The organism is Nonomuraea sp. NPDC051298 (genome assembly GCF_055586305.1).
In genome coordinates, this window is the sequence record NZ_JBVJIM010000019.1 from 117,336 (window position 1) to 173,183 (window position 55,848).

Here is a 55,848-nt window from a genome sequence, read left to right on the forward strand (position 1 = left end):
TCCTCCTCCGTCACCTCGGCCGCGGCGATCCGGTCCACCCGGAAGGTGCGCTGCCCGCGTTCTGTGCCGGCCAGCAGATACCAGACGTCGTCCTTGTCCACCAGCCCCCACGGGTCGACCAGGCGCTCGGAGCGTTCGCGGCGGCGGCCCTCGTACGCGAGCCTGACCCGGCGCCGCCGCACGGTCGCGCGTTGCAGGACGCGTACCAGCTCGGGCCGTTCCCGCTCCGGCTCGCCCCAGCGGGCCGGGTCGACCACCACCGTGCCTGCGGCGGCCTCGGCCTCCGCCCTGAACGTCCGAGGCAACGCCCGCAACAGTTTGCGCAGCGCGGACCTGACCTCGGGAGCGGCGGGCGCGGCCGGCCCGGCGAGCAGGAACAGCGCCTGCGCCTCGTGGGCGGTGAGCCCGCTGAGGTCGGTACGCGCGCCGCCCACCAGCGACCAGCCGCCACCCCGCCCGGCCTGCGGGTAGACGGGGACGCCCGCCGTGGACAACGCCTCCAGGTCGCGGCGCGCGGTGGCCACGGACACCTCCAGCTCCGCGGCCAGCTCGGCGGCGGTCACCCGGCCACGCGCCTGCATGAGCAGCAGCGCGGCCACCAGTCGATCTGCTCGCATACCGTCCATTCTCCCCGGAGAAGTACGCATCCGATGAGCACTTTCGACAGCCGGTACTGCGCGGCGAACGGGTTCATCACGCGTCGGTGGTGGACCCGTTCGGGAACGTTCTCGGGATCGTGCACGACCCGCACCACCTGACCGTTCTCGGAGAGTGACGCGTCTGCCATCCTGGACGGGTGTCACGGCCGCACGTCCTGCTCACCGCCCCGCCCCGCACGGGCAAGACCACCGTCGTCCGTCGCCTCGCCGAGCTGCTCCGGGCGACGGGCCTGCCGGTGTGCGGCTTCGTCAGCGAAGAGCTGCGTGAGCACGGACAGCGGACGGGCTTCACCGTCGAAGACTTCGCCGGGCACAAGGCCGTGATGGCACACCAGTCGTGGGTCTCCGGCCCGCGGATCGGCAGGTACGGCGTCAACGTGCCCGCCTTCGAACGCATCGCGCTGCCGGCCATGCAGCGCGCGCTCACCACGAAGGGCGCGGTGGCGCTGATCGACGAGATCGGGCCCATGGAGATGCTGTCGCCCGCGTTCATGCCGCGCTGCGTGGCGCTCTTCGACTCCGACCTGCCGATCGTCGCCACGGTGCACCAGCGCACCCATCCGGCCCTGAAGGCGCGCATCGAGGCCGACCTGATCACCGTGACCCCGCACAACCGCGACGAACTCCCGGAAACCCTACGCCGCCTGCTCGCCGGCCGCGCCTGGTGACCCGATGCTCCCCACTCCCGGACGGCTCATCCTGATCTGCGGCCTGCCCGGCTCCGGCAAGACCACGCTGGCCCGCCGACTGGCCACCGACCAACCCGCCATACGGCTGTGCCCTGACGAGTGGATGGCGTACCTCGACCTCGACCCGTACGACGATCCGGCGCGCAACCGCCTGGAGAGGCAGCTCTGGCGGCACGCCCACGACCTGCTGCGGCTGGGGCAGGACGTCATCCTGGAATACGGCTTCTGGTCGCGGGCCGAACGGGACGAGCTGCGCCTGGCCGCCCGCGCGCTGGGCGCACAGGTCGAGCTGCGCTACCTCACCGCCCCCGCCGAGGAGCTGTGCCGCCGCCTGGAGGCCAGGGAGGGGTGGGGCACGGTACCGGTCACGCGCGGCCAGCTCGAGAGGTGGGCGGCTCACTTCGAGGCCCCGGACGAAGCCGAGCTGGCGCTCTTCGACGCGCGAATCCCGTGAGAACCCGATCTGTCCCATCGGGAAAAAGCAGGCATGACACCAACGCACCCGGCGACGACAGCCGAGGTGAACGACGCCGAACTCATCCGGTGGTCACGTGACGACCCGGAACAGTTCGCCGGTCTGTTCGACCGCTACATCGAGCAGATCCACCGCTTCGTCGCCAGGCGGCTCGGCCCCCAGGCCGCCGATGACGTCGCGGCCGAGACGTTCCTGACGGCCTTCCGCGGTCGCGCCTCCTACGACCTGACCCGGCAGTTCGCCGGTCCCTGGCTCTACGGCATCGCCACCAACCTCATCGCCAAGCACCGGCGCGGCGAGGAGCGGTTCCTGCGTGCGCTGAGCCGTACCGGCGCCGATCCGTCGTCCCAGCCGCCGATGGCTGACGCGGTCGTCGGCCGCGTGGCCGCGCAGGAGGTCGATCGCAAGCTCGCGGGGGCGCTGGCGGGCATGTCCTCGGGCGATCGCGACGTGCTGCTGCTGGTGGCCTGGGGCGACCTGGCCTATGAGGAGGTCGCGGCGGCGCTCGGCGTACCGGTCGGAACGGTCCGTTCACGTCTGCACCGAGCGCGCAAGAAGGCAAGGGCCGCCCTGGGCGGAGACGATCCCACAAGAGAGGTCGCATGATGGACGAGATCAAGCAGTTCCTCGGAGCCACGCCGGTGATCACCAGCGAGGCGAGGGAGGCGGCACGCGCCCGGCTCTTGCGGGAGATGCACGAGCCCGCCCCCGCGCCCGCGAGGCGGCGTACCCTGCGCGTTCCGCGGCTGACCTGGCAGTTCGGGGTCGCCACCGTGGCTGCCACGGCCCTTGTCGTCGGCTTCGGCGTGCTGCGCGGTGACGACCGGTCGGCCGCGCTCGCCAGCGTCGAAGACCTCGGCGAGCGAGCCGCCCGAGCAGCCGAGCACGACCCGTACGCCGCGTACAAGGGGACTCCTGCCTCCGGCCGGTGGCTCTACGTCAAGGAGACCGTCGCCCCGCTGCTCGCCGAGCCACGACCGGAGGTGGATCGCGGCCGGCGCGAGACCCTGGAAACCTGGCACAGCCTGGACGGCAGGCAGATGGCGATCGACGACGGCGCGGGCAAGTTGGTCATCGAGGAGGTGACCACCGGCATCAACGGCGCCGACCTGGCCAAGGCCCCCGTCACGCCCGACGCGGTGCTCGCCAAGATCAGGACCTCGGTCGCCGCGACTCCCGCCTCGCCGTTCGACCAGGGCGCGTCCGAGCCGGAGCGCACCTTCAAGACGATCGGCACCCTCATGGGCGGACAGGCGCTCACCCCGGAGGTCCGTGCGGCGCTGTTCCGCGCGCTGCCGATGGTCGAAGGCGTCTCGGTCAAGCAGGACGCCGTCGACGCGGCGGGCCGGCACGGCGTCGCGTTCGCCTACACCGGGGCGGAGGAGCGCTCCGAGATCATCGTCGACGCCGAGGACTACCGGTTCCTCGGCCGCTACGGCGAGAACCTCGCCGACAGGCCGTTCCCCAGCCAGGGCGTCGTGACGCCCGCTCCGACCTTCCCCGGTGACCTGACCGGAACCGTCAAGGCCGGCGCCCCGCTGGCGTGGAGCGCGCAACTGGAGACCGCGGTCGTCGGCAAGCCAGGGGAACGCGCCCAGAAGTAGGCGCCCTCCTCGATCAGGATGGGGTGGACGACGAAACGCCTCCTGCCTACAGAGACTCGCAGGCAGGAGGCGTTGTGGTCTTGCGGACCTGATTGCTTCACCGCTGCTCACTCCCAGCACAGGCGCCATTGACCAGAGCCCGACCCGAACACGCAAAAAACGGCGATGCCCCGAAGGACACCGCCGTTGATCGAACCCGCTTGGGTGGAGCTATGGGGATTCGAACCCCAGACCTCCTCCATGCCATGGAGGCGCGCTACCAACTGCGCTATAGCCCCTTGCGATCAACAAGTGTAACGGAGTCCTGGACCCCTCGTGTCACGCCGGGACCCCGGTGATACGTCTTAGGTTCATGCCCATCTTTGAGGAGCACCGAAGCCTGCTGACCGCGGTCGCCTACCGGATCCTGGGCAGCGTCGCCGACGCAGAGGACGTCGTCCAGGAGGCGTGGCTGCGCTGGTCAGGCGTGGACGAGTCGGGTGTCGACGACCCCAGGGCGTACCTGGTCACGGTGACCTCGCGGCTGGCCGTCGACCGGTTGCGGTGGGTGAAGTCGCGGCGGGAGTCGTACGTGGGGCCGTGGCTGCCCGAGCCGATCAGCACGTCCCCCGACGTGGCGGACCGGGCGGAGCTGGCCGACTCCGTGGAGCTGGCGCTGCTGGTGGTGCTGGAGACGCTCTCGCCGCTGGAGCGGGCGGTGTTCGTGTTGCGGGAGGCGTTCGACCTGCCGTTCGCCGAGATCGCGCGGATCATCGGACGGGCCGAGCCGGCCACCCGGCAGCTCGCGCGGCGGGCGCGGGAGCACGTACGCGAGAAGCGCCCGCGCTTCGACGTGGACGGGAACGAGCGCAGGCGCATCACCGAGCGCTTCATGAGCGCCGCCGCCGGGGGCGACCTGGACGCGTTGATCGCGATGTTCTCCGACCAGGTGGCGGTGATCACCGACGGCGGCGGCAGGGCCAGGGCGGCGCTGCGGGTCATCACCGGGCCCGAGAAGGCCGGCCGCTACCTGCTGTCGATCACCAGCCCGGCGAACAGCGCCCGCTTCCTGGCCTCGATCGGCGTGTCCGGCGACGCCGACCTGTCGGTCGGGCTGACGACCCTGAACAACGCGCCCGCCGTGGTCGGCTCGGCCGGTGGGCAAGTGGTCACCGTCGTCTCGCTGGTGATCGTGGCGGGCCGGATCGAGGCCGTCTACCTGATCGTCAATCCGGAGAAACTCGCCCGCCTGGAGCCCGTCATGGTCGCCGGTGACCCGTACACGTGGTCCGCATGGTCAGGGCCGCGTCGTCGAGAGCGAGAGTGACGGTGACCTCGCCCAGCTCCGCCGTCCCGCGTACGTGGGTGCCACCGCACGGGATGGACGCCTGCCCGTCGGGCAGCGAGCAGTGCCAGGTGCGCCGGGCGGTCAGCTCGGGCCCCGGCACCTCCAGACCGACCGGGGCGTCGGCGGCCACCCAGGCCGCCAGCCGCTCGTTCACCTCCCGCGCGGCCTTCGCCGGGTCCAGGTCGTCGGCGGAGAAGCCCTTCTTGCGCAACGACTTGCCCAGGCGGTAGACGTCCACGCTGCCGTGCGGCTCGATGCGCGAGGAGGCGATCGCGACCTGGTCGAAGTCGGGACGCCCGAGCGAGTCGGGCCTGGTCTCCTTGCGCCAGTGCCCGGCGAGCGCGGCGTTGAGCGCCAGCGCGGCCAGGTGGCAGGCCGTGTGCCCGGCCGAGAGCGCCGCCCGGTGGACCGGGTCCACCTCGAGGTCCACCTCGGCGCCCACGGGCAGCGGCGTCTCGGTCACGTGGACGACCAGCCACTGCCGGTCCTCGGCGCCACGCCGCACCGGGACGTCCTCGCCGAGCAGGACCTGGCCGTCGTTCGACTGCGCCCCCGTGACGCAGTCGACGACGGCCAGGCCGCCGATCGTGCCCCGGTCGGCGGGCTGGTCCGGCCAGGTGTGGTCGAGGGGATGGAACGGCGTCTCGGCGACGACGAGGCCGTGCCGGTCCCCCACCGGCACGACCCCGACGATCTCTGAGCGGCCGCTGGTCAGGCCGTGGGGAAAGGTGACAAGGGTGGAATTCACGCGGTCATTCTGGCAGGGTTCCGCTCGTCCTCCAGATAACGGTCGCGGCCGGCGTACAGGCCGGTGACGAGCTGGGCGGCGAGCACCACGAAGATCAGCGCGTACGGCACCGCCCAGCCGCCCGTGGCCTCCCGCAGCACCCCCACCAGCAGCGGCCCCGCGCCCGCGATGAGATATCCGGCGCTCTGCCCGAACGCCGCCAGCGCGGCCGTGGACTCCGGCGTACGGGTGCGCAGCGCCAGCATCATCAGCGCCAGCGGGAACGACCCCATCCCCACGGCCACGAACACCACCCACACCAGCGCCGTCGAGGGCGGCGCGAACCACAGCCCGAGGAAGCCGACCACGTAGAACGAGACGAGCCCGATCACGGTGGGGCGCTGGTCGCGGTGGCGGGAGGCGACCACGGGCACGAGGATCGAGACGGGGATGCTCAGCGCGGTGAACACGGCGAGCACGAACCCCGCCTCCGACGTGCTGTATCCCGTGTCGGTGAGGATCGTGGCGAGCCAGCCGAACATGATGTAGGCGATCATCGACTGGGTGCCGAAGTAGATCGCGACCATCCAGGCCAGCTTGCTCCTGAGCAGGCTGCGCAGGCCCGCGCCCCGGCCGCCGCTGTCCCGTTCCGGCTCACTGCGCAGCAGCGCGAGCCACGGAAGGACGGCGACGGCGGCCAGGGCCGCCCACACGCCGAGCGCGATGTGCCAGTCTCCCGACGCGCGTTCGATCGGCACGGTCGCGGCGGCGGCCAGCATGGTGCCCACCGCGAGGGCCGTGGTGTAGACGGTGGTCATGATCCCGGTACGGGCCGGGAAGTGACGCTTGATCAGCGTCGGGATGAGCACGTTGCCGACGGCGCCGCCGGACAGGGCGACCGCGCTGCTCAGCAGGAACACGGGCGCCGAGTCGACCAGCGACCTGACCAGCAGCCCCACGCCCAGCGTGACCAGGGCGAGCAGCAGCAGCCGGTGCTCACCGGCCCGCCGGGCGAGCGTGGGCGTGACCGCTCCCACGCCGGCGAAGGCCAGGACGGGCAGGGTGGTCAGCAGCCCCGTGCCGACGCTCGACATGCCGAGCCCGGCGGCGAGGTGGTCGAGCAGCGGGCCCACGCTGGTGACGGCGGTGCGCAGGTTCAGCGCGGCGAGGACGATTCCCAGCACGAGGAGCCAGGCCAGGGGTGCGGTTCTGCCTCGGGTCTCTTGGACGAGCACGCTCATGCCGCGAATATCCTCCACTCATCAAGTCATGGGATGAATCACCACCTTTAACTGGACCGTAATATCCGTTTATTCCTGGCTGCCGGTCTTGTTACCGCACGATTCGATGAACGTCTTGAAACGCCTGAGGTCACCGACGACCCGCATGCGGACGAGATGCAGCCAGTCACCGGCGGCCTCGACGAAGCCCTCGGGGTCGTACTCCATCCTGAGCGTGACCCTGGTCCTGTCGTCGTCGACCCGGTGGAAGGTCACCGTGCCCGCGTGGTGCGGCCCCCCGACGCTGCGCCAGGCGACGCACTCGCCGGGCCGCCGCTCGGTGATCTCCGCCTCGAACTCACGTCTGACGCCCGCGACCTCCGCCACCCACGCCGTACGCGTACCGCCGAGCCGCTCGACCGACTCCACGCCCTCCATGAACCGGGGGAAGCTCTCGAACCGCGTCCACTGGTCGTAGGCCACCCGGAGGGGAACCTTGACCTCTTCCGTGTGTTCGATCGTGCTCATGGACTGCGGCTGCCCCGGGGCCTGGGGCGTTAACGCCTGCGCCGCAGCCAGTAGAGGCCCACGAGGGGCAGCACGAGGGGGATGAACAGATAGCCCCTGCCGTACGCGGACCACACGGTCTCGTCGGGGAAGGCCGCCGCGTCGAGCAGGCTGAGCGTACCGATGACCAGCACCCCGGCCAGCTCGATGCCGAGCGCCGCCAGCGCCAGACGGCGCTCGCCGCGCCACAGCGCGACAGTGAGCAGCAGGTAGACCAGCGCCGCGAACGCCGACAGCGAGTACGCCAGCGGCGCCTCACCGAACCTGCTCGCGATCTGCACGCCCGCCCGCGCCCCCGCGGCCAGGGAGAACAGCCCGTAGACGGCGATCAGCGCCCGCCCTGGCCCCGCGCCGATGGGCGTGGTCACGCCACGCCCTGCCAGATCTGCAGCAACCGGCCGGTCATCACCGCGATCGCGAACCCGGCCACCACCAGGATCGCCGACCCCCACCTGCTCCGCTCGGCCAGCGCCAGGAAGACCCCGGCGGGCGGGATCAGCACCTGACCCCCGACATAGCCGAACAGCGTGACCTTGTCGCCCGGCCCTCCGCCGCCCGCCACCGCCGCGATCACGAACCCCGCCTGCACCAGGACGGCCACCTCGAGCAGGGCGAAGCCGACCAGCAGCACCATGCCCATCGGCCGGTTGCGGATCGCGACGATCAGGCTCATCAGCATCAGCAGCAGCGCGCCGCCGATGACGACAGCGGAGACGACGGTGTTCATCGGGGGTAAGGCTATCGCCCGGCCACCCCGCCCCCTCCCGCGACCGCCGCCCGCGAGGTGCTCATAGGATCGAGGGCGTGGAGAGGATCCTCGTCAGCGCCTGCCTGATGGGCCGCAAGGTGCGCTACGACGGCCGGGCGAAGACCAGCGACGCCGCCCGGCTGGCCGAGTGGCGCGAGGAGGGGCGGCTGGTGACCTTCTGCCCCGAGGTGGCGGGCGGCCTGCCCGTCCCCCGTCCCGCCGCCGAGATCGAGGGCGGTGCGGGCGGCGCGGCCGTCCTGTCCGGCGCGGCCCGCGTGGTGGCGTCCGACGGGTCCGACGTGACGGCGGAGTTCCTGGCGGGTGCGCGGGCGGCGCTCGCGACCGCGCGTTCCGAGGGGATCCGGATGGCGGTGCTCAAGGAGGGCAGCCCCTCGTGCGGGGCGCTGTCGGTCTACGACGGCAGCTTCCAGGGGCGGCGTGCCCCCGGGCGGGGCGTCACCACGGCGCTGCTGGAGCTGAACGGCATCCGGGTGTTCGACGAGGGCCGCCTCGCCGAGGCCGCCGCCTACCTGCGCACCCTGGAGACGTAGAACGCGCCCGTCAGCCCGGCGGTGAGCACGACCGCCATGGCGCTGTGATACCAGGTGAGCAGCGCCGTCCCGGCGACCGGGCCGAAGGCCAGCGCCAGGATCCCCAGCAACACCCCGCCCAGTGCGCACGCGTGGGCGTAGATCAGGCCGTCCCAGGCCCACCGCCTCCCGGACAGCGCGCCGTACGCGCCGGCCGCCATCGCCCCGGCGCACAACGTCTCGACGACGGCGGCCGGCACGATCACGGGCTCGCGCAGCGGGCCGACCCCGATCCCGGCGTGCAGCAGCCCGAAGGTCAGGAAGACCAGCGCGTACAGCAGCGACAGGCCGCCCAGGGCTCTGCGGAGTGCGTTCATGCGTCCACGCTGCCATCCCGCGCGGAGGGCGGAATCGCCCTCGGGGAGGCGGCTCCGGTACGCCTTCGGTCGTAGGCGGGCCGCTCGCTCGGGAAATCAGGCTTGCCACTTTCCCGGAAACTTTCCCGGCACTTCGGGAGTCGTACTGGTGGGGCGCGCAGAACGCCGGGGGACTCGCGGGGAAACAGTCCCCCGGCGGCGCGTAGGGGGTCCGATTCTCATCGGAAACGGGGAAAGGGACACGGCAATGCCTGTCGACCTGCACAACGAAAGACCTCTGGCCTGGGACTCGGCCACGCTCGACGCCGACACAAAGGCGATGCTCGACAACCTGCAGCCGAACATCCTGCGCGCCCACGTGCGCGAGCACCTGTCCGTGCTGTTCGTCCGGTTCAACGACGTGGCCGAGGGGCGGGCGTTCCTGCGCGGCATCGCCACCACGAAGATGAAGTCGGCGCGCAGGCACCTGGAGGAGGTGCGCGACTTCGCCACCGGCCGCCGGCGCGGCACACCGTACGTGGGCATCGGCATCAGCAAGGCCGGCTACCGCGACCTCGGCCACTCGGTCGAGGACGTGCGCAAGTTCGGCGACCCGGTCTTCCGCGACGGCATGAAGCGGCGCGTCGGGGTGGTCGCCGACCCGCCGGTGGAGCAGTGGGAGCGCGCCTACCAGCGGGAGATCCACGCCGTCATCCTGATCGGCGACGCCGACCCAGGGCCGGTCGAGCGGCTGCGCGAGGAGATCCTCGGCGACCTGCCCGAGAGCGCCAGGCTGCTCGGCGAGGAACGCGGCCAGGGCATGCGCAACCCGGCCGGCGACGGCATCGAGCACTTCGGCTACGTGGACGGCCGCAGCCAGCCGCTGTTCCTGAAGGACGAGGTGGACAGGGAGCCGAAGAAGCACTGGGACCCGGCGTTCCCGCTGGCGAGCGTCCTGGTGCCCGACCCGTTCGCGCCGAACCCGGTCCGCCATCACGGCAGCTACCTGGTGTTCAGGAAGCTGGAGCAGAACGTGCGGGCCTTCAAGGAGATCGAGCGCGACCTGGCCGACGCTCTAGGCCTCGCCGGGGCCGACCGTCCCCGCGCGGGCGCCATGCTCGTCGGCCGCTTCAAGGACGGCACCCCGCTGACCGTCAAGCCCAAGGCGGGCGGCGGGCCGGTGAGCAACGACTTCACCTTCGACGGCGACGACGGCTCCAGGTGCCCGTTCTCGGGGCACGTCAGGAAGACCAACCCGCGCTCGTTCGGGCGTGAGGTGCTCATGGCCAGGCGCGGGCAGACGTACGGCGAGCGCACCGACGACCCGTCGGACGACTCCCCGCCGGAGCACCGCCCGAGCGGCGAGGTGGGGCTGCTGTTCATGGCGTTCAACGGCAGCCTGCTCGGCCAGTTCGAGTTCACCCAGCAGACCTGGGCCGACAACCCCGACTTCGAGGTGCCGGCCACCGGCCACGACCCGGTCATCGGGCAGGGTGACCGCGACGTCAAGGTGACCTTCCCCAGGGTGTGGGGCGAGCCCGAGCAGTCCGTCCCGCAGGCCCAGGTGGCTCAGACCGTCACCATGAAGGGCGGCGAATACTTCTTCGCGCCGTCCCTGGCCTACCTGCGCAACCTGTGAGACCCGCCGGGAGCCCCGCCCGGCTCCCGGCGGCACCTCACCGCCCGGCCGCGGGTGAGCAGAAGGATGTACGCCCGGTTCAGCCCGCCGGAGGAGGCAGGAACGGGCCCCGGTTCAGCATGATTTCCCCATGACGATCGCACTGCTGCTCGCCCTCGCGGCCCTCGCGGTGGTCGACAGCACCAGCTTCGGCACCCTCGGCATCCCCGTCTACCTGCTGCTGTCCTCCGACCGGTCGCGGGCGTCACGGCTGCTGATCTACCTGGCCACCGTGGCCGGCTTCTACTTCCTCGTCGGGGTGGCCCTCATGCTGGGCCTGACGGCGGCCATGGACGCGTTCGGCGACGCGTTGAACAGCCGGCCCGCGTACATCGTGCAGCTCGCCCTCGGCGTGGGGCTGTTCGCGCTGAGCTTCCGGTTCGACCCGAAGCGGCGGGCCAAGCGGGGCAGGCCGGAGCGGACGTTCGAGCCGCGCGTGGGCGGGCCCCGGGCCATGGTGCTGCTGGGGCTGACGGCCGGGGTGCTGGAGGTGGCCACGATGGTGCCGTACCTGGCCGCGATCGGGATGATGACCAGCTCGGGGCTGGTGGCGGCGCAGTGGGTGCCGGTGCTGGCGGGGTACGTACTGATCATGATTCTGCCGCCGCTGGCGCTCATGGGGCTGCGCGGGGTGGCCGGGGCCTGGCTGGAGCCGAAGCTGGAGCGGCTGCGGGCCTGGCTGACCAAGCACTCGGCGTCGATGGTGAGCTGGGCGCTGGCCATCGTCGGGTTTCTGCTGGCCAGGGACGCCGCCGTCTATCTGTTCCTTTGACGGCCGAACGGTCTGCCCCCGGCGGGCCCACGGGTGAGTGACGCCTAGTATCGGGTCTCCGGGGGGAGATCGGTGATGTTGCGGGCGTTCCTGAGGACCGAGGCCGGAAGCACCAGCGTGCTGCTCGGCGCCACTGTGCTGGCCCTGCTCTGGGCGAACTCACCGTGGGCGGACACCTACGAGACGTTCTGGCGCACCACGATGGGCATCTCCTTCGGCGACGCCCACTTCTCGCTCGACCTGCGGCACTGGGTCAACGACGGCATCATGACCGTCTTCTTCTTCCTCATCGGGCTCGAGGTCTCCTACGAGGTACGGCTCGGTCAGCTCAGGGACCGGCGGCTGATCGCCGTGCCCGCCGTGGCGGCCCTCGGCGGCATGCTGGTGCCCGCCGGGCTCTACCTGCTGCTCAACCACGGCGGGCCGGGGGCCGCCGGGTGGGGCGTGCCGATCGCCACCGACACCGCCTTCGTGCTGGGCGTGCTGGCCGTGGTGGGGGCCCGGTGCCCCGATCCGCTGCGGGCGTTCCTGCTGACGCTGGCCATCGTGGACGACGTGCTCGCGATCATGATCATCGCGCTCTTCTACACCTCCGCGCTGTCCGTGCCCGCGCTCGTCTGCGCGGCGGTGCTGCTGGCGGCCATCGTGACGCTGCGGTGGCTGAAGATCTGGCGGGCGCCGGCGTACATCGTGCTGGGGTTCGCGCTCTGGGTGGCCACGCTGGAGAGCGGCATCCACCCCACGCTGGTCGGCATCGCGCTCGGCATCCTCGTCTTCGTGTACGCCCCCACCGACCACAAGCTGCTCCTGGCCGGGGAGGCCGTGCACGAGTTCACCAGCGAGCCCAGCGCGCAGGCCGCCAGGGAGGCCGCGCGGCGCGTGCAGCGGGCCGTGTCGGTCAACGAGCGGCTGCAACTACGGCTGCAACCGTGGAGCAGCTACGTCGTCGTGCCCGTCTTCGCCCTGGCCAACGCCGGGGTACGGCTCGACGGCGAGACCCTGCGGGCCGCCGCCACCTCCCCGGTGGCCATCGGCGTGGCGCTGGGGCTCGTGGTGGGCAAGTTCGCCGGGATCGCGCTGGGCACGTGGCTGCCGCTGCGGTTCGGGTGGGGGGTGCTGCCGGGCAACCTGGTGTGGGGGCAGGTGCTGGGCGGCGCGGCAGTGTCGGGCATCGGGTTCACCGTGGCGCTGTTCATCGTGGACCTGGCCTTCCACGACCAGGCGCTGCACGACCAGGCGAAGATCGGCATCCTGGCGGGCTCGCTGGTGGCGGCGGTGCTGGGATGGGTGATCTTCCGGCTGGCCTGGGACCGGGGCGGGGTGTGCGCGCCGCCCGAGGCCGAGCCCGCCGACGAGCTGCCCACCGCCCTCGCCGTGCCGGTCGGGCCGGACGACCACGTACGCGGCCCGGCCGGCGCACGGGTGACGATCGTCGAGTACGCCGACTTCGAGTGCCCGTACTGCGGCCGGCTGCACCCGATCCTGGAGGAGATCCGCCGCGCGAACCCCGACGTGCGCCTGGTCTTCCGGCACTTCCCGCTGCGTACCCTGCACCCGCGGGCCTCCTCGGCCGCGATCGTGTCGGAGGCCGCCGCCGACCACGGCCGGTTCTGGGAGATGCACGACATCCTCTACGACAACCAGCGGTTCCTCACCCACGAGGACCTGGAGCACTACGCCGCCGAGCTGGGCATCGCCCCCTGGCCGGACGTGGACCGCCACGTCGCCAGGATCGCGGTGGACGAGGAGTCGGGCCGCGACAGCGGCGTGCGCGGCACCCCCACTCTCTTCCTGAACGGCCGCCGGTACGAGGGCGGCCACGACCTGGCCTCGATCAGCCGCGCGGTGGAAGAAGCCCGCGCGTCCACGTAGCGTTCTCTGTTCGTCCCCTACCGGCTGGAGATGAGATGTCGTTGAGTTCCATTTCGCTGTCCACCATTCTCAGTATCGTCTCGCTGATCGTGATGACCGTGTTGCTGCTGGGCGGCGCCGTCCTCATGGCGACGCGCCGGCGGGAGCACGGCCGGGGCGCCATGCTGGGCATGGTGGGCTGTGTCGTGCTGCTCGTGGGGGTGGCGCTCAATGCCTTGATCGTCTTCCTGCTCCCCGCGCTGGTCGACTCGTGGAGTCCGGGCGAGATCGAGATCATTCTCGCCATCCACGCCCTCGTCAGCCTGATCGTCCAGGTCGCCGGCACGGTGCTGCTGATCTTCGCCGTGATCGCCCGCAGGAACCCCCCGCAACCCGCCCAGCCTGGGCACCCGGGCGGGCAGCCCTGGCCGCAGCAGCCCGGTTGGCAGCCGCCGCCGGTCCAGCAGCAGCCCGGTTGGCAGCCGCCGGCCCGGCCGCCGTTCGGCGAGGGTCAGGGCTGAGCGCCGCTCAGGTAGCCGTCCCACGTGATCTCACCCGCGGACCGGGCCCCGGTGGTGAGATGTCCGGCCCTGAAGGCGCGGCCCAGCCTGCCCGGTCACGCCCGCGTGAGGTCCATCGTCCAGTTCGTCTCCCAGGTCCGCCCGCCGTCGCCGGAGAACGCCTGCTCCCAGCGGGCCGTGCCGGCGTCGATGACCGTCCAGACGAACCGGCAGGGCACCCGCCTGCCCGCGCAGACCTCCTCACCGCGGAACTCGCCCCGGTTCCCATCGAACGCGCCCACCATGGGCGAGGTGTCGAGCGCCCCTGTGGCGCTGCTGGCCCAGTAGATGGACCACTGCCGGGTCTCCTCGTTGAAGACGCGCACGGTCAGCCCGTTGAAGCCCCTGGTCGGGAACTCGATCTCGTCGAAACTCGCCGCGCCGCCGAAATGCCTGGTGGCGACGGAGAAGCCGGGGAACTCCTCCCACGCGGTGCTCCCTGACAGGGGTTCGATCAGCCGGCGGTTGGTGACGTTCCAGCGGCCGGCGAGGAAGTCGAAGTCGTTCATGCCCCGCAAGATAGGCCCTGGTCGCTGACAGGTAGTGTCAGTGAATATGCGTGCTTCCCGCCTGGTCACGATCCTCCTGCTGTTGCAGACCCGTGGCCGGATGACCGCCCACGAGCTGGCCGAGCGGCTGGAGGTCTCGGTCCGTACGATCTACCGCGACGTCGAGTCCCTGCACTCCGCCGGCATCCCGCTCTACGGCGACGCCGGCCCGAGGGGCGGATACCAGCTCCTCGACGGCTACCGCACCAGGCTCACCGGGCTGACCACGGACGAGGCCGAGTCGCTGTTCCTGTCGGGGCTGCCCGGCCCGGCCGCCGAGCTGGGGCTGGGCGCGGTGGTGACGGCCGCGCAGCTCAAGCTCATGGCCGCGCTCCCGGTCGAGCTGCGCGACCGCGCGGGCCGCATCCAGGAACGGTTCCACCTCGACGCGCCCACGTGGTACCGCGACCGGGAGCCGGTGACCCACCTGCCGGCCGTGGCCGACGCCGTCTGGAACGAGCGGTGCGTCCAGGTCCGCTACCGGCGGTGGAGGGCGCCGCAGGAGGTGGAGCGGCGGCTGGAGCCGTACGGGCTGGTGGTCAAGGCGGGGCGGTGGTATCTGGTCGCGCGGACGGGCGAAGACGTACGCACCTACCGCGTCTCGCAGATCCTCGGCCTGCACGTCCTGCCCGAGGGGTTCACCCGGCCCGAGGGGTTCGACCTGGCCGCCTACTGGCGCGACTACCTGGCCGAGTTCGAGACCCGGTTGCGGTGGGGCGAGGCGGAGGTGCGCCTGTCGCCGCGCGGCGTCGAGCGCCTGGCCGACCTCATGACGCCCGGCGTGGTGGCGGCGGCCAGGGAGAGCGCGCAGCCGCCCGACGACGAGGGCTGGACGCGCGTCACGGTGCCGATCGAGTCGATCGAGCACGCGGTGGGCGAGCTGCTCAGGCTGGGCACTGACGCCGAGGTGCTCGCCCCCGCCGAACTGCGCGATCGGCTGGCGGCGACCACGTACGCGCTGGCCGAACGCTACCGCGCCTCCTGACCGGGCCCGGCGACCGTGGCGTCGGCGTCCCAGCAGTGGGTCCAGTGGCCGCCGCCCAGTTCCGTGCGCCCAGGCGCCTGGCCGGAGCAGACCGGCAGCGCCACCGGGCAGCGCGGATGGAAACGGCACCCGCCCGGCGGGTGGATCAGGCTGGGCGGCTCACCGTGCCGCCCGGCCCCCGGCGGCGTCACCCGGTCAGGATCGGGCGCCGACTCCAGCAGCAGCCGCGTGTACGGGTGCCGCGCCGCCTGGGTCAGCTCCTCGCTCGGCCCGCTCTCGATCAGCCGCCCGGCGTACATGACCGTGATGTCCTCGGCGAAGTAGCGCGCGCTCGCGATGTCGTGGGTGATGTACAGCAGCGCCAGCCCGCTGTCCCTGGCCAGCCCCTCCAGCAGCCGCAGCACACCGAGCCGGATCGAGACGTCCAGCATCGACACGGGTTCGTCGGCGATCAGCGCCACGGGCCGCACCGCCAGCGCCCGCGCGATCGCCACCCGCTGCCGCTGCCCGCCGGACAGCTCGTGCGGCAGCTTGTCCATGAACTGCTCGACCGGGGTGAGGCTGACGCGTTCGAGCAGTTCGGCGACCAGCTCGCGTTCGTGCTCGGCCGAGCGGGCGTGGCCGTGCAGGCGCAGGGGCCTGGCCAGGTGGTAGCGCACGCGGTGGAAGGGGTTCAGAGACGCGAACGGGTCCTGGAAGATGAGCTGGACCTGCCGCCGGTAGTCGCGGAACGCGCCGCCGCGGTGGGCGCGTACGGGCTCGCCGCGCAGCAGCACCTCACCCGACGTGGCCGGGTACACCTGGGCGAGCAGCCGCGCCACCGTGCTCTTGCCGCAGCCGCTCTCCCCCACCAGCGCCGACACGGTGCCTGCCCGCAGTGCGATCGACACGTCCTCCACGGCCCGTACGGGCGGCCGGCGGCCGAACCGGCCCCGGGGCCCGCGCGCGGCGGTGAAGTGCTTGGTGAGGTTCCGGCCCTCCAGGATGATCATGACACTCCCGTCCCGTCGTTCAGCAGGCACGCGACCTCTCCGTCGCCCCCGGACGTGAGCACGGGCAGGGAGACGGCGCAGTCGTCCACCGCCAGCCCGCACCGGGGGTGGAAGGCACAGCCCGGAGGTGGTGAGCGCAGGTCGGGCGGGGTGCCGGGGATGCCGAGCAGTTCCTCGCGCGGCCCGCGCAGGCGGGGGAACGAGCGGAGCAGCCCCATCGTGTACGGATGCCGCGGCGCCCGGTGCAACCCCTTGGCGGTGCCGCTCTCCACGACCCGGCCCGCGTACATGATGGCGATCCTGTCGGAGATCTCCATGAGCAGCGACAGGTCGTGCGTGATGAAGACGACCGCGAAGCCGTACTCCTCGCGCAGCGCCCTGATCTCGCCGAGGATGTCGCGCTGCACCACCACGTCGAGGGCGGTCGTCGGCTCGTCCATGATGATGATCTCGGGGTTGAGCGCCAGCGCGATGGCGATGGCGGCCCGCTGCCGCATGCCGCCGGACAGCTCGTGCGGGTAGGAGCGGCGCCGGTCGGCGCTGATCCCGACGCGCTGCAGCAGCTCCACCGACCGTTCGGCCCGCTCGGCGCGCGACATGCGGGGCGCGTGCGCGCGCAGCACGTCGTCGATCTGGGCGCCCACGGTGCTGACCGGGTTGAGGGCGTTCATGGCGCTCTGGAAGACGACGGCCAGCTCCTTCCAGCGGAAGGCGCGCAGCTCGTTCCCGCGCAGGGCGAGCACGTCCACGGCGGTGCCGTCCTGGCGGTGGTAGACGACCGAGCCCGACGTGATCGCGGCGGGTGGGCGCAGCAGCCGGGAGACGGCGTTCGCCAGCGTGGACTTGCCGCTGCCGCTCTCCCCCGCCAGGCCCAGGATCTCGCCCCTGCGCAGGTCGAGCGAGACGCCGGAGACGGCGTGCACGGTTCCGGAGCCGGACAGGTAGTCGACGCTCAGGTCGCGGATCTCCAGGACGTTCATGCGCGCGCCTTCCGGGGGGCCTTGATCGTACGCAGCCGGGGGTTGGCGATCTCGTCGATGCCGAAGTTCACCAGCGCCAGCCCGGTGCCGATGAGCGCGATGCACAGCCCCGGCGGGATGAACCACCACCACGCGCCGATGAGCAGCGCCTGCCCGTTCTGGGCGAAGTAGAGCATGCTGCCCCAGCTCACCGTGGACAGGTCGGCCAGCCCGAGGAACGACAGCCCGGCCTCGGCCAGGATCGCCGCGACCACGGTGGCCAGGAAACTGGTGGCGATGACGGGCAGCAGCACCGGCAGGATCTCGAAGAACACGATCCGCAGCGGCCCCTCGCCGCTCGCCCGCGCGGCCTGGATGAAGTCGCGCCGCCGTACGGACAGGGTCTGGGCGCGCAGCACCCGGGCGCCCCAGGCCCAGCCGGTCACCGCGATCACCACCGCGACCGAGCCCACGCCGCGCTGCGGCAGGTAGCCGGCCAGCACGATGATCAGCGGGAGGGCGGGCAGCACCAGGAAGATGTTGGTCAGCACGGACAGCACCTCGTCCACGGCGCCGCCGACGTATCCGCCGACCAGGCCGACCACGACCGCGAGCACGGTGGCGATGAGCGCCGACAGCAGGCCGACGCCGAGTGAGACGCGCGCGCCGTACACGATCTGGACGAGGATGTCCTGGCCGGTCTGCGTGGTGCCGAGCCAGTGCTCGGCGGAGGGCCCCTGCAGGCCCGCCTCGCTGGTGGCGGCGGGGTCGGCGCCGATGAGCGGCGGCCCGAGCAGCGCCATCAGCGCGAAGAAGACGAGGATCCCGGCCCCGATCTTGATCTTCATTCGGACTCCTGCCTGGTCCGGGGGTCGAGCACCACGTACGCCAGGTCCGCCAGGAAGTTGGCGACCAGCACGGCCAGCGAGATGACGAGGAAGATGCCCTGCATGAGCGGGAAGTCCTCGTTCTCCACCCCCTTGAGGAGCATCGACCCGATCCCCGGGTACGAGAAGACGATCTCGGTCAGCACCGAGCCGCCCACCACGAAGCCGAGCGAGAGGGCGAAGCTGGTGATGTTCGGCAGGATCGCGTTGCGGGCCGCGTACGTCCACATGACCCGCCGCGAGGTCAGCCCCTTGGCCTCGGCCATCACCACGTAGTCCTCGCCGAGCGTGGTCACCATGACGTTGCGCATGCCGAGGATCCGGTCGGCCATCGACGCCGCCACGATGGTGATCGCCGGCAGCGCCGCGTGGTAGGCCACGCTGCCCGCGAACTCGGGGGTCAGGCCGGGCATCACGTCCAGCCCGTACGCCCGGCTGACCGGGAACCAGCGCAGCGTCACCCCGAAGACGAACACCAGCGCCAGCGCCACCCAGAAGTACGGCACCGCGTGCATGAACGTGGCCGCCGGCAGCACCCCGTCGAGCCAGGTGCCGCGCCGCCAGGCCAGCAGCGCGCCGAGCGAGGTGCCCACCAGGTAGCTGATCAGCGTGGCGACCCCGACCAGCCCGATCGTCCAGGGCAGGCTGTCGGCGATGACCGTGGACACCTCGGTCGGGAAGAACGTGATCGACCGGCCCAGCTCCCCGCGCGCCAGATTGCCCAGATAGTCGAGGTACTGCTGCCACAGGCTCGCGTCACTGATGCCGAACGCCCGCCGCATCGCGTCGATGGCGGCCGGGTCGACGTTGCCCTTCATCCGGGCCACCAGCAGCTCCACCGGGTCCCCCGGCATGAGCCGGGGGACGAGGAAGTTGAGCGTGATGGCGGCCCAGGCCGTGAGCAGGTAGAAGCCGAGCCGCCGGGCGAGGAACCTCACCTGGGGGCCGGCTTCAGTCGCAGCAGCACCACGGCCGCGTCGGGCGAGGTGTAGGGCGACGGCATCGCGTACGGGTCCTGCTCGGTGGGCCAGCCCACGTACTTGTCGGTGCGGTACTGGGCCCACGAGGGGCTGTAGAACAGCGGCAGCGCGGGCATCTGCTCCACCATGATCTTGCTCAGGCCCTGCGTGGCCTGCTGGTGCTCGGCCTCGTCCTCGGTGGCGGCGTACGCGTCGATCAGCCGGTCGGTCTCGGCGTCCTTCCAGCGCTGGTAGTTGCCGGTGGCCGCCTCCCCCACCGGCTCGGCCAGCCCGCCGAAGAGCAGCGAGCGCATCTGGAAGTAGGGAGTCGGGCCCGCCTGGGTGGCCCTGATCGACAGGTCGTAGTTGCCCTTGCCGACCTTGGACACCCAGTCCTGGAAGGCCACGCCCCTGGTCTCGACCGTGATGCCGACCTTGGCCAGGTCTTCGCGGATGAGCTGGGCGGCGTTCACCCAGTCCGTGAACGGCGAGGGCACCAGCAGCTCGAACGTGAGCTGCGCCGGGTCGACGCCCTTGAGCAGCTCCTTGGCCTTCGCTATGTCCACCTTGTAGGCCGCGTCCCGGTACTCGGGCGCCACGTACGCCTCCCCGCCCGGCATCGGCACGCCGGTCGGATGGGCGACCTTGGTGTATCCGCGCTCGGCCACCCGTACGATCTTGTCCCGGTCGATGGCGAGGCTGATGGCCTGGCGCACCTCGGGCTTGGCCAGCACCGGGTTCGTCAGGTTGGGCAGCAGCGTCACGATGCCCTCGGGCGGGTAGTAGTACTTGTTCTGCTCGGGCTTGCCCTGCACGTAGATCTTCTGGATGTCCGGCACGAACGCGCCCGCCCAGTCCACCTCACCCTGCTGCAACGCCGTCTGCAGGGCGTTGGCCGTGTACGCCGGGAACCGCAGCAGCGGCACCTCCGGCTTGCCCGGCTGCCAGTAGGACGGGTTCTTGGCCAGCTCGTAGAGCTGCGCCGAGAACTTCGACAGCGTGTAGGGCCCGGTGCCGACCGGCTTGGGGTTGGTGAAGGTGACCGGGTCCTGCTGCTTCTCCCACACGTGCTTGGGCACGATGGGCGAGTTGCCGGCGATGTTGAACAGCTTGGCGTACGAGGTGTTCTTGAAGTCGACGCGCACCTTGTCCGGCGCCTCCGCCTCGGCGCCCTCGATCTCCAGCGCGTTCCTGTTGAGCTGGGGGTGGTCCTTCAGCATCTGGAACGTGAACGCCACGTCGTCGGCGGTGAACGGCTGCCCGTCCGACCACTTCACGCCCTGCCGCAGCGTGAACGTGACCGACTTGCCGTCGTTCGACCATTCGTGCTTCAGCGCCAGCCAGGGCGTGGTCTCGCCTGGCTTGAGCCGGTTGAAGTACATCAGCGTCTCGTGGATCATCCCGCTGGTGCCGAAGTTCACGCCTTCGAGGTGGTAGGGGTTGAAGTCCTCCTGGAAGGTGCCCGCGTCCACGGCGTGGATCACCAGGGGCGGCGCGCTCGTCCCGCCCGCAGCGGCGCCGCCGCCGCCACCACCGCTCGAACAACCGGCCAGGGTCAGTGCGGCGAGTACGGCCAGAATGCGTTTCATCGGGGGGCCTTTCCGAAGTACTTGGTACGCAGGTCACGCGAGCCCTTCGGGGCGGCGAACGCCTGGGCGCGGGCGAATCCCGCCGGTGCGCCGCGCACGACGGTCAGCGCGCGGTAGTAGTCCACGTACGGGAAGCCGTAGGTCTCGCCTCTGGCGTAGGCGTAGCCGGTGATCGCCTCCGACCAGATCTCGTACGCCTCCTCGCCGATCTCCACGAACACGTCAGGGGCGAAACCCTCGGCGTCCTCCCAGTTGTCGGCGTAGTACAGCTCGCCCGCCCAGCAGGCCGGGTGCTCGCGCTCCAGCGTCTTCAGCCCGCCGAAGAAGCGGGCGTCCTGGACGATCCGGTGCGTACGCGCGTGGTCCTTGTGGATCGAGGCGCTCCAGTGCGTCAGGAGGACGTCCGGCCGCAGCTCCCTGATGAGGTCGCCGACCCGCATCTTGACCTCGTCGTCCTCGGGCAGCAGGCCGTCCTCGTGGTCGAGGAACTTGACGCCCGCCCCGATCCGGTCCGCGAACGTCTCGGCCTCCTCGCGCTTCTGCTTCGCGTAGTCGGCGACGGACATGCGGGGGTGGCCGCGCTCGCCGAGCGTGAGGTGCAGGAGCGTGGCCCGGTCGCCGCGCAGGACGTGCTGGGCGAGCACGGCGCCCGCCGTCAGGTCGAGGTCGCCCGCGTGCGCCCCGATGGCCAGGACGTGTGTCATGCCGCTCGCCTCATCACGTGGAACCGCCTGGTGATCTCGTAGCCCGCCTTGGTGTAGAGGTGACCGGCGGGGCTGTTCTCGCCGGTCCAGAGGAACCACGACGAGTGCAGTCCTTCGGCCCGCATGCGCATCATGGTGAGGTGGAGGAGGATCTTGCCCAGGCCGGTGCCGCGTTGCCCTGGGTCGACGCCGAAGGGGCCGAACCGCTCGGGGATGCCGCGGTAGGCGGCGTACAGGGCGAAGCCCACGATGGCGCCCCTGTCCGCGGGGCCTTGTTTCGCGATGATGATGCGTTCGGGATCGCGGTGCTGCCGGATGGCCTCGCCCCAGTCGGGGTTGAAGCCCTCGGCCGCGAAGCGGATCAGCTCGGGCAGCTCGCCGTCGGAGGGGGCGCGGAAGGCGTACCCCTCGCTCTCGCGCGCGCGGCGCAGCTCGTGCACCTCGGGCGGGGTCCGGTAGCCGACGAGCGTACGGTCCATGGCGACCGGGGAGTAGAGGGTCAGGAAGCCGAGCCCCTCCAGCAGCCGGTAGCCGTCCGGGTACAGCTCGGCGTCGGCGCCGGGCAGCACGTAGTTGGGGGTGTAGGAGGAGAAGTCCACCTTGGTGCGGCCCTTGTCCTTGAGGAAGGCCAGCGCCTCCTCGACCAGGCGCCGCCCGAGCCCGCCGCGGCGGTGCTCGGGGACGACGAAGAAGAACGGGATCCAGCCGGTGTCGGGCTCCAGGTCGGTCCCGGGGGCCAGGGGGGTCAGCCTGCGCACGGCGTACGCGCAGCCCGCCACCCGACCGTCGACCACGGCCACGCGCAGGCCCTCGGGGTCGAAGTTCGGGTCGAGCAGCACGCAGTCGCGGAACCAGCCGGCCGTCGTGGGATCGGCCGGCATGCTGCGGTTCCAGGCATCGACTAGGGGGATCTCATCGCCTGACGCGAAGGAGCGGACGGTGACCATGAGGGGTGGTCCTTTCACCTGCGGCACTCCTGCCACAGCTTCGCCACTGCCAACCGCCCAGGTCAAGAAGATTTGGGAAGAAATTTTCTCCCTAGTCGGACGTCTAGAAAATTTCCTTCGTGTGCGGTATCTATGGAATGTTGCCCCCGCCGAAGTGTGCCGAATGTCACATCCAGGAGGGGAATCGCCGCACGTCACAGGGGGTTACCGCCGAACGACTGACCAACAGGCCAGCCGAGCACACACGCCGATGGCGGAGGTTCTCATGAAGGCATGGTCACGCTGGCAGGACTGGGTCACCCTGGTCGCCGGCATCTACGCGCTGCTCTCCCCGATCTGGCTCATCGGCGCGTCGGGCGCCACCCCCACGCTGATCGTGATGGGCATCCTCATCACGCTCACCTCCCTCGTGGCACTCGCCAGGCCGGGGATCATGGCGACGGAATGGCTCAACGTCCTGTGGGGCGTGCTGCTGTTCATCGCCCCCTGGGTCATCACGTACACCCACTCGACGGGGGCGTCCTGGACGTCCTGGGTCGTCGGGGTCGTCACGGTGGTCCTCAGCCTGACTGCCCTGCCCGCCATCCGCGCGGCACACGGGCAGGCGATACAACACTGACCCACCACAGCCGAGGCCGGGCCATCCCCACGGATGCCCGGCCTCGCGCCTGCCCGAACCCTTTTCACGTACGACCTGGCAAAACCCCACGCCGCCCGACGGCCTCCACCCGCGCTTTCCGCCACGCAGGCGCGTAACCGCCTGTGAGCCGTCGATCCGCGACGGATGCCGTGCCGACGGCCCGAGGCACCCTCACCCCCCCCACCACCGTTACCGGCACCGTCCACAGGACAACCAGACAGCTTTCACCCTCATCCACAGAACCCAATTCGGGTCCCCGCCGCCCCGCCCTCGCAGAGCATCCTCGATCCCACATCAACCCAGCCACCGACTCTCACAGGGAGCCACAGGATGCCCGGCGGCCCGCCCACACTAGGCTTCAGCCTGATCATCTACGCCACGGTCGGCCTCACAGCACTGATCGCCCTCAAGCTCAGGGGGCGACGCAAGTGACCCCACCCCAGCCCCCACCCCAGACCGCGCCCTCGACCACAGCGCCCTTCACCCTCACGGTGATCATCCCCGCCCACAACGAGGAGCACGGCCTTCCCGCCACCCTGCAGTCCATCCAGTCGCAGTCCGTCCCCGCCGACAAGGTCATCGTGGTCGACGACGGCTCGACCGACCGCACCGGCGAGGTGGCGGCCTCCTACGGCGTCACCGTGCTCCGCCCACCGCGCAACCTCGGCAGCAAGGCCAAGGCCCAGAACCACGCGCTCCCCCACTGTGACACCGACCTGGTCCTGGCCGTGGACGCCGACACCGTCCTGGCCCCCGACTACATCGAGCGCATCAAGCCGGCCTTCTCCGATCCTGCGGTCAACGTGGCGGCCGGCAACGTACAGACGAGGTTCGCCCGCACCCCCTGGGAGCGCGGCAGATCCACCGAATACCTCTTCGGCTTCCACTGGCACCGCCCGATCCAGCAACTGGCCGACAGCCCGATGGTCTGCTCGGGCTGCTGCTCGGCCTTCCGTCGCACGGTCCTGACCGAGTCGGGCGGCTTCCCCGAACGCACGATCGTCGAGGACATGGACTACACCTGGACCCAGCAACTCCAGGGCCACCGGGCGGTCTACGTCTCAGCCGCCGTCGCGTGGGCCGCCGACCCCGAGACCCTCACCTACCTCCGCAAACAGGTGTGGCGCTGGATGGCGGGCTTCATGCAGAACGTCCGCCTCCATCTCCCCCGCCTGCTCACCCGCAAGCCCATGCTGGCGACCTGGATCATCGTGGCGCTGCTGGAGATCCTGCTGGCACCCCTGTGGTGGGCGACGCCCGTGGTCCTCACCCTGGGCCTGGACCAACCGGTGGCCCGCACGATGGCGTGGTGGCTGGGCGGCGAACTCCTCCTCACCGTCCCCGCCCTCCTCTACGCCGCCAGACGCCGCAGACTCCCCGTGGCCCAGGTCCTGCTCAATCTCCCCTTCGTCTACCTGAACAAGGCCGTGAACCTCTACTACGCCTGGAAAGCCCTCCTGGTCGAGCTCATCCTCGTCCCCCTACACCTCTCCCGCGGCCTGGTCGTCTACGAAAAGGGCCGCTGACACAAGCCTCCATCGCCCCCACCCCTCGCCCCTCAATCCCCCACACACCCAACGGGCCCAGACCACTCACCCCTTTACTCGTTCAGTAGTCGATCAACAACTCTCGGTAGTCGTAGGATGTGGTGTCGACCGCAGCTTCGATCAAGTTTTCACCACAACCGAGAGGACCCACATCACCATGACAGCCCGCGCTAGCACCACCATCACCGCCCGCACCACGCTCACCGCGCTCGCCGCCTCATCCCTGGCGCTGGCCATGGCGCTGTGCACCAGCACCCCCGCTCACGCGGCCACCGGCACCTTCACCTACAAGTACGCCACCACCGAAGGCGCAGCCACCGGCGAACTGACCAACCCGAGGAGCGGCACCTGCATCGACATTCCGGAGGTCCGCGACACCGACCGGAGCGCCCACACGCCGGTGAACCGCACGACCTCCACGGTCACGATGTTCACCGGTCCCGACTGCACGGGCGACTACTTCTCACTGCGCCCCGGCGGCCGCGCCTCCAGCAGGCTGCTGCTCAAGTCGGTCGTCTTCTCCTGACCCCGCCCCGCCAGATCCGCCCCCGTCCAGGGCCGCCCAGAGGCCCCCCCACCCCATAGCGAGCAGTCAGGCGGGACCCCAGCGAACGCAGACACCCCCAACCCGCCGCTGCCGCTCCTCCGAAAGTCCCAGACATGTCCCACCAAGAAGGACATACGACCCAAAAAGTCTCACAACGCGAAAGGGCATCACAGCGCCCGAGGGACCATTCCCTCAAAGCGCGTCTCTCGGGGAGCCATCCAAACAACTAACGAACATGCCGACAAAGGGCGAGAAGGAAAAAGGGTGGAGCTATGGGGATTCGAACCCCAGACCTCCTCCATGCCATGGAGGCGCGCTACCAACTGCGCCATAGCCCCTGATCGCCGCTCCGAGTCCCCCCATTGCGGCGCTCCGAGAGCATATAGCCATTCGCCTCCATTCGCCTAATCACGCGGCCATCCACGCGCCCGGCCATCGCGAACGACCCACGGCCATCCCCCGAGCAATGCACCAGTCCGCGACCCCAACCACACCACTCCCGAGCAGGAGACCCCAGCCATACCGCCCCCAGCCATACCGCCCTCAGCCATAGAACCCTCAGCAGCACAGCCATCACGCCGAAACCCCGGGCGTAGGCCCCGAGCATGGACCTGGACGTAGGCCCCGAACACGGACCCGGACATGGACCCGGACGTAGGCCCGGACGTAGGTCCTGGACGTAGGCCCGGACAGCGCAGGCCCCGCCGTACGGCCCCCGAGCCGTACGAACGGTCTACGCCTCAGCCTCGGGCTTGTCGTCGCTGCGTACCGGCTCGGGCAAGGTGCCGGCGTTGTGCTCGAGCAGCCGCCACCCCTTACGCCCTTCCTGCAGTACGGACCAGGAGCAGTTGCCCAGCCCGCCCAGCGCCGGCCACAACGGCTCGGGCAGGCCGAGCAACTCGCAGATGCCCAGCCGCAGCGCCGCGCCGTGGGACACCACGACCAGCAGCCCGTCGTCGTCCACCCGGGTCGCCCACAGGCGCATCGCCGTCGCGACCCTGGCGGCCACGTCGGTGACGAGTTCGCCGTCCGGTGCCTCCCAGGCCGCGTACTCGTCGGGCCAGCGCGCCGCGATCTCCTCACGCGTCAGCCCTTCCCACTGTCCGCCGCCGCGCTCGCGGAAGGACTTGTCGACCGCCACATCGAGCCCGACGACCCGCCCCAGCGCCAGGGCGGTGTCGTTGGCCCGCTGGAGATCGGAGGAGACGATCATGGTGGGGCGCAGCGACGCCAGCAGGGACGCCGCCCGCGCGGCCTGCGCGGCACCGGTCTCGTCGAGAGGAATGTCAGAATGCCCCTGGAAGCGCTGCTCGACGTTCCAGAGGGTCTGCCCGTGACGCAGACAGACGATCCGCCTGCTCATGCCGATTCCGCATCGAACGCGAAACCGTCGGAACCCGCACGAGAGCGGTCGCTTCTGATGGTCGGTACGCTCCGTTCGCTCACGCTCGCGCCCGCTGGAGGTTGGCCTGCATGACGCTCTCCGGCAAGGCGATGGCCGGGCAGTCTTTCCACAGGCGCTCGAGCGCGTAGAAGGTACGGTCCTCCTCGTGCTGGACGTGCACGACGATGTCGATGTAGTCGAGCAGCACCCAGCGGCCCTCGCGCTCGCCCTCGCGGCGCACGGGCTTGGCGTCGGCCTCGGTACGCAGCCGATCCTCGATCTCGTCGACGATGGCGCGCACCTGGCGGTCGTTGGTGGCGGAGCAGAGCAGGAAGGCGTCGGTGATGACGAGCTGTTCGCTTACGTCGTAGGCGAGGATGTCATCGGCCAGCTTGTCGGCCGCGGCCTCCGCGGCGATGCGCACGAGCTGGACGGATCTGTCAGATGCGGTCACGATGCGGGTCTGTCCTCCTGTGTCGGCAGCATGCCCTTAAGTTGAGGGTACCCTTCCACCCCGAAACCCCTCACCTACGCCACGAGGACGTCACAAGGACGCCGTGAAGACTCCGCGTGCCCACCCCCTTGACCTGCACGGATACCCTCCGGAGCCGACCCGGCCCGCGCGCGGCCACCACCGCCACCACGTCGGCCACCGGGCGAAAGCCTCAACCGGCCCCCTGGTACAGCCCCCGCTTGTTGATGTACTGGACGATCCCGTCGGGCACCAGGTACCAAATCGGCTCCCCCTTTGCCACCCTCTGACGGCATTCGGAGGAGGAAATGGCCAGTGCGGGAATCTCCAACAGCGTGACCCTGCCCTCCGGCAGGCCGGGGTCGTGCAGGGTGTGCCCCGGACGCGTACAACCGACGAAATGCGCCAACTCGAACAACTCGTCCGCCTGCTGCCAGTCGAGTATCGCGCCGAGGGCGTCGGCGCCGGTGATGAAATACAGCTCAGTATCAGGACCGTAAACTTCAGAAATATCGCGCAAGGTATCGATCGTGAACGTCGGCCCTGGCCGATCCACGTCCACCCGGCTGACGGAGAAGCGCGGGTTCGACGCGGTGGCGATGACCGTCATGAGATAGCGGTCCTCCGCCGCCGAAACCTCGCGCCCCGACTTCTGGTACGGCCGCCCGGTCGGCACGAAGACCACCTCGTCGAGCTGGAAATGGTGGGCCACCTCGCTGGCCGCCACGAGGTGGCCGTGATGAATGGGATCAAACGTCCCACCCATCACACCCACTCGCCGCTTCCCCTGCACACCAGGCGCGTTCATCATGAATCGGACCTTACGCGGGCACTCTGCCGCAACATGATGGCACCCCCCTGCGTGATGACCGCGCATCACTTCCGTTGCGGACGTAGCATGCCGGGCATGACGACCACCCCGGACCGCAACCGCGTCCAACTGCCCGGCATCTCGTCCCGAGCCTACGAACACCCCGCAGACCGGTCCGCCCTGGTCGCTCTGCGTAAGTTGAGTGGGTTCGACACCGTTCTTAAGCAGATGTCCGGTCTCATCAGCGAGCGTCGGCTGCGCCTGATGTACCTGGCGTCGGCCGTACGCGTGAGCGAGACCCAGTTCCGCTCCGTCTACGACATGGGCCGCGACGCCGCCTACACTCTCGACCTGCACCGGATCCCGGAGATCTACATCCAGCAGGACCCGGCGGTCCAGGCCAAGGCCATCGGCTTCGACGACCCGTTCATCGTCGTGACCACCGGTCTGCTCAACCTCATGAACGAGGAGGAGCAGCGCTTCGTCATCGGCCACGAGACCTCACACATCCTGTCGGGGCACGCGGTCTACCGGACGATGCTCGACATCCTCACCCGCCTGGCCACCCGCGTCGCCTGGATCCCGCTCGGCTACATCGGCCTGCGGGCGATCGTCGCGGGCCTGGAGGAGTGGTACCGCAAGTCCGAGCTGTCCTCCGACCGCGGCGGCCTGCTCGTCGGCCAGGACCCCGAGGCGGCCAAGCGCGCGCTGATGAAGCTGGCCGGGGGCGACTACACGCACGAGATGAACATCGAGGCGTTCCTGGAGCAGTACCAGGAGTACGACACGGCGGGCGACCTTCGCGACGGCTTCCTCAAGGTTCTCAACCTGCTCGGCACCACCCACCCGTTCGCGGTGGTACGCGTGGCGGAGCTGGACAAGTGGCAGCGCAGCGGCGAGTACGAGCGGATCCTCGGCGGCGACTACCCGCGCCGGGAGGACGACCCGAACGCGAGGGTGACCGACGAGATCAAGGCCGCGGCCGAGTCGTACCGCGCGTCGTGGCAGCAGTCGCAGGACCCGTTCATCGGCGTCCTCCGCGACGTGGCCGAGGGCGCGGTCAACGCGGGCGAGCGCATCTTCAACCGCTTCTCCCGCCGCGACGGCGGCCAGGGCTGAAGCCTGGCCCCGGCACCAAGCCGGGCCAGGCCCAAACGAGCACCCGCCCACGCCAACGGCGACACCAGCCCAGGCATCCAGCCCAGACAATGGGCCCAGACAATGGGCTCGAACCAGCGCCACGCCGACAGCCCAAGCAAGCCACAGGGCGAGGGCTTGAATCGGCACCAAACCAAGGCCCAAACCGGCCCAGACCCAGGCTCGAAGCGACCCAGGCCCAGGCCCGAACCGGCCCCAGGCCCAGGCCCTGGCCCGAACCAGCCGCAGGACCAGGCCCTGGCCCTGGCCCGAACCGGCCGTAGGACCAGATCCAAACCGGTGCCAGACCACGGGCCGGACCGGCACCAGGGCACCAGGCCCGAACCAGAACGGCACCAGCACAGAGCCCAGGCCAAAGCCAGGTCGGCACCAAAGCAGGCCCAGGCCGAAATCTGAGCCACGCCAGGTTCGCCACAAACGCGGCAGTTCCGCTTGATCAGCCGCGCCGGCCCGCCGCGCACACGGGCGGCGGGCCGCCCTCATCCGCCCCACACCACCCCGCCCCGCAAGCCCGACTCCCCTCACAAACCCCAACCACCTCACAAATACCAACCCGCACCACCTCAACCCCGCACCACCTCAACCCCGCACCACCGCACATCGCGCCACTGCACATAGCCACCCCTGCACCACCGCACTTCGCACCACCGCATATCGCCACCCTGCATCACCACACGCGCCACCCCTCCACCACCGTGCATCGCACCACCGCGTTTCGCCACCGCCACGCATCGTCATCGCCACTCATCGCCACCGGTGCACGTCACCCCTCTGGCCCCGGCCCCCCGGCCGCCCGCTCGGCCGCCCAATCTCGCTCGCCCGCTCACAGCAGCAGAGCGATGGCACGCACGGCCGCCGCGCACAAGGCAACAAACCCACCCAGTACGGCCAGCGCCCGCAGCCCTTCTCTGCGCAGTTCGGGCAACCGATGCCCGATCCGCTCGATCTCGCGCCCGGTGATACCACCACACAACATCCCGAAGACCACGCCCGCCACCGTGACAGGCGCGGCCTGCTGCCACCAGTCGGAGGCGATCTCACCGCCACCGGTGGCCCAGAGCGCCCCGCCCGCCGTGACGGCGACGGGCACCCCCGGCCAGACGACGGCGGTCGCGGCCGACCCCACCAGCGCGACGGGGAAGAGCAGCACGCGCAGCGCCACCCGCGTACGCCGCGAGCTGCGCTTCCAGACCATCCAGTGCCCCATCCACAACGTCCTGGTCAGCACCACGAACACGGCCGTGATCGCGATCGAGGCGATCGGCCAGATCACCGACACCACCACGCACGGCACGGCCAGCACCGCGAGCAGCAGCAGCGCGCCGTTGCCCGCGGGCAGCGTGGTGGCCGACTCGGCCCGCAGCCCGGCGGTCCTGCGCCGGTCCTGCGACTTGGCCGCCGTCCTGCCGCCGAGTGCCGCCGCCGTACGCTGCCGCGACGCCGTCATCTTGTCCCGCGGCCCCGTGTTCTTCCCGTCGCCCCCGGCACGGCCGCGCGGCGCCGGCACCTTCCCCTCGGCCCGGCTACGCGCCAACGCCGCACCCTTGCCATCGGACGCCGCCCGGCTCCCGGCCCGCCCGCCATCCGACCCGGCCCGATTCCCGGCACGCCCGCCATCCGACCCAGCCCGATTCCCGGCACGCCCGCCATCCGACCCAGCCCGGCTCCCGGCACGCCCGCCATCCGACCCAGCCCGATTCCCCGAACGCCCACCATCCGACCCAGCCCGGCTCCCCGAACGCCCACCGTCCGACGCCGCCCGGTTCCCGGCACGCCCAGGATCCGTCCCAGCCCGATTCCCCGAACGCCCACCATCCGCCCCCGCCCGATTCCCGGTACGCGCGCGCGGCGCGGGCACCTTCCCCTCCGTCGGCACCGCGTTGGGACGGCTGCGCGCCTTGGCCTCGCCACGCCCCGGAGCGGCCTCCTCGGCGGTCCGACTGCGTACGGCGGTGCCCTTGCCCGCCTCCTCGACGGCGTCGGCCGCCCGCCCCGCGCCGGAGACGGCCCCGCCCTCGGTCTCTCCCGTGGTCGTGGCCGCGCTGGTCGCCCTGGCCAGCCTGGACAGCCGGTCGGCGAGCAGCGCCGCCGTGGGCCGCTTGCCCGGCTCCCGGTTGAGCGCCGCGCGCACCAGCGGCAACAGCTCGACCGGCACCCCCTTGAGGTCGGCCTGCCCGTTGAGCACCGCGTACATCTGCGCCTCGGCCGTCCCCCGCCCGAACGTCGGCCGCCCCGTCGCCGCGAACGCCACCGTGGCCGCCCAGGCGTGTACGTCGGCCGGCGAGTCCACCTGCTCGTCGGCGAAGATCTCCGGCGCGGTGTAGCCGGGCGTGCCGAGGAAGGTGCCGGTCATGGTGAGCCTGGTCGCGTCGAGCACCTGGGCGATGCCGAAGTCGATCAGCACGGGCCCCCGGGTGGCCATGATGATGTTGCCCGGCTTGAGGTCGCGGTGCACGACCCCGGCCGCGTGGATGATCGCGAGCGCGGCGGCGATGCCCTGGGCCAGGTCGACGAGCCCGGCGACGTCGAGAGAGCCGCTCTGACGTACGCGGTCGAGCAGCGTGGCGCCCTCGATGTGCTCCATGACCAGGTAGGGACGGGCACAGCTCAGGTCGGCGTCGAGCACCTTGGCGACGTACGGGCTCTCGACCCTGCGCAGCGCGCGAACCTCACGCTCCAGCCTGACGCGCGAGGTCTCGTCCTCGGCCAGGTCGTGCAGGACCTTCAGCGCGACATGCTCGCCTCGGCGGGTTGCCGCGAGGTAGACCTCGCCCATACCGCCTCGGCCGAGCCGCTCGACCAGGGTGTACGGCCCGACCTTGCCGAGCTTGCTCACCGTCCCTCCCCGCCGGGCGTGCCCATAAGGGACACAACCCTAGCGCCGGTACGCGAGTTGCCGCTTGAGGCACGCCGAAGGTTTATCGGCGTGTGTGATCGGAGAGCATGCTGTCGAGCCCGGCGGTGGGCTCGTCCGAGAGCTGCCTGCGGCCTTTCCTGCGCCAGTTGACGTGGCCGCGGCTCTCCAGCCAGAGCAGCAGCCGGTCCGCGCCGAACAGCACCGCGGCGGCGAAGACGAGGGCGACGACAATGTCCATGCCCCCAAGTCAATCTGCGGCACCGGGCGCCGGTCAGGCCGACACGCCGACTAACCGGCCACCACCGTACCCTCTGACGTGCGCAAATGCCCCTCACCCGTATAGATCCACTTGGTCGAGGTGAGTTCGGTCAGCCCCATCGGGCCACGCGCGTGCAGCTTCTGCGTGGAGATGCCGATCTCGGCGCCGAACCCGAACTCCCCGCCGTCGGTGAACCTGGTCGAGGCGTTGACCGCCACGGCCGCCGAGTCAACCAGCGCGACGAACCTGCGCGCGGCCCCCTGCGAGCGGGTGACGATGGCGTCGGTGTGGCCGGAGCCGTAGCGCCTGATGTGCGCCACCGCCTCCTCCAGCGAGCCGACGACGGCGGCGGCGATGTCGAGCGAGAGGTATTCGGTATAGAAGTCGTCCTCGGTGACGGGCACGACGCCGGTGCCGTGGGCGGCGATGCGCTCGTCGCCGTGCACGGTCACGCCCGCCTCGCGCAGCGCCTCCAGCGCCTTGGGCACGAACGCGGCGGCGACGGCCTCGTGCACGAGGAACGTCTCGGCCGCGTTGCACACCGACGGCCGCTGCGCCTTGGCGTTGAGCAGGATCTGCACGGCCAGGTCGACGTCGGCCTCGGCGTCGACGTAGACGTGGCAGTTGCCCACGCCGGTCTCGATCACCGGCACGCTCGACTCCTCGACCACCGAGTTGATCAGGGACGCGCCGCCGCGCGGGATCAGCACGTCGACCAGGCCCCGGGCCCGCATGAGGTCCTTGACCGAGTCGCGGCTCTGCCCCGGCACGAGCTGGACGGCCCCCGACGGCACCTCGGTGCCCTCCAGCGCCCCTTGCATGATCTTCACCAGCGCGGTGTTGGAGGAGTAGGCGCTGGACGAGCCGCGCAGCAGCACCGCGTTGCCGCTCTTGAGGCAGAGCGCGGCGGCGTCGACCGTGACGTTGGGACGGCCCTCGTAGATGATGCCGATCACGCCCAGCGGCACCCTGAGCTGGCGCAGCTCCAGGCCGTTGGGCAGCGTGGCGCCCCGGACGACCTCGCCGACCGGGTCGGGCAGGTCGGCCACCTCGCGTACGGCCTCGGCGATGGCCGCGACCCGCGCCTCGTCGAGCCGCAGCCGGTCGATCATCGCCTCGGACGTGCCGCCCGACCTGGCCCGTTCGACGTCTTGGGCGTTGGCCTCGACGATCTCCGCCGCGTGGGCCACCAGGGCGTCGGCGATCGCGCGCAACGCCCGGTCCTTGGGCACCCGCGGCAGCGGGGCCAGCTCGGCGGCGGCCTCTCGTGCCGCGCGGGCGACCTTCAGGAACTCTTCGGACATCGCGTGCTCCTCATCAAGTCTCGGCCATCGGATTTCAGCTATGGGCTTCCAGTATGACGATGTCGTCGCGGTGGATCAGCTCGCGTTCGTATTCCGGACCGAGCGCGCTCGCCAGTTCCTTCGTGGAGCGCCCAAGCAGGCCGGGGATCTCGGCGGCGTCGAAGTTCACCAGCCCGCGGGCCACCACGAGCCCCTGCGGGCCGCACAGGTCAACCGGGTCACCCGCCGCGAACTCACCCTCCACCGACGTCACCCCGGCCGGCAGCAGCGACTTGCGGCGGCCCACGATGGCCTCCACGGCGCCCTGGTCGAGGTGGAGCCGGCCGCGCCCGGTGGTGGCGTGGGCGAGCCACAGCAGGCGCGTGCCGGGGTGCCGGCCGCCCGGGTGGAAGTAGGTGCCGACGTCGGCTCCGGCGAGCGCCTGGGCGGCGTGGGCGGCGGCGGTGAGCACCACGGGCACGCCCGCGCCGGTGGCGATCCTGGCCGCCTGCACCTTGGTCACCATGCCGCCGGTGCCGACCGCCGCGCCGTTTCTGCCCAGCTCGACGCCGACCAGGTCTTCCTGGCCGCGGATCTCCGTCAGCCGCCGCGAGCCGCTGCGGCTGGGCGGGCCGTCGTAGAGGGCGTCGACGTCGGACAGCAGCACCAGCGCGTCGGCGTGGATCAGGTGCGCCACCAGCGCCGCCAGCCGGTCGTTGTCGCCGAAGCGGATCTCGTCGGTGGCCACGGTGTCGTTCTCGTTGACGATGGGCACGATGCCCAGCTCCAGCAGCCGCGTGAGGGTGCGCTGGGCGTTGGCGTGGTGGGCGCGGCGCATCATGTCGTCGGCGGTCAGCAGCACCTGCCCCACGCGCAGCGAGTAGCGGGCGAAGGAGGAGGTGTAGCGGGCGACGAGCACGCCCTGCCCGACCGAGGCGGCGGCCTGCTGGGTCGCGAGGTCACGCGGTCGTGCGCTCAGCCCGAGTGGGCCGAGGCCCGCCGCGATCGCCCCGGAGGAGACCAGGACGATCTGCGTCCCCGTACGGCGCCGCGCCGCCAGCACGTCCACCAGTGCGTCGACGCGGTCGACGTCGATCATGCCCTGGGGGGTGGTGAGCGAGGAGGAGCCGACCTTGACAACGACCTTCGACGCTGAGCTGATCTGTTCCCGCACGTCTGGCAGCCTATCCGCTCGACGTCCGGCAAATTGCTGCATTGACTGCAATACTGCTATGAGTGTAGTTATTTGCCCATGGATACCCGTACCTATGTCGTCACCGGAGCCGCCTCGGGCATCGGCGCCGCCACCGCCGACCACCTGGCCGAGAGTGGGGCGGAGGTGATCCGCTGCGACGTACGCGACGCCGACGTCATCGCCGACCTGACCACCGTGGAAGGACGCGAGCGGCTCGTGTCCGAAGTCACGGCGCTCTCGAAGGGCAGGGTCGACGGCCTGGTCGCCGTCGCCGGCCTGGCCGTCCCCTCGGAGCCGACCGTACGTCTCAACTTCTTCGGCACGATCGCCACCATGGAGGGCCTGCGCCCGCTCCTGGCCGCCGCCGAGCAGCCCAGGGCCGTGGCCGTCTCGTCCCTGAGCGCCATCGTGGCCACCGACGAGAGCCTCGTGGCCGCCTGCCTGTCCATGGACGAGGAGGCCGCCGCAGAGGCCGTCCGCCAGGCCGTCGAGTCCGGCCGGGGGCGCATCGTCTACCCGTCGAGCAAGCTGGCGCTCAACCAGTGGCTCCGCCGCACGGCCGTCACCCCCGACTGGGCCGGCTCCGGCATCCCGCTCAACGCGGTGGCGCCGGGCGTCGTGGACACGCAGACGGCCAGGACGGCATTCCTCGACGACCCGGTCACCCGCGACCTCGTCGCCTCCGCGATGCCCCAGCCCCTGGGCTTCCCCGGCCCGGTGGCCGCGATCGCGTCCCTGCTCGCGTGGACGGTCGGCGCGGCCAACTCGTTCATGACCGGCCAGATCCTGTACGCCGACGGCGGCGCGGAAGCCACCCTCCGCCAGACCCCCTAGCGCCCCTCGAGCCCCACGTCCACCAGCACCGGGACCCCGCCGAGAAGGCCGAACCCCACCCCCCTCAACCCACCCTGAGAGCCTCTCAGCGGGCCCCAGACGTCACCGGTCACCGCCCCCGGGGCACTACCAGCGAGCCTCGGACACCACAGTCCTCAGGCCCGCACACAGCCGCACCGCCACACCGCCCACCCGTCCGCCACCCGCCCACCCGCCTGCCGCCCGCCTGAGCCGGGAACCGGCCGCTAACCCAGGCGGGTGTCGGTCCCCCGCGGCCCCTGCCGCACCGACTCCGCGCTCAACGTCGGCTGCCAGTCGAAGACGTAGCCGCCCTCCATCGGCCCGATCACCACCTCGGCCCCGGCCGTGGCGCCCGCCTTGGCCAGCTCCTCCTCGACCCCCAGCCGCTCCAGCCGGTCGGCGAGATAGCCCACGGCCTCGTCGTTGCTGAAGTCGGTCTGCCTGATCCACCGCTCCGGCTTCTCACCGGTGATCTGGAACAGGTTCTCGTTGACCTTCCGCACCCGGAACCCGACGTCCCCGAACTGCTTGGGCCTGATCACCAGCCGCGTCGGCTCCTCGATCGGCTTGTTCGCCCTGGCCGCCGCGACCCACTCGCCCATCGCGTACGTCAGGTCCCGCAGCCCGTCACGCGTGGCCGCCGAGATCGTGAACACCCGCAGCCCGCGCTCCTCGAACTCGGGCGTGACCAGCTCGGCCAGCTCTCGCGCGTCGGGCACGTCGGCCTTGTTCAGCACGACCATCCGCGGCCGGTCCTCGAGCCTCCCGTACGCCCGCAGCTCCGCCTCGATCACCTCGTAGTCGGTGATCGGGTCGCGCCCCGGCTCCATGGTGGCGCAGTCGATGACGTGCACGAGCATGTCGCACCGCTCGACGTGCCGCAGGAACTCGTGCCCGAGCCCCTTGCCCTGCGACGCCCCAGGGATCAGGCCGGGCACGTCGGCGACGGTGAACACGTTCTCGCCCGCCGTCACCACGCCCAGGTTGGGGATCAGGGTGGTGAACGGATAGTCGGCGATCTTCGGCTTGGCCGCGCTCAGCGCCGCGATCAGCGAACTCTTCCCCGCGCTGGGGAACCCGACCAGCGCCACGTCGGCGACGCTCTTGAGCTCCAGCATCGCGTCGAGCACGTCTCCCGGCTCGCCGAGCAGCGCGAACCCGGGCGCCTTGCGCTTGGTGCTGGCCAGCGCGGCGTTGCCGAGCCCGCCGTGCCCGCCCTGCGCGATCACGTAGCGGGTGCCGGCGCCCACGAGGTCGACCAGCACCTCGCCCGTGTCGGCGTTCTTGACCACGGTCCCGTTGGGCACGGGGAGGATCACGTCACCCCCGTTAGCGCCGTCGCGGTTGGAACCCTGGCCCTGCTTGCCGTTGTCGGCCTTGCGGTGCGGCCTGTGGTGGTAGTCGAGCAGGGTCGCCGTGTTCGGATCGACCTCCAGGACGACGTCACCGCCCCGCCCCCCGTTGCCCCCGTCGGGGCCGCCCAGCGGCTTGAACTTCTCCCGGTGGATGGAGGCACACCCGTTCCCCCCGTCACCGGCCTTGATGTGCAGGACCACCTGGTCCACAAAGTCCGGCATCCCGTATCCCTCCATCGCCCCGGCCGGGGCATCTCATCCGAAGCACTACCCGGCGATCACCACGGAACGCCGGGCAGCGAGAAAACGCCAAAGGGGTGGATCGACACCAGATCTGTCGATCCACCCCTCAAGCCACACCCAAAGGTCGGGAGAAGGAGGAAACCCTACTCCGCGACGGGAACGATGCTCACGGCCCGACGGCCGCGCTTGACACCGAACTGCACGTGACCGGCGGCCAGCGCGAACAGCGTGTCGTCGCCACCACGGCCCACGTTGTCACCGGGGTGGAAGTGGGTGCCACGCTGGCGGACGATGATCTCGCCCGCGTTGACCAACTGACCACCGAAGCGCTTGACGCCCAGGCGCTGGGCGTTGGAGTCACGACCGTTCCGGGTGGACGACGCGCCCTTCTTGTGTGCCATCTCTCAAACTCCCGTTCAGGCCTGCTCGATACCGGTGATCTTCACCTGGGTGTACCGCTGGCGGTGGCCCTGGCGCTTCTTGTAACCGGTCTTGTTCTTGTACTTGAGAATGCGGATCTTCGGGCCCTTGGTCTCGCCGAGGATCTCGGCGCTGACCGTGAACTTGCCCGCCTCGGTGGTCACGTCGCCATCGTTGACGACGAGCACCGTCGGCAGCGAAACCGAAGAGCCGACCTCGCCGGCGACCTTGTCCACCTCGAGGACGTCACCGACGGAGACCTTCTGCTGCCTGCCGCCGCAACGAACGATCGCGTACACCGCGGAACCCTTCTACTGACTCACTGTTGCTCTCGAACATCAGCCACCCCAGGGAAGAGGTGGCCGCCGAATGCTGCGCCTGTCATTCGGCCTGTCTCAAACCGACGAACCGAGCAAGCGCGCCAACAGGGCGCGTCACCTGACGCACCGGTTCACCAGGGTACCGGATTAACGGTGCCCTAGGCGAACCGGGCGGATCATCGGAAGTCTGCCGAGAAACTACTCGGCCGACTTGGCTCGGCGGGAGCGTCGCCGCCCCCTGCCGGAAGTCTGGCTTGCCTGGTCGTCCTCGGCCGGGACGTCATCAAGCGCACCGGTCACGGTATCACGGCCGGAGGAGTCCTTGGCCGCGGAAACCTTGTCGGAGACCGCCTTCTCCACGGCCATCTTCCCCTGCGTGCCGCGCGCCTCCGGCTTGGACTCGACCGGCTCCGTGGAGACCAGCAGCCCACGCCCGTTGCAGCACTCGCACGGCGTCGAGAACGCCTCGAGCAGCCCCTGGCCGACCCGCTTACGCGTCATCTGGACCAGCCCCAGCGAGGTCACCTCGGCCACCTGGTGCTTGGTCCTGTCGCGGGCCAGGCACTCCAGCAGCCGCCGCAGCACCAGGTCGCGATTGGACTCCAGCACCATGTCGATGAAGTCGATGACGATGATGCCGCCGATGTCGCGCAGCCTGAGCTGGCGGACGATCTCCTCGGCCGCCTCCAGGTTGTTCCTGGTGACGGTCTCCTCGAGGTTGCCGCCCTGCCCGGTGAACTTGCCGGTGTTGACGTCGACGACGGTCATCGCCTCGGTACGGTCGATCACCAGCGAGCCGCCGCTCGGCAGCCACACCTTGCGTTCGAGCGCCTTGGCGAGCTGCTCGTCGATCCGGTACGACCCGAACACGTCGCCCTGGTCGCCGTCCCACTTCGACAGGCGCTCGGCCAGGTGCGGGGCGACGTACTTGACGTAGTCGTCGACCGTGTCCCACGCGTCGCCGCCCTGGACGACCAGGTTCGTGAAGTCCTCGTTGAAGACGTCGCGGACGACCCGGATGGTCAGGTCGGGCTCGGCCGACAGCAGCTCGGGCGGGCTGGCCGACTTGGCCTTCTTCTGGATGTTCTCCCACTGCGCCGACAGCCGGGCCACGTCGCGGGCCAGCTCGTCCTCCGAGGCGCCCTCGGCCGCGGTGCGGACGATCACGCCGGCGTTCTCGGGCATGACCTTCTTCAGGATGCTCTTGAGCCGCGTGCGCTCCTTGTCGGGCAGCTTGCGGCTGATGCCGGTCATCGACCCGTCCGGCACGTACACCAGGTATCGCCCGGGAAGGCTGATCTGCGAGGTGAGCCGGGCGCCCTTGTGACCGATCGGGTCCTTCGTGACCTGCACGAGCACCGACTGGCCGGACTTCAGCGCCGCCTCGATCCGCTTCGGCTGACCTTCCAGGCCGGCGGTGTCGAAGTTCACCTCACCGGCGTACAGGACGGCGTTCCTGCCCTTGCCGATGTCCACGAACGCCGCCTCCATCGACGGCAGCACGTTCTGGACCTTGCCCAGGTAGACGTTGCCGACGTAGGACTGGCTGGCCTCGCGGTTGACGTAGTGCTCGACGAGGACGCCGTCCTCCAGCACCGCGATCTGCGTACGGTCGCCGTGGCGGCGCACCACCATCATGCGGTCGACCGACTCGCGACGGGCCAGGAACTCCGACTCGGTGATGATCGGCGGACGCCTGCGGCCCAGCTCGCGCCCCTCGCGGCGGCGCTGCTTCTTGGCCTCCAGCCGGGTGGAGCCGCGCACGCTCTGCACGCCGTCGGTGGCGGTGTCGAGCGTCGCCGTACGGCCCGAGCGCGGCGCGCGGATGCGTACCACGGTGTTCGGCGGGTCGTCGCCGGCCGGCTCGGCGCCATCGTCGGTGCCCCGGCGGCGGCGCCTGCGGCGGCGGCGTGAGGACGAGGCGTCCTCGTCGCCGGCCTCCTCGGCCGGCTCTTCCTCGGCCTCTTCCTCGGACTCCTCGCCGTCGTCGGACTCGTCGCGGTCGCGGGCCTTGCCCCGGCCCCTGCCGCCCCTGCGACGGCGACGACGACGGCCGCCGCCCTCCTCTTCTTCTTCCTGCTCGTCGCCGGTGTCGAGGTCGGTCTCGTCCTCGGCCGCCGCCTCGTCGACCGGCTCCTCGGCCTCCTCGGGCGCTTCGGGCTCGGCGACGGGCTCCGGCTCGGCCTTCCTGGTGACGGCGGGCTTGCCCTGGGTGGGGTCGGGCGCCTGGAACAGCGGCGCGAAGATGGCCGCCGGCCGCTGGAACGCGGTGCCCTGCTCGTCCTGCCTGCGCGCGGTCAGCCCGAAGGGGTCGGCCAGCAGGCTGGGCCGCATGGCGTCCTCGTCGAGGTCCTCGCCGGCGGGCTCGTCGTCGAGCGGCTCGTCCTCGGGCAGGCTCTCCAGGATGTCCTCGTCCTCGGCACCCGCCTCGGCGGCCCACGCCTGCGTACCGGCCTCCACGGCCCGTCCGGCCACAGCGGGCTCTTCGGCCCTGGTCGCCCGTCCGGCCTCGGCGGTCTCACCGGCCTCGGCGCCGAACGGCGCACCGGCCTCGGCACCGCCCGAGGGCGCCGCGACCTCGGCCCTCTCGGCGGGGGCCGCCGCCACCGCACCGGCCCGCGCCGCGGAATCCTCCACGGAGCGCACCTCTGCGGCCGGCGCCTCTTCCTGCTCGGTCTTCTTACGCGTCCTGCGCCGCCTCGCGGGCTCCTCCGCGACGGCCTCGGCGGTCTCGGCGGGCGTCGTGCCCTCCGGGAGCGCTCCCGCGGCCTCCGGCTGGGCCTCGGCCTCGGCGGCCTTCTTCGTCGTACGCCGACGGGTGGTCGTCGCGGTGGACCGCGTCCGGGTGGCCCTCTTGGGCTTCTCGGACACGGCCTCGGCGACGTCCTCGGAACCGGTTCCCGCCGCGCTCTCGGCGACGGCCTCGGCCACGGCCACCTCGACCGGGCTCTCCGCGACGCCGCCCTCGGGCCTGCTCACGGCAGCGCCGTTCCCGAGCGTCGTGCCGACGCCGCTCTCCGCGGCGGCCTGGCCGCCACGGCCCGCCGCCGTCAGCAGCTCGGCGGCCGGCTCTCCGGCCGCGCGCTGCACGGCGTGGCTCTGCACGGACTGCACATCGGCCACGGACGGCGCCGTCTGCGCCGCCACGACGGTGACCGGGACGGAGGCAGGCTCCTCGGGCTCCGGCGGAGGACCCGCGGGCCGGCTGGAGCGGCGACGCCTGGTCACCGTGGGCTGTTCAATTGTCTCCCCGTCAGGGCCATTGGCCCCGGCGTTGGGCTCGTTGTCGAGCATGCGGGCGCTCTCCCGTCAGCTCCCGGGCGCGTCGCCGCGCCGCGCAGGAGCCCTCGTGTCTCGTTGTCCGCCGGCGCTCTCGCGGAGAGCGCGCCGGCGCCAAGTCCTGTCAGCGGTCGTGCTCGACTCTTGCCGGGCACTTCCTTAACCGGCGACGTGCTCACCCGCCGGTTCCGCCTCGTCGCCGCCGCGCGTGATGTCGCGGTCAAGGCCGAGCGGATCGGCAAGTGCACCGGTGCTCGCGTCGAGTGGCCCCTGCGCCAGCCTGGTCACCTCGGGGGGAACCGGCGGCGCGAAGTCGGCCACAAGGCGCAGCCCTGTGAGCACATCGTCGGGTCGAACGGCAGGCGTCAGGTGCCGAACGACCATGCGCAGTATGACACACGGCCCTCCAACCACCTGAGCTGCGGTTCTGTCTGTTCCCTCGGACACCGTGAGCCTCAGGACGGCCTGCCGCGCGTCGAAGCGGCGGGGACCCTTCTTGGTCAGGCGCTCGACTTCCACCATGTCTGCCGCGAGAAACTTCTGCGCCGCCACCTCGGCGAGTTCGCGATCGGCACCGGGCAGCCGTACCTCCCAGTCGGAGACCTCCAAGCGATCGGCCAGCCCACCCGGACCCGCCTCCACAACGTCGAGCACATCGAGCCCAGGCGGCAACGACTCGTCCAGGCTCAGTCTGACCTGGCCGGGGTCGCACGGCGCGGTAACACCGATCTCGAGGTATTCGGCTTCGCTGGCGACGCCGGTCGGCGCCGCGCCCGCGTAGGAGATCTTCGGGTGGGGCGAGAAACCCGCGCTGTAAGCCACCGGAATGCCGGCACGGCGGACCGCCCTCTCGACGGCCCGCGAGATGTCGCGGTGGCTGGTGAAGCGCAGGCGGCCGCGCTTGGCGTAACGCACACGCAGGCGCTGCACCGTGGGCGCGGGCGGAGGCCCTTCGGGAACAGGTTTCAGAGCTTGTCGTCCTTCCCTTGTAAGAGTTCCTCGTCCCAGGATAAGCCGCCTCGGCGCATGGACGTGTACGCCGAGGCACGGCTCGCCCACTGAGCGCGCTAGACCACCGTAAGAGGAAGGAGTTTTCGCCCTGTTGGGCCGATTTGAATTTCGGTGCCCATGGTCGGGCAGACACCGCAGTCGTAGCACGGGGTCCAGCGGCAGTCTTCGACCTCACCGCCGGAGACGGCCTCCTGCCAGTCCTGCCACAGCCATTCGCGGTCGAGACCGGCGTCGAGGTGGTCCCACGGCAGGACCTCGTTCTCCTCCCGCTCGCGGGTGGTGTACCAGTCGACGTCGACGCCCGCCTTCTCGGCGGCGGCCATCCAGCGTTCGTACGAGAAGTGCTCGCTCCACCCGTCGAACCGGCCGCCGTCCTCCCACACGGCCCTGATCACGGCCCCGACCCTGCGGTCGCCCCGCGACAGCAGGCCCTCCACGATGGACGGCTTGCCGTCGTGATAGCGGAAGCCGACGGCCCGCCCGAACTCCCTGTCGCCCCTGAGCGAGTCGCGCAGCGCCTTGAGCCGCCGGTCGACGGTCTCGTGGTCGGCCTGCCCCGCCCACTGGAACGGGGTGTGCGGCTTGGGCACGAACCCCCCGATGGAGACCGTGCACCGGATGTCGCGGCTGCCGGTCGTCTCGCGGCCGGCCCTGATGACCTTCTTGGCCAGGTCGGCGATGGCCAGCACGTCTTCGTCCTGCTCGGTGGGCAGCCCGCACATGAAGTAGAGCTTGACCTGCCGCCAGCCCTGCGAATAGGCCGTGGTGACGGTGCGGATCAGGTCTTCCTCGGTGACCATCTTGTTGATCACCTTGCGCATGCGCTCCGAGCCGCCCTCGGGCGCGAACGTCAGGCCCGAACGCCTGCCGTTCCTGGAGAACTCGTTGGCCAGGTCGATGTTGAACGCGTCGACCCTGGTGGAAGGCAGCGACAGGGAGGTGTTGGTGCCCTCGTAGCGGTCGGCCAGTCCCTTGGCGACGTCGCCGATCTCGGAGTGGTCGGCGGACGACAGCGACAGCAGGCCGACCTCGTTGAACCCGGACTGCTTGATGCCGTTCTCGACCATCGCCCCGATCGTGGTGATCGACCGCTCCCGCACCGGACGCGTGATCATGCCCGCCTGGCAGAACCGGCAGCCCCGCGTGCAGCCGCGGAAGATCTCCACGCTGAACCGCTCGTGCACCGTCTCGGCCAGCGGCACCAGCGGCTTCTTCGGATAGGGCCACTCGTCGAGGTCCATCACCGTGTGCTTGTGCACGCGCCACGGCACCTCGGGCCGGTTGGGCGCGACGCGCTTGATGCGGCCGTCGGCGTGGTAGTCGACGTCGTAGAACTTCGGCACGTAGACCCCGCCGGACTCGGCCAGCCGCATCAGCAGCTCGTCACGCCCGCCGGGTCTGCCCTCGGCCTTCCACTCCCGGATGACCTCGGTGATGGCGATGGCGATCTGCTCCCCGTCGCCGAGCACGGCCGCGTCGAGGAAGTCGGCGATCGGCTCGGGATTGAACGCCGCGTGGCCGCCCGCGAGCACGATCGGGTCGTCGTCGCCGCGGTCGACGGCCGACAGCGGGATGCCGGCCAGGTCGAGCGCGGTCAGCATGTTGGTGTAGCCCAGCTCGGTCGAGAACGACACCCCGAGCACGTCGAAGGCGCGCACCGGCCGATGCGCGTCGACGGTGAACTGCGGGACGCCCTCGCTCCGCATGAGCTTCTCCAGGTCGGGCCAGACCGCGTACGTGCGCTCGGCCAGGGTGCCGGGAAGCTCGTTGAGGATCTCGTAGAGGATCGCCACGCCCTGGTTGGGCAGCCCGACCTCATAGGCGTCGGGGTACATCAGCGCCCACCGCACGTCGGCGGAGTCCCACTCCTTGACGGTCGAGTTGAGCTCACCCCCGACGTACTGGATGGGCTTCTGCACCTTGGGCAGCAGCGCTTCCAGGCGGGGGAATATCGACTCGACAGACATACCGCCAAGCGTAGCGGCGCTCAGGCGGTGGCGGGCCCGGGGATGTCCATGCCGTTCCCGCTGAGCACCAGCACGTGATGACCCTCGTAGCAGGTCGGTTCGACGGCGATCACCCCGCTCTCCAGGTCGTGAACGGCTACGACATGACTCGCGACCAGCAGGCGGCGCTCCTCGCGGTGAGCCGGGAACCCGCTTCTAACTGAACGACTGTCTTCGTACCCTGATGGCCTGAAGAAGCCCGACCGCGATCAGGTTCGCGAACGTGGCGGTACCGCCGTACGACACGAACGGCAGCGGCAGCCCGGTGATCGGCATGATGCCGATCGTCATCCCCACATTGATGAACGTCTGGAACGTGAACCAGCACACGATCGTGCCCGCGACCAGCGTCCCGAACCTGTCCTCGCACTGCCGGGCGATCTTCAGCCCGCGGAGCAGCACGACCCCGAGCAGCACCACCACCGTGACCGACCCGAGGAAGCCGAACTCCTCCCCGGCCACCGTGAAGATGAAGTCGGTGTGCTGCTCGGGCACGAACCGCCCGGTCGTCTGCCCGCCGCCCAGCAGCCCCTTTCCGAAGAGCTGCCCCGACCCAATCGCGATCATCGACTGCGTGCTGTTGTAGCCCACGCCGCGCGGGTCCACGCTCGGATCGACGAACGCGGTGAACCGCGCCACCTGGTACGGCTCCAGCATCTGGAAGTAGAACACCGCGAACACCCCGATGCCCGCGATCAGCGACAGCAGCGCGAGCCAGCGTTTACGCACGCCCGAGATGACCAGCCCGGCAGCCGTGATCACCGCCAGCACCAGCGCGGTGCCCAGGTCCGGCTGGAGCATCACCAGCCCCATCGTGAGCACCGCCGCGAACAACGCCAGCATCACGTCCAGCCCGCGCGGCCGATCGGTCCCCTCGGCCGGCTGCGCCAGCAGCATCGCGATGATCAGCAGCAACCCCACCTTGGCGAACTCCGACGGCTGCACCGCGAAGCCCCCGCCGAGCAGGATCCACGAGTGCGACCCGTTGATCGTCGCCCCCAGCGGCGTGATCACCAGCCCCAGCCCGACCAGCGACAACAGGAACACCAGCGGCGCGTACGCCCGCATCGCCCGATGGTCCACCATGGCCACGAGCCCGCACAACACCACGCCGATGGCCTCGTTGAGCAGGTGCTTCTTCACCAGCCCCGTGGACCCGGGCGCCCAGGTCCTGGTGGACGACCACACCAGCAGCGTGCCGATCACGCACAGCCCGGCCACCGCGACCAGCATGAGCCCGTCGAGCCGACGCACGGTCGAGTTCTCGCGCGCCATCCGCCGCAACAGCGAAGGCCGCCGAATCGCCACAGCCCGCATGCTCATCACCCACCCCCCGTCCCACCGCCACCACACACCCGCAAAGGTCCTCTGACACCCAAAGAACCACCACCCCCACGACGGACCGCCCAGACCTCACACCCCACCCACCGCACCCACACAACTCGCCCCCCAAAAACCCCACACCCCCACGCCCTCACACCTCGCCTCCCAACAGCCACACTCCCCCGCCCCACACCGCTCACCCCACAAGCCACCACACCACCCCGCCGCACACCGCTCACAACACAAGCCACATTCCGCCCCACACCCGTCACCTCAGCCACTGGCACCCGCCCCACGCCCCTCACGCCAGCCGTTGACGCCCGCCCCACACCCCTCATCCCGGCCGCCGACGCCCGCCTCACATCCCTCACCCCAACCGCAGACGCCCGCCCCACACCCGCCACCCCACCCGCAGACGCCCGCCCCACACCCCTCTTCCCAGCCCTTGACGCCCGCTTCACATCCCCTATCCCAACAGCCGCTCCCCGCTCCTTACCTCTCATCCCGCAAGCCACCTGACCCCGCCCCACACCCCTCACCACAGCCGTAGACGCCCGCCCCACCACGCCAACGCCATCCACGCATCCCCACACCGCAGACCGCGTTCCCGATGCCGCGCGACCACGCACCCCAGACACCGCCCCAGAGGCCCCACAACCCCGCCTCAGAGCCGCCGACCCCCGGCAGCCCGCATCAGACCCACCCCCCACCCCTCCGACGGCCGCTGGAGGCCCACCGGCGCGCCCCAGAGCCCTCGCCCCAGCCTCAGCACAACCCCGGTGCCGCCCGCGCAGGCCCGGCACGGGAAGCGACGCCGCCGCACAAGCCCCCACCCCGGCGTCCCTCATCCCAGCGGCCCCCGCCCCGGCCCGCGTCGGCACCCGCGCCCCCCGGCTCATCCCCCGGCTCATCCTCCGGCCACCGTTCCGTCAGGGGCGAACCGGGGCAGCCGCGTCGTCAGCCGCCCACCGGGCACAGCCGGCTTCCGCTTGATCCCGTAGATGCCCTCGTAGATCTCCCGGACCGCCGGAGCCGCCGTCTGCGCCCCCATCCCACCCTGGGAGACCATCGCGACCACCACGTACTGCGGATTCTTGGTAGGCGCGAACGAGGCGAACCACGAGGTGTCCTTCTTCCCCCAGACCTCGGCGGTACCGGTCTTGCCCCCCACCCGCACCTTGTCCATCGGGAACCCGGCGAAGGCCCCCGCGGCCGTGCCGTCCTGGGCCACCTGGCTCAGCGCGTTCTTGATGTAGAGCCGCTCCTTCTCGGTCAGCGGCAGCTTGCCCACCACCGGCACCGGAATCGTACGCACCACCGTGCCGTCGGGCCGCACCTGCGCCCACCCGATCCGCGGGCTGCGCACCTTGCCGTCGCTCACCAGCGCCATGTACGCCCTGGCCAGTTGCATCGGCGTCACCAGCACATCGCCCTGCCCGATGGAGAAGTTGGCCGAGTCACCTGGCCGCAGCAGGAACCCCTCGGTGCAGTTCTCCAGCGCCAGCCGCTTGAGGAAGTCGGCCCGCGCCCTGTCCTTCACCTCCGGATAGCCCTTGCGGGAGCGTTCGCAGTTGATCGCGTTGGTCCTGTTCCACAGGTCCTTCTTCCAGGCCCGGTCGGGGATGCGGCCCCCCGACTCGCCGGGCAGGTCGACCCCGGTCGGCCGGCCGAAGCCGAACGACCTGGCGATGTTCGCGAAGACCTCCTTCGGCTTGCGCTTCGGATAGCGCCCGCCGTCTTTGAGGTACTGCTCGTAGGCGGCCTTGTAGAAGATCGTGTCGCACGACTTGACCAGCGCCGTGTGCAGGGTGAGCGTGCCCAGCCCGATGCCGCGGAAGTTGTTGAAGGCCCGGCCGCCCACCGCGTAGGAGCCGGGGCAGCCGTATTGGCCGTTCAGCGGATAACCCGCCCGCAACATGGACGCCACCGACGTGATCTTGAACGTCGAACCCGGCGCGAACTGCCCGTTGATCGCCCGTGACACGAGCGGCTTGCCCGACTTGTCCGACAGCAGCCATTGGTAGCCGCGCGCCGAGATGCCGCCGCCCCAGATCTCCGGGTCGTACCCGGGCGCGCTGGCGAGCGCCACCACCCGCCCCGTACGGGCGTCGAGCACCACGGCGGCCCCGCCGTCGGCCCCGGGCGCGGACTTCATCGCGTTGCTCAGCGCCTTCTCCGTCACGGCCTGCACCCGCGAGTCGATGCTGGTCACCAGGTGGTCTCCGGGAACGGGCGTGATCTGCTCCTCGAGCCCGAGCGCCTTGCCCATCCGGTCGACCTGGACCCTGCGCAGCCCCGACTTGCCCCGCAACGCCTCGTCGTAGACGTATTCGAGCCCGTCGCGCCCAGCCAGGTCGACCCCCGAGAAGCTGGCCTTCAGCCCCTCCCGCTCCTCCAGCTCGGCCTCGGTCACCGGCTGGAGGTAGCCGAGCATCTGCGCCGCGGCCCGGCCCCCCGGATATTGCCGGACGGAGTGGATCTCCGCCGTCACCCCGGGGAACTCCTCCTGGCGCTCGAGGATCTGCAGCGCCTCACGGGTGTCGACCTTCTCGTCCAGCGGAACCGGCTGGTAAGGCGACCCTGTCCAGCACGGCTTGCCCACGCCGGGCCCGCAGGGCGTGATGCGCTGCTGCAGGTCGGCGACCGGCCGCCCGAGCACCGCCGACAGCTTGCCCAGCACCTTGACGCCGCCGTCCTTCATCCGCGACAGCCGGGTCCGGTCGACGGAGACGACCAGCGCGGTCTTGTTGCGCACCAGGGGCCGCCCCGACGAGTCGAGGATCTGCCCGCGCACCGCCGGTACGAGCACCGCCCGCGTCCGGGTCTCGGTGGCCCGGGTCACGAACTCCTGCCCGCGCACCACCTGCACCTGCCACAGGCGTACGGCCAGCACGACGAGCAGGGTCAGCACGAGCAGGTGCAACACCAGCAGCCGGGCGCGCATCCTGGTCATGTCGAGAACCTCGCCGCTCTGCCCCGTGTGGTCAGCCAGATCACGATCGGCGAGACCAGCAGCGTGTAGACGATCGTGACGGGCACCTGCTGGGTCAGCGTGGACATCGACACCCGCGGATCGGAGATCAGGCCGCCCACGGCCGCGGCCAGCAGCGGCGCGATCAGCACGCACAACACGACGGTGGTGGCCGGCCCGCCCGCGCCCCGCCCGGCGACGTAGCCGACCAGCGCCAGCACGAACGCGTATTGGCCGACGAGATGGGCGGACGGCGGCATGAGGTCGACCAGCAGCCCGGCACAGAACCCCAGAACGGCGCCGGGCCCGGCCCCCCTGGTCAGCGCCACCCCGATGACGGTGAGCAGCACCAGGTCGGGCGAACCCCCGGCAGGCAGCGGCAACCGGTTGACGAACATCACCTGCACCAGCAACGCCAGCACCACGAAGACCCCGCCGATCACCGTGCACCCTCCTTGGCGGGCAGCACGGCGTCACGGGGGTCGCGCTTGGGCGCCTCGACCACCACGCCCACGACGTCGAGGGCCGTCAGATCCGCGTACGGCCGCGCGTAGGCGATCCGCGTCAGCTCCCCCGGCGTCGACTCCACCCGCTCGATGACCCCGATCGGCACCCCAGGCACGTACGGCCGCCCGTGCTGCGACCCGAAGCTCACGATGCGCCCGCCCCTGCTGAGCGGCGCCGTGGAGTCGAGCAGCCGGAACTGCACGAGCCGCCCGTACTCCCCCACGCCGTGCACGACGCCGATCTCCTTGCCGCCCTCCAGCCGCGCCCCGGTGGCCGAGGCGGGATCGCTGATCAGCACCACCGTCGAGGTGCGCGACGTGGCCTGCAGAACCCGCCCCACCAGCCCGTCTCCGTTGAGCACGGTCATCTCGGGCCGCACCCCGTCAGCGGTGCCGAGGTCGATCTGCACGGCGTCCTCGAAACCCGGCTGCCCCCGCCGGGCCACCACGTTGCCCGGCACGACCTTGTAGCCGCCGGTCCCGGCCAGCCCGAGCAGTTGCTTCAGCTCCTTGGCGCGGTCGGCGTTGAGCTTGTCGGCCAGCAGGCCGGACCGGAGCTTGGCGTTCTCCGCCTTGAGCGCCTCGATGCGCTCCTGGGCGCTCGGCGCGGTCACGATCGCGTGCAGGAACCCGCCCACGGGCCGCAGCACCCCGCCGCCGAACGTCTCCGCCGTGCCGAGCACGTAGGCCCCGGCCGCCCGCAGCGGGCGCAGCGGTGAGCTGTCGCCGGTGCGGTGATCGACGGTCAGGACGACCAGCGCCACCGCCAGCAGCGCTCCCAGGATCAGCCGGGCACGGCGAGAGTCTCTCATCAGTGCCGCGACTCCGGCACCAGGACCTGCTGGAGGGCCTCGAACTCCTCGGCGCACTTGCCCGACCCGATCGCGACCGAGTCGAGCGCGTTGTCGACCATGTGCACGGGCATGCCCGTCTCGGCCTTGACCCGCTCGTCGAGGCCCTTGAGCAGCGCGCCTCCGCCGGTGAGGGCGATGCCGCGGTCCATGATGTCGCCGGACAGCTCGGGCGGGCACTTGTCGAGCGTGGTCTTGACCGCGTCGACGATCGCGTTGACCGGCTCTTCGATGGCCTTCCTGATCTCCTCGCTCGACACGATGATGGTCTTGGGCAACCCGCTGACCAGGTCACGCCCGCGCACCTCCGCGTGCGACTCCTCGCCGTACGGACACGCCGAGCCGATGGCGATCTTGATCTCCTCGGCGGTGCGCTCGCCGAGCATCAGCGAGAACTCCTTCTTGGCGAACGCGATCACCGCCTGGTCGAGCTCGTCGCCGCCGATCCTGATCGACTGGCTGGTGACCACGCCGCCCATCGAGATGATCGCCACCTCGGTGGTGCCGCCGCCGATGTCGACCACCATGTTCCCGGTCGGCTCGTGCACCGGCAGCCCCGCCCCGATGGCGGCGGCCATCGGCTCTTCGACGATGTAGACCTTCCTGGCGCCCGCCTGGTAACCGGCCTCCTTCACCGCCCGCTGCTCAACGCTGGTGATGCCGCTGGGCACCGCGATGATGATGCGCGGCTTGGCGAAATGCCGTCGTCTGTGCACCCGTTGGATGAAATATCGCAACATTCGTTCGGTGACATCGAAGTCCGCGATCACGCCGTCCTTGAGCGGGCGAACCGCGATGATGTTGCCAGGCGTACGACCGATCATGCGCTTGGCCTCGATGCCGACCGCCACGATCTTGCCGGTCGCGGTGTTGATCGCGACGACTGACGGCTCGTTGAGCACGATGCCGCGACCACGCACGTAGACCAACGTGTTGGCGGTGCCCAGGTCGACCGCCATGTCACGGCCGAGGAACGCGAGCTTGCTGCCCATGGGGAACGGAGCCCTCCGTAACGTCGTTCGCGAGTGACTACGGATTGAATTCGAATCGTAACGTGACGTACCCACCGATGCGCGCAATGAGCCGTCGCGCCTGTCAAAAATCTCCAACCTCTACCTCAACCGCAATTTTGCCCGGATTGCACCACAACATCCGATCAGAGGCTGGAACGGTCCATCACTCAACTGCGAGAAACCCTACGGCAACCGTCCGACAAAATTCCGCCCGCTGACACCAGCCCGGCCCATCGCCGGTGACACCGGAACCTTACGCAAGCCCACCGACAGAAAAGCGAACGCGCCCGCGCAGCCGGGGCTGCACGGGCGCGCGGAGCTGAGTGGGCTAGAAGCGGTCCGGGAAGAAGATCTTGATCTCCCTCGCGGCCGACTCGGGCGAGTCGGAGCCGTGGACGACGTTCTCACCGATCTCGAGGGCGTGGTCACCGCGGATCGTGCCGGGCGCCGACTTCACCGGGTCGGTGGCGCCGGCCAGCGCGCGGAAGGCCTCGACGGCGCGCGGCCCCTCGAGCACCAGGGCGACGAGCGGCCCCGAGGTGATGAACTCGACCAGCTCGCCGAAGAACGGCCGCTCGGCGTGCTCGGCGTAGTGCGCCTTGGCGGTGTCGGCGTCGAGGGTGCGCAGGTCCATCGCCACGACCTGGAGGCCCTTGCGCTCCACGCGCGAGATCACGTCACCGATGAGGCCGCGCTTAACCCCGTCGGGCTTGATCAGGACAAGAGTGCGCTCGGACACTTGGAGTTCTCCTTCGTACATGAGTGGGGTCGCGGCCGCGGGCCACCGGCCGGGCCGCGAGACGCGTCGCGGGGCACGCGCCCACGCGTCGCCGTAGCAGGGCCCTCAGCTTACCGTCCCCCGGCCGCCACCCTCGTTTCCGTAGGTGAACCCGGCGAACACCACCGGCGACGAGAGCGGCACGGCGACCCTACGAGGAGGCGTCGTCCTCGGGCGACTGCGCCTGGGAGGGGACCGCGGGCACCGGATCCCGCCTTTCCGCGTCGTCGCCCGTCAGGAGGCCCGCTCTGGCCGACACGGACGCCACCGCCTCACCGGCACGCGGCTCCTCCGCCGGGGCCCGTACGAGCAGCACGTCCGCGGGAGCGAGCACCCCTGCGCACGGAACGGACGCCTCCCCTGCCTCCACCTTCCCCGGCCGCCTGGCCATCACGGAGGCCAGCACGATCACCGCCACCACCAGGAACCCGCCGATCAACGCCCACCAGTGCAGCGCCCCCACGAAGCCGTCGACCAGCTCCTGAGCCGTCCGCACCCCGTCGAGCATGGTCATCTGCACACCGGTGCCCAGCAGGAACCCGGTCAGCACCCCCGTACAGCACAACGACAGCCCGAAGACCGCCGCCCCGATCCCGGACTCCCGCAGCGCCGCCGTCACCGCCACCGCCGCCCCCGCCGCGAGCAGGCTGAACGGCACCGCCAGCACCAGCCCGTCGGCCGACGGCACGACGAGCCGCACCAAGCACAGCCCTGCCACCACGGCCAGCAGACCCAAGGGCGCGAGCCACCGCGCACCCCGTGCGAACAACCGCACCGCCACCGCCGCCGCGATCGCGACCACCCCGGCCACCGCGTACGGCAGCCACAGCCCGCGCAGCCCCGGCCCGCCGAGGCCGCCCATCTCCACCAGCGTCACCTGGGCCGCGCTCGGCAGCAGCACCACGCCGACCGCCACCATCGTGTACGCCGGCGTACGGCCCTCCACGCTCCCGATCGAGGCCAGCACCAGCAGCCCCGCCACGGCCACCGCGGCCAGCCCCAGCACCGGCACGGCACGCCACCCCTCGCTCGCCGTGCCGATCGCGAGGGCGGCGATCGCGGCCGCCGGCGCCGCGGCCCAGAGCAAGCGTCGGCGATCCTGCTCGCCGGGCACCGCCGTCGCCGGCCGTCCTGCCGCCGTCCAGACCGCCAGGTGCACGGCGGCCAGCGCGAGCGCCACCCCCGTCACCATCGGGTACGGCTGCAGCGTGACCTTCCAGCTCGTCACCTCGTCGAGCGGCCACAGCGCCAGGGCCTGCGCCGTGAGCAGGCTCAGCCCGAACACGCCCACCCACAGGCCGCGCAGCACCGGCGCGCGGTCCCACACGGCGGCGAGCGTGACGGGCAGCACGACCCCCGCACCCACGCCGCGCAGCACGCGTACGACGCCGACGACGAACTCCGAGCCCGCGTAACCGCCCGCGACGTCGGACAACGCCACCAGCACCAGCCCGCCCAGCAGCAGATGGGCCGCCGGCAGCCGCCGCAGGGCCACCGCCGCGAGCGGGACGGTCAGCATCAGCGCGGGCAGGGCGAGCCCGTGCGTACGCATGAGCCCGGCCTGGTCGAGGTCGCCCGGCAGCAGCCCGGCGACGACGGAGAGCGTGTTGGGAACGGCGACCACCGCCAGGGGCAGCGCCGCCACGACGAGCAGCCCGAGCAACGTGTCGAGCAGCCACGGAGAGCTGAGGCGCGCCTGATACGGCGGCCGTTCTATCGGGGGGACGGCCATGTAGGCCGACTTTAGCGGGTTGTAGCGCCCTCGACACGGCGAGCGACGATAATCGCCGTGATCCACAGGGCGGCGAAGATCGTCCCGAGGAAGAACATGGTCGGCACGACGAAGCCCGTACCGATCGCCAGCACCTGTACGACGCTGCCAGCAATGTATCCGAAGGGCCTCTTGAGCAGGCCCGCGACGACCACGCACAGCACGGCCAGGCCGACGCCGACCGCCACGGCCAGCCCGGGCGCGACCCCGCCCACCCTGATCGCCACGGGCGTAACCAGCCCGGCCACGATGGCCTCCATGCCGAGCACCGTGGCGCCCAGCCTGCGCATGCCTGGTGTGACCTGGAAGTTCATCGGGCCCCGTCCGCCTTGAGCAGCAACCGCGCGTCGCCCGCCGTGACGACGGACCCGGTGATGAGCACGCCCGTGCCGCTGAACTCGCCCTCGGCGTCGGCGATGCCGATCCCCCTGTCGATGGCGTCGTCGAGGCGATCGACGACGTGCACGCGGTCTTCGCCGAAGAGCGGCTCGGCCAGCGACGCCAGCTCCTGGGCCGTCATGGCCCTGGGCGAGGAGTTACGCGTGACGACGATCTCGTCGAGAATCGGCTCGAGCAGCTCCAGCAGACCCTCGACATCCTTGTCGCGCATGACCGCGACCACGCCGATCACCTTGGCGAAGTCGAACGCCTCGTGCAGCCCTTCGAGCGTCGCCTGCATGCCGCCGGGGTTGTGGGCCGCGTCGAGCACCACCGTCGGCGTGCGCCGCACGACCTCCATCCGCCCGGGAGAGGACGCCTGCGCGAACGCCTGGCGCACGAGCTCCACGTCGAGCGGATCGTCTCCCCCGGTCAGCGCCTCGACGGCGGCCAGCGCGCAGGCGGCGTTCCCGGCCTGGTGCGCGCCGTAGAGCGGCAGGTAGACCTCGTCGTAGACGCCCTTGAGCCCGCGCAGCGTGAGCAGTTGCCCGCCGAGCGCCACCTCGCGGGCCAGCACCCCGAACTCCAGGCCCTCGCGTGCGACCACGGCGCCCACCTCCGACGCACGCCTCATCAGCACCTCGGCGGCGGCCAGCTCCTGCTGCGCCAACACGGCGGTGGCGCCGGGCTTGATGATGCCCGCCTTCTCCGTGGCGATGCTCGGGATGTCGGGCCCCAGCCGGTCGGTGTGGTCGAGTGAGATGGGGGTGACGACCGCGACCGTGCCGTCCGCGACGTTCGTCGCGTCCCACGACCCGCCCATCCCGGCCTCGATCACGCCGACGTCGACAGGGGTGTCGGCGAAGGCCGCGAACGCCATCGCCGTCAGCAGCTCGAAGAATTGGATGCGCCGCCCCTGCGTGTCGGTCAGCTCGACGTAGGGGATGATCTCCTCATAGACCTGGGCGAAGCGCTCCTCGCTCAGCGGCTCGCCGTCCACGGTGATCCGTTCGCGCATCGACACCAGATGCGGGCTGGTGAAGCGCCCCACCCGCAGGTTGCGCTCCTTCAGCAGCGCCTCGATCAGCCGCGCCGTGCTCGTCTTGCCGTTGGTGCCGGCGATGTGTATGACCGGGTACGCCCGCTGCGGCGAGCCGAGCAGGTCAAGAAGGGCCGCGATCCGATCGAGCGTCGGCTCGAAGTCCCACTCGACGCCACGATCCAGGATCGCGCGTTCTACCGCACGATAATCCACCCCTCAACCCTACTGACCACGGCCGACAGTCCGTACGCGGGGCGAACATATTGCGGACCATATAGAAAAATGGAGGGTACTCACCACGACGGCCAGGGTGCCACCTTGGGAAACAGCCTGCCCCACCCCCCGGCGGGCCGCTCAAGAGGAGGCCATCGTGGAAGGCGAGCACACTCGCACCGGAAAGCAAGCCGGCATCAGCAGAAAGACGCTGTTCAAGGCGGCCCTCATAGCGACGCCGGTGCCCTTACTGATCGGGCAGGTACCGGCTCTCGCTAGAAATGCCGCAGAAATCGGCGAACCACTCACTCCGACCCCCTACTGCGACGACGGCGACGACCCCACTCCCCCGCAGACAGAGGGCCCGTACTTCAAGCCGAACTCGCCGCAACGCACGGTCCTGCCCGGCACGGGCACACCGCTGACGGTCAGCGGCTACGTCTTCGGCCTCGCCTGCCAGCCCCTCGCCAACGTGCTGCTCGACTTCTGGCAGGCCGACAGGAACGGCGCGTACGACAACGTCACGTACAACTTCCGTGGCCACCAGTACACAGACGCCCAGGGCGCCTTCAAGCTGACCACGATCCTCCCCGGCCTCTATCCGGGACGTACGCGGCACATCCACGTCAAGGCCCAGGCCCCCGGCCGGCCGATCCTCACGACCCAGCTCTACTTCCCGGGCGAACCCCGCAACAACACCGACACCATCTTCGACCCCCGCCTCCTCATGACCGTCCGCACCGTCGGATCGGGCAGGGAGGCCACGTTCGACTTCGTGCTCAACGTCCCGGGCGTACCGCCCACGAACCCACCGACAAGTCCGCCTCCGGGCGGCGGCACCTGGCAGGTTGGGGTGACCTACCAGGCGGGTGACCAGGTCACGTATGGAGGCGCGTCTTACCGGTGTCTGCAGGGGCACCTGGCACAGGCAGGCTGGGAACCACCCAACGTGCCCGCCCTGTGGCAACGCGCCTGACCACAAGGTCCCCGAACGCAAGAGAGGGCCACCCCGGCTGCTGGGGGTGGC

General features: G+C 70.8%; 54 protein-coding genes and 2 tRNA genes (1 of these 56 cut by a window edge). 17 read left to right on the forward strand and 39 right to left on the reverse strand.

Annotated elements, in window-relative coordinates:
* Positions 1-617: the 5' portion of a helix-turn-helix transcriptional regulator gene (locus ACZ6S0_RS39115; RefSeq protein WP_465924381.1), read on the reverse strand. The gene continues 328 nt to the left of window position 1, outside the view; 617 of the gene's 945 nt are visible here — the first part of the coding sequence; the start codon lies at positions 615-617; its stop codon lies beyond the left edge, outside the window.
* Between the two features lie 179 nt (positions 618-796).
* Between ACZ6S0_RS39115 and ACZ6S0_RS39120 the strand changes: the two genes are divergently transcribed.
* The 4 genes from ACZ6S0_RS39120 to ACZ6S0_RS39135 are packed head-to-tail and all read left to right on the forward strand — an operon-like array spanning position 797 to position 3,427.
* Positions 797-1,327 carry a nucleoside-triphosphatase gene (locus ACZ6S0_RS39120; RefSeq protein ID WP_465924382.1) on the forward strand — a complete coding sequence of 177 codons (531 nt, stop codon included), beginning with the start codon at positions 797-799 and terminating at the stop codon, positions 1,325-1,327.
* Between the two features lie 4 nt (positions 1,328-1,331).
* The gene (locus ACZ6S0_RS39125; RefSeq protein WP_465924383.1) at positions 1,332-1,802 is read left to right on the forward strand and encodes a P-loop nucleotide/nucleoside kinase family protein; all 471 of its coding nucleotides are present in this window, start codon (positions 1,332-1,334) and stop codon (positions 1,800-1,802) included.
* Positions 1,803-1,835: 33 nt separating this feature from the next.
* Entirely contained in the window at positions 1,836-2,429 is a 594-nt protein-coding gene (locus ACZ6S0_RS39130; RefSeq protein WP_465924384.1) for an RNA polymerase sigma factor, read from the forward strand.
* Entirely contained in the window at positions 2,426-3,427 is a 1,002-nt protein-coding gene (locus ACZ6S0_RS39135) for a CU044_5270 family protein (protein WP_465924385.1), read from the forward strand. The genes ACZ6S0_RS39130 and ACZ6S0_RS39135 overlap by 4 nt, the downstream gene beginning before the upstream one ends.
* A 205-nt stretch (positions 3,428-3,632) precedes the next feature.
* Here ACZ6S0_RS39135 and ACZ6S0_RS39140 read toward each other — a convergent pair.
* A tRNA-Ala gene (locus tag ACZ6S0_RS39140) sits at positions 3,633-3,705 on the reverse strand.
* A 74-nt stretch (positions 3,706-3,779) separates the two neighbouring features.
* Between ACZ6S0_RS39140 and sigJ the strand changes: the two genes are divergently transcribed.
* Positions 3,780-4,733, forward strand: coding sequence for an RNA polymerase sigma factor SigJ (gene sigJ, locus ACZ6S0_RS39145; RefSeq protein ID WP_465924386.1), 954 nt, complete (start codon positions 3,780-3,782; stop codon positions 4,731-4,733).
* Here the strand turns inward: sigJ and ACZ6S0_RS39150 are convergent.
* From ACZ6S0_RS39150 to ACZ6S0_RS39170, 5 genes are all read right to left on the reverse strand, one after another.
* A complete protein-coding gene (locus ACZ6S0_RS39150; protein WP_465924387.1) occupies positions 4,666-5,502 on the reverse strand; it encodes an alanyl-tRNA editing protein in 837 nt (278 codons plus the stop codon). The two genes, sigJ and ACZ6S0_RS39150, sit on opposite strands and share 68 nt — an antisense overlap.
* Positions 5,499-6,722: a CynX/NimT family MFS transporter gene (locus tag ACZ6S0_RS39155; RefSeq protein ID WP_465924388.1), complete on the reverse strand. Its 1,224-nt coding sequence runs from the start codon at positions 6,720-6,722 to the stop codon at positions 5,499-5,501. The genes ACZ6S0_RS39150 and ACZ6S0_RS39155 overlap by 4 nt, the downstream gene beginning before the upstream one ends.
* 69 nt (positions 6,723-6,791) lie before the next feature.
* Positions 6,792-7,229: an SRPBCC family protein gene (locus ACZ6S0_RS39160; RefSeq protein ID WP_465924389.1), complete on the reverse strand. Its 438-nt coding sequence runs from the start codon at positions 7,227-7,229 to the stop codon at positions 6,792-6,794.
* 29 nt (positions 7,230-7,258) lie between these two features.
* Complete coding sequence (locus ACZ6S0_RS39165; protein WP_465924390.1) at positions 7,259-7,636, reverse strand: hypothetical protein; 378 nt, start codon at positions 7,634-7,636, stop codon at positions 7,259-7,261.
* Positions 7,633-7,995: a hypothetical protein gene (locus tag ACZ6S0_RS39170; protein ID WP_465924391.1), complete on the reverse strand. Its 363-nt coding sequence runs from the start codon at positions 7,993-7,995 to the stop codon at positions 7,633-7,635. Before ACZ6S0_RS39170 ends, ACZ6S0_RS39165 begins: the two co-directional genes overlap by 4 nt.
* 77 nt (positions 7,996-8,072) lie before the next feature.
* Between ACZ6S0_RS39170 and ACZ6S0_RS39175 the strand changes: the two genes are divergently transcribed.
* The gene (locus ACZ6S0_RS39175) at positions 8,073-8,567 is read left to right on the forward strand and encodes a 2-thiouracil desulfurase family protein (RefSeq protein WP_465924392.1); all 495 of its coding nucleotides are present in this window, start codon (positions 8,073-8,075) and stop codon (positions 8,565-8,567) included.
* Here ACZ6S0_RS39175 and ACZ6S0_RS39180 read toward each other — a convergent pair.
* A complete protein-coding gene (locus ACZ6S0_RS39180) occupies positions 8,543-8,923 on the reverse strand; it encodes a hypothetical protein (RefSeq protein WP_465924393.1) in 381 nt (126 codons plus the stop codon). The genes ACZ6S0_RS39175 and ACZ6S0_RS39180 overlap by 25 nt on opposite strands.
* 247 nt (positions 8,924-9,170) lie before the next feature.
* Here ACZ6S0_RS39180 and ACZ6S0_RS39185 point away from each other — a divergent pair, with 247 nt between their 5' ends.
* The 4 genes from ACZ6S0_RS39185 (at position 9,171) to ACZ6S0_RS39200 (ending at position 13,724) form a co-directional block, all read left to right on the forward strand.
* Positions 9,171-10,541: a Dyp-type peroxidase gene (locus tag ACZ6S0_RS39185; protein WP_465924394.1), complete on the forward strand. Its 1,371-nt coding sequence runs from the start codon at positions 9,171-9,173 to the stop codon at positions 10,539-10,541.
* Positions 10,542-10,671: 130 nt separating this feature from the next.
* Entirely contained in the window at positions 10,672-11,352 is a 681-nt protein-coding gene (locus ACZ6S0_RS39190) for a GAP family protein (RefSeq protein ID WP_465924395.1), read from the forward strand.
* Between the two features lie 75 nt (positions 11,353-11,427).
* Positions 11,428-13,224: a Na+/H+ antiporter NhaA gene (gene nhaA, locus ACZ6S0_RS39195; RefSeq protein WP_465924396.1), complete on the forward strand. Its 1,797-nt coding sequence runs from the start codon at positions 11,428-11,430 to the stop codon at positions 13,222-13,224.
* Positions 13,225-13,265: 41 nt separating this feature from the next.
* On the forward strand, positions 13,266-13,724 hold the full coding sequence (locus ACZ6S0_RS39200) for a hypothetical protein (protein WP_465924397.1): 459 nt from the start codon (positions 13,266-13,268) through the stop codon (positions 13,722-13,724).
* A gap of 95 nt (positions 13,725-13,819) precedes the next feature.
* Here ACZ6S0_RS39200 and ACZ6S0_RS39205 read toward each other — a convergent pair whose 3' ends face one another.
* Complete coding sequence (locus ACZ6S0_RS39205) at positions 13,820-14,272, reverse strand: hypothetical protein (RefSeq protein ID WP_465924398.1); 453 nt, start codon at positions 14,270-14,272, stop codon at positions 13,820-13,822.
* Positions 14,273-14,318: 46 nt separating this feature from the next.
* Between ACZ6S0_RS39205 and ACZ6S0_RS39210 the strand changes: the two genes are divergently transcribed.
* Positions 14,319-15,296, forward strand: coding sequence for a helix-turn-helix transcriptional regulator (locus ACZ6S0_RS39210; RefSeq protein ID WP_465924399.1), 978 nt, complete (start codon positions 14,319-14,321; stop codon positions 15,294-15,296).
* Here ACZ6S0_RS39210 and ACZ6S0_RS39215 read toward each other — a convergent pair.
* The 7 genes from ACZ6S0_RS39215 to ACZ6S0_RS39245 are packed head-to-tail and all read right to left on the reverse strand — an operon-like array spanning position 15,281 to position 22,351.
* Entirely contained in the window at positions 15,281-16,288 is a 1,008-nt protein-coding gene (locus ACZ6S0_RS39215; RefSeq protein WP_465924400.1) for an ABC transporter ATP-binding protein, read from the reverse strand. The two genes, ACZ6S0_RS39210 and ACZ6S0_RS39215, sit on opposite strands and share 16 nt — an antisense overlap.
* The gene (locus tag ACZ6S0_RS39220) at positions 16,285-17,268 is read right to left on the reverse strand and encodes an ABC transporter ATP-binding protein (RefSeq protein ID WP_465924401.1); all 984 of its coding nucleotides are present in this window, start codon (positions 17,266-17,268) and stop codon (positions 16,285-16,287) included. The genes ACZ6S0_RS39215 and ACZ6S0_RS39220 overlap by 4 nt, the downstream gene beginning before the upstream one ends.
* Positions 17,265-18,095 carry an ABC transporter permease gene (locus ACZ6S0_RS39225; RefSeq protein WP_465924402.1) on the reverse strand — a complete coding sequence of 277 codons (831 nt, stop codon included), beginning with the start codon at positions 18,093-18,095 and terminating at the stop codon, positions 17,265-17,267. The genes ACZ6S0_RS39220 and ACZ6S0_RS39225 overlap by 4 nt, the downstream gene beginning before the upstream one ends.
* Positions 18,092-19,072 carry an ABC transporter permease gene (locus tag ACZ6S0_RS39230; protein ID WP_465924403.1) on the reverse strand — a complete coding sequence of 327 codons (981 nt, stop codon included), beginning with the start codon at positions 19,070-19,072 and terminating at the stop codon, positions 18,092-18,094. Before ACZ6S0_RS39230 ends, ACZ6S0_RS39225 begins: the two co-directional genes overlap by 4 nt.
* Positions 19,069-20,682, reverse strand: coding sequence for an ABC transporter substrate-binding protein (locus ACZ6S0_RS39235; protein WP_465924404.1), 1,614 nt, complete (start codon positions 20,680-20,682; stop codon positions 19,069-19,071). Before ACZ6S0_RS39235 ends, ACZ6S0_RS39230 begins: the two co-directional genes overlap by 4 nt.
* Positions 20,679-21,386 carry a PIG-L deacetylase family protein gene (locus ACZ6S0_RS39240; RefSeq protein ID WP_465924405.1) on the reverse strand — a complete coding sequence of 236 codons (708 nt, stop codon included), beginning with the start codon at positions 21,384-21,386 and terminating at the stop codon, positions 20,679-20,681. The genes ACZ6S0_RS39235 and ACZ6S0_RS39240 overlap by 4 nt, the downstream gene beginning before the upstream one ends.
* Entirely contained in the window at positions 21,383-22,351 is a 969-nt protein-coding gene (locus ACZ6S0_RS39245; RefSeq protein WP_465924406.1) for a GNAT family N-acetyltransferase, read from the reverse strand. The genes ACZ6S0_RS39240 and ACZ6S0_RS39245 overlap by 4 nt, the downstream gene beginning before the upstream one ends.
* Positions 22,352-22,598: 247 nt before the next feature.
* Here ACZ6S0_RS39245 and ACZ6S0_RS39250 point away from each other — a divergent pair, with 247 nt between their 5' ends.
* The 3 genes from ACZ6S0_RS39250 (at position 22,599) to ACZ6S0_RS39260 (ending at position 25,046) form a co-directional block, all read left to right on the forward strand.
* Positions 22,599-22,952, forward strand: coding sequence for an SPW repeat domain-containing protein (locus ACZ6S0_RS39250; RefSeq protein ID WP_465924407.1), 354 nt, complete (start codon positions 22,599-22,601; stop codon positions 22,950-22,952).
* A 449-nt stretch (positions 22,953-23,401) separates the two neighbouring features.
* A complete protein-coding gene (locus ACZ6S0_RS39255) occupies positions 23,402-24,499 on the forward strand; it encodes a glycosyltransferase family 2 protein (protein WP_465924408.1) in 1,098 nt (365 codons plus the stop codon).
* Positions 24,500-24,677: 178 nt separating this feature from the next.
* Positions 24,678-25,046, forward strand: coding sequence for a hypothetical protein (locus ACZ6S0_RS39260; RefSeq protein WP_465924409.1), 369 nt, complete (start codon positions 24,678-24,680; stop codon positions 25,044-25,046).
* Between the two features lie 286 nt (positions 25,047-25,332).
* Here ACZ6S0_RS39260 and ACZ6S0_RS39265 read toward each other — a convergent pair.
* From ACZ6S0_RS39265 to nadD, 4 genes are all read right to left on the reverse strand, one after another.
* A tRNA-Ala gene (locus ACZ6S0_RS39265) sits at positions 25,333-25,405 on the reverse strand.
* 395 nt (positions 25,406-25,800) lie between these two features.
* Complete coding sequence (locus ACZ6S0_RS39270; RefSeq protein WP_465924410.1) at positions 25,801-26,430, reverse strand: histidine phosphatase family protein; 630 nt, start codon at positions 26,428-26,430, stop codon at positions 25,801-25,803.
* 79 nt (positions 26,431-26,509) lie between these two features.
* The gene (gene rsfS, locus ACZ6S0_RS39275) at positions 26,510-26,905 is read right to left on the reverse strand and encodes a ribosome silencing factor (RefSeq protein WP_357867153.1); all 396 of its coding nucleotides are present in this window, start codon (positions 26,903-26,905) and stop codon (positions 26,510-26,512) included.
* A 211-nt stretch (positions 26,906-27,116) separates the two neighbouring features.
* Positions 27,117-27,734, reverse strand: coding sequence for a nicotinate-nucleotide adenylyltransferase (gene nadD, locus ACZ6S0_RS39280; protein WP_344874245.1), 618 nt, complete (start codon positions 27,732-27,734; stop codon positions 27,117-27,119).
* Positions 27,735-27,821: 87 nt separating this feature from the next.
* Here nadD and ACZ6S0_RS39285 point away from each other — a divergent pair, with 87 nt between their 5' ends.
* On the forward strand, positions 27,822-28,853 hold the full coding sequence (locus ACZ6S0_RS39285) for a M48 family metallopeptidase (RefSeq protein ID WP_465924411.1): 1,032 nt from the start codon (positions 27,822-27,824) through the stop codon (positions 28,851-28,853).
* Positions 28,854-29,715: 862 nt separating this feature from the next.
* Here the strand turns inward: ACZ6S0_RS39285 and ACZ6S0_RS39290 are convergent.
* The 4 genes from ACZ6S0_RS39290 to proB all read right to left on the reverse strand — a co-directional run bounded on the left by ACZ6S0_RS39290 (position 29,716) and on the right by proB (position 34,507).
* Positions 29,716-31,728, reverse strand: a complete 2,013-nt coding sequence (locus ACZ6S0_RS39290) for a serine/threonine-protein kinase (protein WP_465924412.1) — start codon at positions 31,726-31,728, stop codon at positions 29,716-29,718.
* An 82-nt stretch (positions 31,729-31,810) separates the two neighbouring features.
* Positions 31,811-31,987, reverse strand: a complete 177-nt coding sequence (locus tag ACZ6S0_RS39295; protein WP_344874251.1) for a hypothetical protein — start codon at positions 31,985-31,987, stop codon at positions 31,811-31,813.
* A gap of 50 nt (positions 31,988-32,037) precedes the next feature.
* A complete protein-coding gene (locus ACZ6S0_RS39300; RefSeq protein ID WP_465924413.1) occupies positions 32,038-33,312 on the reverse strand; it encodes a glutamate-5-semialdehyde dehydrogenase in 1,275 nt (424 codons plus the stop codon).
* 34 nt (positions 33,313-33,346) lie between these two features.
* On the reverse strand, positions 33,347-34,507 hold the full coding sequence (proB, locus tag ACZ6S0_RS39305) for a glutamate 5-kinase (RefSeq protein ID WP_465924414.1): 1,161 nt from the start codon (positions 34,505-34,507) through the stop codon (positions 33,347-33,349).
* Between the two features lie 36 nt (positions 34,508-34,543).
* Here proB and ACZ6S0_RS39310 point away from each other — a divergent pair, with 36 nt between their 5' ends.
* Positions 34,544-35,320, forward strand: a complete 777-nt coding sequence (locus tag ACZ6S0_RS39310; RefSeq protein ID WP_465924415.1) for an SDR family oxidoreductase — start codon at positions 34,544-34,546, stop codon at positions 35,318-35,320.
* A gap of 245 nt (positions 35,321-35,565) precedes the next feature.
* Here ACZ6S0_RS39310 and obgE read toward each other — a convergent pair whose 3' ends face one another.
* The 15 genes from obgE to ACZ6S0_RS39385 form a co-directional block, all read right to left on the reverse strand.
* Entirely contained in the window at positions 35,566-36,918 is a 1,353-nt protein-coding gene (gene obgE, locus ACZ6S0_RS39315) for a GTPase ObgE (RefSeq protein WP_465924416.1), read from the reverse strand.
* A 164-nt stretch (positions 36,919-37,082) separates the two neighbouring features.
* The gene (gene rpmA, locus ACZ6S0_RS39320; RefSeq protein ID WP_012893687.1) at positions 37,083-37,340 is read right to left on the reverse strand and encodes a 50S ribosomal protein L27; all 258 of its coding nucleotides are present in this window, start codon (positions 37,338-37,340) and stop codon (positions 37,083-37,085) included.
* Positions 37,341-37,355: 15 nt separating this feature from the next.
* Complete coding sequence (gene rplU, locus ACZ6S0_RS39325; protein ID WP_043634375.1) at positions 37,356-37,658, reverse strand: 50S ribosomal protein L21; 303 nt, start codon at positions 37,656-37,658, stop codon at positions 37,356-37,358.
* 219 nt (positions 37,659-37,877) lie between these two features.
* Positions 37,878-40,973 carry an Rne/Rng family ribonuclease gene (locus ACZ6S0_RS39330; RefSeq protein WP_465924417.1) on the reverse strand — a complete coding sequence of 1,032 codons (3,096 nt, stop codon included), beginning with the start codon at positions 40,971-40,973 and terminating at the stop codon, positions 37,878-37,880.
* A gap of 144 nt (positions 40,974-41,117) precedes the next feature.
* Positions 41,118-41,873 carry a TIGR03936 family radical SAM-associated protein gene (locus ACZ6S0_RS39335; RefSeq protein ID WP_465924418.1) on the reverse strand — a complete coding sequence of 252 codons (756 nt, stop codon included), beginning with the start codon at positions 41,871-41,873 and terminating at the stop codon, positions 41,118-41,120.
* A gap of 152 nt (positions 41,874-42,025) precedes the next feature.
* Complete coding sequence (locus ACZ6S0_RS39340) at positions 42,026-43,936, reverse strand: TIGR03960 family B12-binding radical SAM protein (protein ID WP_465924419.1); 1,911 nt, start codon at positions 43,934-43,936, stop codon at positions 42,026-42,028.
* A gap of 195 nt (positions 43,937-44,131) precedes the next feature.
* On the reverse strand, positions 44,132-45,292 hold the full coding sequence (gene rodA / locus ACZ6S0_RS39345) for a rod shape-determining protein RodA (protein ID WP_465924430.1): 1,161 nt from the start codon (positions 45,290-45,292) through the stop codon (positions 44,132-44,134).
* A gap of 913 nt (positions 45,293-46,205) precedes the next feature.
* A complete protein-coding gene (mrdA, locus tag ACZ6S0_RS39350; protein WP_465924420.1) occupies positions 46,206-48,251 on the reverse strand; it encodes a penicillin-binding protein 2 in 2,046 nt (681 codons plus the stop codon).
* Complete coding sequence (gene mreD, locus ACZ6S0_RS39355) at positions 48,248-48,712, reverse strand: rod shape-determining protein MreD (RefSeq protein ID WP_465924421.1); 465 nt, start codon at positions 48,710-48,712, stop codon at positions 48,248-48,250. Before mreD ends, mrdA begins: the two co-directional genes overlap by 4 nt.
* Positions 48,709-49,587 carry a rod shape-determining protein MreC gene (gene mreC, locus ACZ6S0_RS39360; protein WP_465924422.1) on the reverse strand — a complete coding sequence of 293 codons (879 nt, stop codon included), beginning with the start codon at positions 49,585-49,587 and terminating at the stop codon, positions 48,709-48,711. The genes mreD and mreC overlap by 4 nt, the downstream gene beginning before the upstream one ends.
* A complete protein-coding gene (locus tag ACZ6S0_RS39365; protein WP_344890630.1) occupies positions 49,587-50,618 on the reverse strand; it encodes a rod shape-determining protein in 1,032 nt (343 codons plus the stop codon). Before ACZ6S0_RS39365 ends, mreC begins: the two co-directional genes overlap by 1 nt.
* Before the next feature lie 349 nt (positions 50,619-50,967).
* Positions 50,968-51,378 carry a nucleoside-diphosphate kinase gene (gene ndk / locus ACZ6S0_RS39370; RefSeq protein WP_465924423.1) on the reverse strand — a complete coding sequence of 137 codons (411 nt, stop codon included), beginning with the start codon at positions 51,376-51,378 and terminating at the stop codon, positions 50,968-50,970.
* A gap of 190 nt (positions 51,379-51,568) precedes the next feature.
* A complete protein-coding gene (locus tag ACZ6S0_RS39375) occupies positions 51,569-53,149 on the reverse strand; it encodes a hypothetical protein (protein ID WP_465924424.1) in 1,581 nt (526 codons plus the stop codon).
* Positions 53,150-53,160: 11 nt separating this feature from the next.
* Positions 53,161-53,502: a DUF4233 domain-containing protein gene (locus ACZ6S0_RS39380; RefSeq protein ID WP_465924425.1), complete on the reverse strand. Its 342-nt coding sequence runs from the start codon at positions 53,500-53,502 to the stop codon at positions 53,161-53,163.
* The gene (locus ACZ6S0_RS39385; protein ID WP_465924426.1) at positions 53,499-54,821 is read right to left on the reverse strand and encodes a bifunctional folylpolyglutamate synthase/dihydrofolate synthase; all 1,323 of its coding nucleotides are present in this window, start codon (positions 54,819-54,821) and stop codon (positions 53,499-53,501) included. The genes ACZ6S0_RS39380 and ACZ6S0_RS39385 overlap by 4 nt, the downstream gene beginning before the upstream one ends.
* A gap of 157 nt (positions 54,822-54,978) precedes the next feature.
* Between ACZ6S0_RS39385 and ACZ6S0_RS39390 the strand changes: the two genes are divergently transcribed.
* Positions 54,979-55,797 (forward strand): dioxygenase family protein, encoded by an 819-nt coding sequence (locus tag ACZ6S0_RS39390; RefSeq protein WP_465924427.1) that lies wholly within the window; start codon positions 54,979-54,981, stop codon positions 55,795-55,797.
* Positions 55,798-55,848 lie beyond the last annotated feature (51 nt).

Excerpts from the sequence above, each read along its gene's own strand:
- ACZ6S0_RS39125 (WP_465924383.1), top strand. The coding sequence starts at position 1,332 with ATGCTCCCCACTCCCGGACGGCTCATCCTGATCTGCGGCCTGCCCGGC.
- ACZ6S0_RS39130 (WP_465924384.1), top strand. The coding sequence starts at position 1,836 with ATGACACCAACGCACCCGGCGACGACAGCCGAGGTGAACGACGCCGAA.
- ACZ6S0_RS39135 (WP_465924385.1), top strand. The coding sequence starts at position 2,426 with ATGATGGACGAGATCAAGCAGTTCCTCGGAGCCACGCCGGTGATCACC.
- sigJ (WP_465924386.1), top strand. The coding sequence starts at position 3,780 with ATGCCCATCTTTGAGGAGCACCGAAGCCTGCTGACCGCGGTCGCCTAC.
- ACZ6S0_RS39155 (WP_465924388.1), bottom strand. The coding sequence starts at position 6,722 with ATGAGCGTGCTCGTCCAAGAGACCCGAGGCAGAACCGCACCCCTGGCC.
- ACZ6S0_RS39160 (WP_465924389.1), bottom strand. The coding sequence starts at position 7,229 with ATGAGCACGATCGAACACACGGAAGAGGTCAAGGTTCCCCTCCGGGTG.
- ACZ6S0_RS39170 (WP_465924391.1), bottom strand. The coding sequence starts at position 7,995 with ATGAACACCGTCGTCTCCGCTGTCGTCATCGGCGGCGCGCTGCTGCTG.
- ACZ6S0_RS39180 (WP_465924393.1), bottom strand. The coding sequence starts at position 8,923 with ATGAACGCACTCCGCAGAGCCCTGGGCGGCCTGTCGCTGCTGTACGCG.
- ACZ6S0_RS39185 (WP_465924394.1), top strand. The coding sequence starts at position 9,171 with ATGCCTGTCGACCTGCACAACGAAAGACCTCTGGCCTGGGACTCGGCC.
- ACZ6S0_RS39190 (WP_465924395.1), top strand. The coding sequence starts at position 10,672 with ATGACGATCGCACTGCTGCTCGCCCTCGCGGCCCTCGCGGTGGTCGAC.
- nhaA (WP_465924396.1), top strand. The coding sequence starts at position 11,428 with ATGTTGCGGGCGTTCCTGAGGACCGAGGCCGGAAGCACCAGCGTGCTG.
- ACZ6S0_RS39205 (WP_465924398.1), bottom strand. The coding sequence starts at position 14,272 with ATGAACGACTTCGACTTCCTCGCCGGCCGCTGGAACGTCACCAACCGC.
- ACZ6S0_RS39210 (WP_465924399.1), top strand. The coding sequence starts at position 14,319 with ATGCGTGCTTCCCGCCTGGTCACGATCCTCCTGCTGTTGCAGACCCGT.
- ACZ6S0_RS39215 (WP_465924400.1), bottom strand. The coding sequence starts at position 16,288 with ATGATCATCCTGGAGGGCCGGAACCTCACCAAGCACTTCACCGCCGCG.
- ACZ6S0_RS39220 (WP_465924401.1), bottom strand. The coding sequence starts at position 17,268 with ATGAACGTCCTGGAGATCCGCGACCTGAGCGTCGACTACCTGTCCGGC.
- ACZ6S0_RS39225 (WP_465924402.1), bottom strand. The coding sequence starts at position 18,095 with ATGAAGATCAAGATCGGGGCCGGGATCCTCGTCTTCTTCGCGCTGATG.
- ACZ6S0_RS39235 (WP_465924404.1), bottom strand. The coding sequence starts at position 20,682 with ATGAAACGCATTCTGGCCGTACTCGCCGCACTGACCCTGGCCGGTTGT.
- ACZ6S0_RS39240 (WP_465924405.1), bottom strand. The coding sequence starts at position 21,386 with ATGACACACGTCCTGGCCATCGGGGCGCACGCGGGCGACCTCGACCTG.
- ACZ6S0_RS39250 (WP_465924407.1), top strand. The coding sequence starts at position 22,599 with ATGAAGGCATGGTCACGCTGGCAGGACTGGGTCACCCTGGTCGCCGGC.
- ACZ6S0_RS39260 (WP_465924409.1), top strand. The coding sequence starts at position 24,678 with ATGACAGCCCGCGCTAGCACCACCATCACCGCCCGCACCACGCTCACC.
- ACZ6S0_RS39270 (WP_465924410.1), bottom strand. The coding sequence starts at position 26,430 with ATGAGCAGGCGGATCGTCTGTCTGCGTCACGGGCAGACCCTCTGGAAC.
- nadD (WP_344874245.1), bottom strand. The coding sequence starts at position 27,734 with ATGATGAACGCGCCTGGTGTGCAGGGGAAGCGGCGAGTGGGTGTGATG.
- ACZ6S0_RS39285 (WP_465924411.1), top strand. The coding sequence starts at position 27,822 with ATGCCGGGCATGACGACCACCCCGGACCGCAACCGCGTCCAACTGCCC.
- ACZ6S0_RS39295 (WP_344874251.1), bottom strand. The coding sequence starts at position 31,987 with ATGGACATTGTCGTCGCCCTCGTCTTCGCCGCCGCGGTGCTGTTCGGC.
- ACZ6S0_RS39300 (WP_465924413.1), bottom strand. The coding sequence starts at position 33,312 with ATGTCCGAAGAGTTCCTGAAGGTCGCCCGCGCGGCACGAGAGGCCGCC.
- proB (WP_465924414.1), bottom strand. The coding sequence starts at position 34,507 with ATGCAGCAATTTGCCGGACGTCGAGCGGATAGGCTGCCAGACGTGCGG.
- ACZ6S0_RS39310 (WP_465924415.1), top strand. The coding sequence starts at position 34,544 with ATGGATACCCGTACCTATGTCGTCACCGGAGCCGCCTCGGGCATCGGC.
- obgE (WP_465924416.1), bottom strand. The coding sequence starts at position 36,918 with ATGCCGGACTTTGTGGACCAGGTGGTCCTGCACATCAAGGCCGGTGAC.
- rpmA (WP_012893687.1), bottom strand. The coding sequence starts at position 37,340 with ATGGCACACAAGAAGGGCGCGTCGTCCACCCGGAACGGTCGTGACTCC.
- ACZ6S0_RS39330 (WP_465924417.1), bottom strand. The coding sequence starts at position 40,973 with ATGCTCGACAACGAGCCCAACGCCGGGGCCAATGGCCCTGACGGGGAG.
- ACZ6S0_RS39340 (WP_465924419.1), bottom strand. The coding sequence starts at position 43,936 with ATGTCTGTCGAGTCGATATTCCCCCGCCTGGAAGCGCTGCTGCCCAAG.
- rodA (WP_465924430.1), bottom strand. The coding sequence starts at position 45,292 with ATGCGGGCTGTGGCGATTCGGCGGCCTTCGCTGTTGCGGCGGATGGCG.
- mrdA (WP_465924420.1), bottom strand. The coding sequence starts at position 48,251 with ATGACCAGGATGCGCGCCCGGCTGCTGGTGTTGCACCTGCTCGTGCTG.
- mreC (WP_465924422.1), bottom strand. The coding sequence starts at position 49,587 with ATGAGAGACTCTCGCCGTGCCCGGCTGATCCTGGGAGCGCTGCTGGCG.
- ACZ6S0_RS39365 (WP_344890630.1), bottom strand. The coding sequence starts at position 50,618 with ATGGGCAGCAAGCTCGCGTTCCTCGGCCGTGACATGGCGGTCGACCTG.
- ACZ6S0_RS39375 (WP_465924424.1), bottom strand. The coding sequence starts at position 53,149 with ATGGCCGTCCCCCCGATAGAACGGCCGCCGTATCAGGCGCGCCTCAGC.
- ACZ6S0_RS39380 (WP_465924425.1), bottom strand. The coding sequence starts at position 53,502 with ATGAACTTCCAGGTCACACCAGGCATGCGCAGGCTGGGCGCCACGGTG.